Origin of the sequence: Thiomicrorhabdus sp. Milos-T2 (assembly GCF_000702325.1) — a bacterium.
GTDB lineage: Bacteria > Pseudomonadota > Gammaproteobacteria > Thiomicrospirales > Thiomicrospiraceae > Thiomicrorhabdus.
Genome location: NZ_KL370891.1, coordinates 1,148,975 through 1,206,645, shown reverse-complemented (window position 1 = coordinate 1,206,645; position 57,671 = coordinate 1,148,975). Strand labels below are relative to the sequence as shown.

The window sequence follows — 57,671 nt, the reverse complement described above, 5'->3', positions numbered from 1 at the left end:
CCCAACTGAGCTAATCACCCAATTAAACTTGCTCTACATGGCTTGTGGCCTGTATTGCTGTGCTTAATTGATGTGGCGTATTATAGAGTTCTAGGAGAGCTTGTCAATCAAATTTAAATGTTTTTTTACATTTTTTTGACAGCTGATTTCTAAGTTATTAATTAACTGCTTCTTTTAGCGCTTTACCAGCAGTAAACTTAGGAACTTTAGCTGCTGGAATTTGCATTTCAGCACCAGTTTGTGGGTTACGACCAGTACGTGCAGAACGCTCACCTACTTTAAAAGTACCAAAACCGATAATAGCAACAGAATCACCAGTACTCATTGCTTTAGTGATAGAAGCTACTGTTGCATCTAATGCTTTAGCTGCATCTGCTTTTGTTAAACCAGCTTCTTCTGCGATTGCACTTACTAATTCAGATTTATTCATTTTTTTCTCCATGAGTTTTTAATATATTTTTTATCCACCACCTTTGGCTAATGCATTTATAGCAATCATCACCAAATGGTGTCAAGTAAAAAAACGTATTTTCACTAATTAATGTCGATTTGAAGCCTTTTGCGGTGTTTTTTGGGCTTTATCATCAGTATAAGTTATGGCTTCAGTTACGCTGTCTATAGGTTTTGGCTCTTCAGTTAAGGCTAATTCTAAAACCTCATCCACCCATTGAACAGGATGAATATCGAGTTGATTTTTCACTTCTTCAGGTACGTCTGCCAAATCTCTCACATTATCTTGTGGAATTAATACGGTTTTAATGCCTCCACGCAGAGCAGCGAGTAATTTCTCTTTTAATCCACCTATTGGAAGCACCTCACCACGCAATGTAATCTCTCCTGTCATCGCTACGTTCGCTTTAACAGGAATTTTAGTTAACACTGAAGTAATGGCCGTACAGATAGCAATACCCGCACTAGGACCATCCTTTTTAATAGCCCCTTCTGGAAAATGTAAATGTAGATCATTAGTTTCATAAAAATCATCATCCAAACCTAATGTTTTAGAACGACTTCTAATAACACTCATTGCCGCTTGTACAGACTCTTGCATTACACTACCTAATTGTCCTGTACTGGAGAGTTTTCCTTTACCTGGCATTGCTGTCGCTTCAATACGCAGTAAATCTCCGCCTACTCTTGTCCATGCCAATCCTGAGACTTGACCAATCCTATCTTCTGAATCAGCCAAACCAACACGATAACGAGCTACACCTAAATAAGACTCGAGCTCTTTTGAAGTAACTAAAATTTTGCCGGCATCAGCTTCGTTAGTCACGATTTGTTTTACCGCTTTACGACAAATCTTAGCAAGTTCCCGAGCCAGTAAACGCACCCCTGCTTCTCGAGTGTAGATTTGAATAATAGCGAGCAGAGCCGATTCCTCAATTTCTAGCTCACTCTCTTTTAAACCATGGTCTTTTAAAGCACGAGGTAAAAGATGTTGCTTAGCAATATTGAGTTTTTCAGGTTCAGTGTAACCAGATAAGTTAATCACCTCCATACGGTCTAATAGCGCCTCAGGAATATCCATTGAGTTAGAGGTAGCAACAAACATTACATCAGATAAATCGTAATCGACTTCTAGGTAGTGATCGTTAAAGGCATTATTTTGTTCGGGATCGAGCACTTCTAACAATGCTGAAGCTGGGTCTCCGCGCATATCACTAGACATTTTGTCTATTTCATCTAATAAAAATAGAGGGTTCTTAGTGCCTGCTGAATGCATTTTTTGAATAATTTTACCTGGCAAAGCACCAATATAGGTTTTACGGTGCCCTCTTATCTCCGCTTCATCGCGAACACCACCTAATGACATGCGAACATACTTTCGATTGGTTGCTTCTGAAATAGAACGTGCTAATGAGGTTTTACCTACACCAGGAGGCCCAACTAAACAAAGGATTGGCCCTTTCATTTTCCCAACACGCTTTTGCACTGCGAGGTATTCAATAATACGTTCTTTAACTTTCTCCAAACCATAATGCTGAGCATCAAGAATGTTTTCGGCTTTATTCAAGTCTTTTGATACTCGACTACGTTTTTTCCAGGGAATATCAATTAACCAATCTAAATAATTTCTGACCACTGTCGCTTCAGAAGATTGTGCTGGCATTAATTTAAGTTTTTTAAGCTCTGAATTAGCTTTATTTTTTGCAGATTCCGTTAACCCAGCCTTTTCTATGCGCTGTTTAATTTCATCTAATTCATTAACCGCTTCTTCATCACCTGATAATTCCGTGTGAATGGCTTTAATTTTTTCATTGAGATAATATTCTCGCTGAGTTTTATCCATTTGTTTTTTAACACGACTGGTAATTCTGCGTTCAGACTCTAGCATTTCAAGCTCTGTTTCAACTAGCGCTAAGACTTTTTCTAATCTATCACTAGTAGACGTTAACTCAAGTAGGGACTGTTTTTCATCAACTGAGAGCTTTAAATTTGAAGAAATTAAATCCACCATACGTTCGGGATCTGTCTCTTTTTTTACTGAGGTTTTTACTTCGGAAGGGATTTTTTTCTTTAGTTCCGCAAACAAGGCAAAGCGTTCACTCAAAGCACGCATCAACACAATTGAATCTGTTTCGTTTTCTTCATTAGATTCAATTTCACTAATATCACCAAGTAGTACATTCTCTTCTGCATATAAGCCAGTCAATTCAAAGCGTTGAACCCCTTCAACTAAAACTTTAACCGTACCGTCAGGCAGTTTTAAAAGCTGCAATATGTTTGCCATGGTGCCAACAGAGTACAAATCTTCAAGGGTTGGGACATCTAGCTCGGCGCTTTTTTGAGTAACTAAAAATATTTGTTTATCACCTTGCATAGCCTCATTTAAGGCCTGTATTGATTTTTCTCTGCCCACAAATAATGGCATTACATTTCCAGGGAAAACCACTACATCTCTTAATGGTAAAATTAGTACATTCATTTTCATACTTACTTGGTCTATATCCATTATTATCCCTTATCAGGTATTTTGTCTTTAAAAAACCCAGCATATAGCTGGGTTTAAAACGTTTATTTAAAGGGCTATTTTAACTGAGACCTTTGCACAAGATTATGTACGAGTAAAATGGTTCTAGGTACCCCTTGAGGGTAAAAATTCACCTTATTTTTGTTAAAAAACTTGCGAATAGCTAGCTATTCCCTGCGTTTTCCGCCGCAATCAGGTAAATTTTCCCTCATTTTTCTTTCGCACCTATCTCATGCAAAGGTCTCAACTTTCTATTCACTCGATGCTTTTTTAGACTGCTCTTCTTTATAAACAAGCAACGGTGATTTTTTACCTTGAATCACTGCTTTATTTATAGCGACCTTTTCTACATTTTTCAAGCTTGGTAGGTCATACATCGTATCAAGCAACAATTGCTCCAAAATTGAACGTAGACCACGCGCTCCGGTTTTTCTTTCAATTGCTAAATTCGCAATTTCAGATAGCGCATCTTTTCTAAATTCTAGTTCAGCACCTTCCAGTTCAAACATTTTCTGAAACTGCTTCACTAAAGCATTTTTTGGTTCAGTTAAAATTTTAATCAAAGCGGCTTCATCTAATTCTTCAAGGGAGGCAATCATTGGAAGACGACCCACAAACTCTGGAATAAGACCAAATTTGATTAAATCTTCTGGCTCAATCTTTTGGAATTTCTCAGTGACTGAAAGCTGTTTATCCTTAGTTTTAACTTCTGCAGAGAAGCCAATACCAATATTGGTTTCCGTACGTTGGTCAATAATCTTGTCTAAACCTTCAAAAGCGCCACCAACAATAAACAATATTTTAGAGGTGTCCACTTGAATCATATCTTGGTTTGGGTGCTTGCGTCCGCCTTGTGGAGGAACTGAAGCCATTGTACCTTCAACCAATTTAAGTAAAGCTTGCTGAACACCTTCACCAGATACATCTCGGGTAATTGATGGGTTTTCAGATTTACGGGTGATTTTATCAATTTCATCAATATAGATGATTCCGCGCTCTGCTTTTTCAGGATCATTATCACAACGTTGTAGTAATTTTAATACGATACTTTCAACATCTTCACCAACATAACCTGCTTCTGTTAACGTGGTTGCATCTGCAATCGCAAAAGGAACATCTAACAAACGCGCTAAGGTTTGTGCTAAAAGTGTTTTACCAGAACCTGTTGGACCAATTAAAAGAATGTTACTTTTAGTTAATTCTACATCATCTTTAACGTGTGCTTGTTGTAGACGCTTATAATGATTGTAAACCGCTACAGAAAGTACCTTTTTAGCATTAAATTGGCCAATAACATAATCATCAAGAATGTGACTGATTTCATGCGGTGTAGGTAAATTTTCTAGTTCAAATTGGCTAATATCTTCTTCACCAAATTCATCACGCAAAATGTCATTACATAACTCAACGCACTCGTCACAGATATAAACCGACGGACCTGCGATTAACTTTCTAACTTCATCTTGCCCTTTTCCGCAAAAAGAACAATACAATGTCTTATCTTCACTCATACTTTACTGCCTTAACGATTTGTTAATACTTTGTCGATTAAACCATAGTCACAAGCTTGTTCAGAACTCATGAAATTATCTCTATCTGTATCTTGCTCAATCGTTTTAATATCCTGACCGGTATGATCAGCTAACGCTCTATTTAACTTTTCTTTAATTTGTAAGATTTCTTGAGCATGAATTTGAATATCACTTGCCTGCCCTTGAAAACCACCTAAAGGTTGATGAATCATTACACGAGAATTAGGCAATGCAAATCGTTTACCCTTCGCACCTGCCGACAATAAGAAAGACCCCATACTTGCCGCTTGGCCAATACACATAGTACTTACATCAGGTTTAATAAAACGCATGGTATCGTATATAGCCATACCCGCTGTCACGCTACCGCCTGGAGAGTTAATATATAAATGAATATCTTTATCAGGATTCTCTGATTCTAGAAACAACATTTGAGCCACAATCAAATTGGCCATATGGTCTTCTACCTGTCCAACTAAAAAGATAACGCGTTCTTTTAAAAGTCTAGAATAAATATCGTACGAACGCTCGCCACGGCTAGTCTGTTCAATTACCATTGGTACGAGTGCATTTTGAATCATGTTATCCATATACTGCTTTATGTCCTGTAGGTTTTATTTGAGACCTTTGCATGAGATAGGTGCGAAAGAAAAATGAGGTAAAATTTGCCTGATTGCGGCGGGAAACACAGCGAATAGCTAGCTATTCGCAAGTTTTTAAACAAAAATCAGGTGAATTTTAACCATTTTTACTCGCGCATACTCTCGTGCAAAGGTCTCATTTATATTAAATTTGTATTTAGGAGTATCTTAGCCTTTTCTGAGGCAAAAAAAAACTTAACCCCAAGCACAAATAAGAAATATATGCTCAGGGTTAAGTTTTGAAGTCTATACAGCGTTATAAATTGAGTTATAAATTGAATTACGCAGGCGTATTGATAACTTCTTCAAAAGCTTTAGTCACTTCTTTTACTTTTGCTTCTTCAATAATTTTAGCAGCAACCTTACCTTCAACTAAAACACCTCGAATCTCAGATCGTGCGCCAGGGTTCTGTGCATACCAACCAATCACTTCAGAAGGATCTTCATAAGAAGAAGCTTGTTCAGCAATATATGCTTCAACTTCTTCATTTGATGCTTCAATATTATTAGCTTTGATAATATCGCCTAAGATCAAACCTAACTTAACACGCTCTTTCGCTTCATCTTCGAATTGAACGGCTTCGATTTTAACATCTTCAGGTTTAACGCCTTGTTCCTGCATGCTTTGTACGGCACGGTCCATCAAGTTTTTAACTTCTTGTTCAATCAAAGACTTAGGTAATTCTACATCAACAACTTCTTGAAGTGATTTTAAAGCCGCGGCGCGATTTTTACTTTCTACAGCTCTAGCAAGTTCTTTTTCCATGCTATCTTTAATTTCTTTAACTAAAGAGTCTTCAGAACCATCTTCAATACCAAATGACTTCACAAATTCTTCGTCAATTTCAGGAAGAACTTTCGTTGAGATAGAGTGAACAGTAATATCAAATACAGCTGTTTTACCTTTTAAAGAATCTGCGTGATAATCTTCAGGGAAAGCCACTTCTATAGCCTTTTCTTCACCTTTTTTCATACCAACGATTCCATCTTCAAAACCAGGAATCATACGTCCAGAACCAAGCTCTAATGGAACATCTTCAGCTGATCCACCTTCAAAGGCTTCTCCATCGATTTTTCCAGTGAAATCGATGATAACTTGCTCACCCATTTTAGCTTTTTTGGCGCCACTCTTAGAAGGTTTCCAAGCCATACGCTGTTCACGAAGACGAGTAATCATACCGTCAACATCTTTATCCGTTACTTCAGATTTGATTGTTTCCACTTTTACGCCTGAAAATTCAGGAAGTGTAATTTCAGGATAAACTTCAAAACGAGCGGTAAAAGTGACTTGACCATCTTTGTCATCAAGACTATCAAACATTGGGTAACCAGCTACTTGAATATTTTCTTGTTCAGTTGCATCGTAAAATGCTTTTTGTAGTGCTTCACCCATTACTTCTTGGTGAACCTGTGCACCATGACGTTTTTTAACTACGCTTAGTGGTACTTTACCTGGACGGAAACCATCCATTTTTACCGTGCGACGAATTTCATTTAAACGTTTTTCAACATCTGCACTTAAATTATCAGATGGGAACGTTACCGTCATTTTGTGCTCAAGACCTTGTTCTGGCTTTTCTACAGTTACTTGCATTTTTAAATCTCAAAGTTCGATAGTTTTAATAGATTAATTAAAAAACGTCTTAAAATTTCTTTTAAAGGACAAATCTTAATCGTTAAAATTTAGAGACAGAATTATACGGATTTCGCGTACATATTTAAAGTAAAACTCATAAAATGGAGTAAAAACAATAAGAAAAGTGTAATTTTAATGGGTTTTCTTGAGTATATATTAAAAACTGATAGAATTCGCAGCCAAGAATTATTGATACTTAAGTCTTAGTTATTGAATGACTTAGATAACGACTAAAACAAATAACAGAAATTAAACTTAAATTTAAGGAATCTAAAATGACAATTGAGAGAATTGTATTACTTGTAGCAGGAACCATGGTTCTTTTGAGTACCATACTTAGTGTTTATCACACGCCTGTATGGTTGTACCTAACCGGTTTTGTGGGTGCTAACCTTGTTTTTTCTTCTATTACGGGTTTTTGCCCAATGGTATTAATCTTACGTAAACTAGGTTTTAAACACGGACCATCTTTCCGTTAAAAACAATTGAATTGCATCTTAGGTTAAACCCTAAATGCAATTCATCACTCCTCTAACTCTTTTTTAACCTCTTCAATTAACTCTTCTAATTCTAGCCAACGCATTTCAGCCGCTTCTAATTGTTGACTACATATTGCCTGCAACTTTAAGCATTCAGATAACTTTTCTTTACTTGCCGTATCGTACAACGATTCATCTTCCATCATCGTATGGTAATTTGATAAATCCTTTTGCAAGGTTTCCATTTTTTTATCAAGCTGCTTAATCTCTTTTTGGTAGGGCTTTATTTGATTTTCTAATATTTTTCTTTGTTGAGCATTTTGTTGGCGCAACTCTTTTTTAGATTGACCAGGCCTGGTTGTTTTATTTTCTGACTGTGCTTGCTTAATCGCTTTTAATTGTTCTTGTAAATACCCGTCTAAATCGCCATGATAAAGACTGACTTTACCTTTATGAACCCACCAAAACTGGTCAGAAATACTAGCTAGTAAATGTTTATCATGGGTTACCAAAATAACTGCGCCAGCAAACTCTTGAATAGCCATATCTAAAGCATCGCGAGTTTCCATATCTAAATGGTTAGTCGGTTCATCTAAAATAATTAAATTTGGTTTTTGGTAGACAATAAGGGCTAAAGCTAATCGAGCTTTCTCACCTCCAGAAAAGGTTTTTATAGACTCTAAACACTGGGTATTGGAAAAACCAAACTGTCCCAAAAAATCGCGTGATTCTTGATCAGATGGAGAATTTTCTTGAGTTAACAAATGTTGAAGTGGACTTTGATCAAAATGCAAAGAATCAATCTGATGTTGAGCAAAGTAACCGATTTTAACGCCTTTACTTACAATCACCTTGCCTGATTGTGGTTTTAATTCTCCCACCAATTGCTTTAAAAGAGTAGTTTTTCCTGAACCATTTACCCCAACCAAACCAATGCGATCACCTGCACGCAAAACAAGATCTACTGATTTCAAAATTGCCTTGTCGCCATAAGAAAATGATAAATCATTAATATTCATCATGGGATCAGGTTGATGATCTGGTGAAAGAAACTTAAAAGTAAATGGGTTCATTGCCTGAACCGCAGCCACTTCTTCCATTCGCTCTAAGGCTTTTACACGGCTTTGGGCTTGCTTGGCTTTACTTGCTTTTGCCTTAAAACGTTCAATAAAACTTTTTAAGTGCTGCATTTGCTGCTTTTGCTTATCATGCAAAGCTTGTTGCTGCATTAACTGTTCATTACGCTGGCGTTCAAATGCAGCAAAATTCCCTGAATAGAAGGTAATCTTTTGGTTATGTATGTGAGCAATACCTTGCACTACTTGATCTAAAAAATCACGATCATGAGAGATGATAAGAACCGCACCTTCATAAGATTTTAACCATTGCTCCAACCACGCAACGGCCTCAATATCTAAATGGTTTGTAGGCTCATCGAGTAGAAGTAAATCTGCACGCTGCATCAAAGCTCTTGCAAGCTTGAGTCTAACTTGCCAACCTCCTGAAAAAGCCGATAGATTTTTATCAAAATCACTATCCGTAAAACCTAAACCATAAAGCAGTTGCTTGGCTTTATTAGGAACTAGATAACCCGATATTTTATCTAAAGCATCGTAAGCTGAAACCAAGGCTTCATTGTCACCTAAAGATTCAGCTTGCTTAACGTTATCGGTACTTTCAGCATATAAAGAGTCACCATATGTAACATACTCTAAGGAGTTAAGCTCTTTAGCAGCAACCTCTTGTTCTACACAACCTATCAACCAATTATGTGGAATACCTACGCTGCCAGATTCGATTGGAACCTCATTTAAAATAGTTTTAAACAATGTCGTTTTTCCAACGCCATTTTGACCAATTAAGCCAATTTTTTGTCCAGGATGAACCGTAAGAGAAGCAGAGTCTAAAAGCGGTTTAACACCCGCTCTAATAGAAAGGTTTTGAAGAGTTAACACAGATATCCAATTTTAAGTTAAAAATTTAAGATGTCGTTAAGCGACCATCTAATAAGGTGACTTGTCTATCCATCTGGGCAGCCAGGTTACGATCATGGGTAACAATTAACAACGCGGTACCTAAATCTTCATTAAGTTCAAGAAGTAAGTCAAACACTTGACCCGCAGACATATAGTCCAAATTACCGGTTGGTTCATCCGCTAAAATACAGGTTGGATTCGTTATTAGAGCTCTAGCAATCGCTACACGTTGACGCTCACCACCAGATAACTCGCTTGGTTTATGTAACGCTCTTTCTGATAACCCCACTCTTTCAAGTAATGTTCTAGCTTTTGCAGTCGCTTCTTTGGTAGAAACTCGCCTAATTTGTAGAGGCATCATGACATTTTCTAACGCGGTCAGTTCTGAAAATAAATGGTGAAATTGATAGACAAAACCCATATAGCGATTTCTTAACTTACCTCTTACCACATCATTTTTTTCAGAAAAGGGTTCACCGTTAAGTGTGACCTTGCCCTTATTAGGAGAATCTAAACCCGCTAGAAGATGAAGCAGTGTACTTTTGCCTGAACCAGATGCCCCTACAATAGCTACCTTTTCACCCTTTTTTAACTGAAAATCAATTTCTGTAAAAACTTCAGTTTCAATTTCTGCGTCTTGATAGGTCTTTTCTAACCCTGTTGCTTCTAATACAACATTGTGAATATGATTACTCATAACGAAGCGCCTCCGCAGGATTCACTTTTGATGCTTTTCTTGCCGGGTACAATGTTGCAAGCAAGGTTAATAAGAAAGCCAAACTGGTTATATACCAAACATCAGACCAAACTAACTTTGAAGGTACTGAGCTAATGTAATAAATATCAGGGGGGAAAAACTTAAAGCCCAACAATTGCTCAATAAAAGGCACAATCACATCAATATTTAAAGCCAAACTTAAGCCCCCTATTAACCCCAATATGACACCAAGCATACCGATAATTAGTCCTTGTATAATAAAAATCAACTGAATACTCATGGGAGTTGCGCCAATCGTTCTAAGAACCGCAATATCACTTTGTTTATCTGTTACGACCATAACCATGGTTGAAACAATATTAAACGCAGCCACCATAATAATTAAAGTCAACACAATAAACATCATGCGTTTTTCCATCTCAATTGCTTTAAAAAAATTACTGTGCTGTTGACGCCAATCACGCATATACAAAGTACGATCAACAACGCCGGCTAGTTCAGATTTAACTTGACCGACATTAAATAAGTCATCCAGTTTAAGTTGTAATCCACTTACTGATTTACCATATTTAAAGACTTTTTTAGCATCATCAATATGAATAATTGCCAAGCCACTATCATACTCATGCATACCCGCTTCAAAAATACCGCTTACAGTAAAACGTTTAATTCTAGGAACCACACCAACTGGAGAAACACTTCCCTGCGGAGCAATTAATGTGACCTTATCACCAATAGAAACTCCCAAACTTAAAGCCAACTCATGCCCTAAAATAATATGGTATTTTTTGGGTTGCAAATCATCTAAGCTTCCAAACTTCATCTCGCTTCCGATATCTGCAACTTGACCTTCAAATTCAGGCAAAACTCCACGAATGGCCACGCCATTAACCTTATTTCCAATGGTTAACATCCCCTGCTCCATAATGTTAGGAGCCGCACCTTCTACATGAGGTTGGTTAATGACTTGGTTGTAAAGCGTCTGCCAGTCTTCCAGGCGGTCGGTACGTTCATTAATCGTCATATGAGCAGTCATACCTAAAATACGGTCGCGGAGTTCTTCTTGGAAACCATTCATTATAGATAAAACCGTAATTAACGCTGTTACACCCAAAGCAATACCTAGCATTGATGATAGTGAAATAAATGAGATGAATCCATTGCGACGTTTTGCACGTGTATATCGAAAACCTAATAAAAGTTCATACGGGATTTTGACCATAGATTAGCCTATTATTTAGCCTTATTTTTATTGTTGGTGTTATTTGCTTTTTCTAATTTTTGTTGTTGCGTTTTCTTGGCATAACTCTGTTCAGGTGCTTTGTAAGAGATGAAAACTGGTAATTCTATATTAAAGAGTATTGCCCATACTCTCATAAACAATGTAATAGTTATTGAAACAATCACCGCAACTTCTATCGTAAACCCGGTATGCTCCATCAATAAAAATATACTCGCACCCGTAAACGAGGCTGTAGCGTATATTTCTTTACGGAACACTAACGGAACTTCACCAACTAAAACATCACGAATAATACCACCTACCACGCCAGTCATAATACCCGTCATGATTGCAATAGGGTCAGCAAAACCTAAGGCCATGGCTTTTTGAGTCCCTATTACGGTAAAAACCGCTAAACCTAAAGCATCAAAAAACAAGAGCATCCGAATAGGAAGGCGTTTAAAACGTGCAAAAAAGAATAGAAAGAGTGCCGATATTACAACAATATAAATATAAATGACTTGTTGTGTCCAAAAGACAGGAACATCAATAATTAAGTCGCGCAAAGTTCCGCCACCAATCGCTGTAACCATTGCAATAACGATTGCACCAAATAAGTCTAATTGTTTTCTGCGGGCAGCCAATAGCCCAGTAATAGCGAAAACTACTGTACCAAGGAGATCAAGATAGTGAAGAGTGAATGCAAGCGTCATAGCTTGCGTATTATAAACGAGGGCAAAAAAAAACGCCCTGCTAATTGAGGGCGTTTTTTACTATGACTAGCTAAATATTATTTATCTGATTTCAGACGCGTAATACCTAACATTTTCATAATGTATTTCTGATAAATCGGTTCAGAGTTACCAGACTTCATATTACGGATAAAGTATTTCTCAAATGCAATTTTAGCTAAGTGAACCCACTTACCTTTCTTAGCCCACGTTAAGTTACGTGGTGGAATTTGAGGAAGAGCAACAAATGCTGCACCAGAATCACCCATATCAGCAAGACATACTGTATTCCAAGTAGGTTCTTCGTATGGTTCTTTACCTTCTACGTTCGCTTCAATGTTATGGCAAATAGCAGTCACCATTGACTCAATCATTAAACCAGTTTTAGGTGTACCGCAAGGAACAGGACACTTAGCATCAACTGGAGGAATCGCAATACCTACACCTAATGAGTAAATATTATGATAAGTCGGGTTACGGCTATATTTATCAACCTTAACAAAACCACGAGGATTAACTAATGGACCACCCATTTTTTCTGGATCTGCATCCACTAATTCTTGTAGGAACTTAGAACCTTTAAATGCAGGTAGCATCATTGCATATTTAAATGGCAACTCGTGCTTATTAATCACTTCACCTTGGTTGTTATGCTCATCAATATACATGATTCCATCATCAATTTTGGTTGTCTTTGCATTGCAAATCCATTCAATATGACGGTTACGCATTTCTGATTCCATTAAACCTTTAGAATCACCAACACCACCTAAACCTAAGTGACCAATATAAGGTTCAGCAGTAACAAAAGTCATAGGAACTTGGCTACGGATTTTACGCTTACGTAAATCTGTTTCCATAATCATGGCAAACTCATAAGCAGGACCGAAACATGAAGCCCCTTGTACCGCTCCAATAATTATTGGGCCTGGATTTGCGCAGAACTCTTCCCATTGATCATAAGCTTCAACAGCGTGTGCGGTAGTGCAAACAGAAACCGTGTTACCACCGTGACTCTTAGGACCAAAACCTTCAACTTCGTCAAATGCTAGAGAAGGACCTGTAGAAAGGATTAGGTAATCGTAATCCATTACTGTGCCATCATCTAAAGTAATATTGTTATTATCAGCATCTAAACCAACACAAGTTTGGTTGTAAAACTCAATACCTTTGCGTGTTAAATAAGGTTCAAGCTTAAATGAGATGTCTTCTGGTTTTCTCCAGCCCACTGCCACCCATGGGTTAGACGGAACAAAGTTAAATTCATCAATTGCGTTTACTACTTTTACAGTATGACCCTTGTCTAAATGCTTACGAATATCGTAAGACATTGGTAAACCACCGGTACTAGAACCAACTACAACTACTGTTGCCATGTTTATGCCTCGTAATTATTTTTTATTATTAATTATATTATTAATTATTATATGAATGAAAATCTCATGAGATATTGTAATAATCAAGCTTTCTTGAAAACACAGTATAGAGATAATTGTGCTTATATTGCGATATTTAACTTATAAAAGAAAATAAAATTTATCAATGACAAATCAACTTAACTAATAACTCGATAACAATATCTTGTGGGTTCAATGACTTAAACTCTACAAGCCATTTAAATTTAACGTTTATTTTTTGTCATTAACATTGCTGGGAGCACGGTTAATATAAGAAAAGTGGCTATTACAACCGCTAGCATGGTTAACTGGCTAGCCTGGTTTACCAACTGATTATTACTCAGTAATAAAACTGCTAAGCCAGAAAAAAGCACCCAAGAGGTAATCCAAATTGGACGACCAACACTTGCCATAGCAAAAATAACGGCTGATTTTGGATCGGAAAATAACGTATATTTGGCGCGAGCAAAACGTGAAAAAAAGTGGATACCGTCATCTACAATCAATCCAAGTGGAACCATCCATATTAACAGGCTCCAATTAGCCTCCCCTGAAAACCAGGAAAATAATGTTATGGCTAAAAGTAGTGCCAGTAAATTGACCCAAACATTTAACAAAGCCAACTTAACACTTTTCCAAAAAAACCAAAATAAGAGTGCAAATAAAAACGTTAACCAAAAGAGTTGCTCTAACTCTTTTAAAGCAGAAAAGTTAAGCCCTATTAACAATAAACCCAACAACCAGCCAGTTATAGTCAATATTTTTCGGTACAGTGTTTTTTTCTCTAACCATTTTGCAACAAAGGTCAAACCATGACGATCAGATGAATTACCCACTCTAAGCTCTAATAGCCAGTTTAATAAAACCATTGGAAGCCAGCTAATACTAATTAAAAAACTCAAAGTAACACCAACCACAACCAACCAAGCTAAATCAAGGTATTGAGAATCCAACCAGGCAGCAAAAACAAATCCTAGTGCCGTGGTTAAGTTAGACAAAAAGATAGGTGCCGTGTTTAATTTAAGGGCTTCTGCAACAGCATCATATTGAAACAATCCCCTGGCCATTTCGCGCAATAACGTACTAAGAATATGAACAAGGTTGCTACTTAACATCGTCATCAACACAACCAAACCAAGCAGAGACTCCTGGTTTAATGCATATCCCAACCACCCAAGCACACCAAATGTCATAAAGGCAATATAAACACTCAAGCCCAGTTGCAATAAAACCACCTTAGGAGAATCTAGTAAATAACCTACAACGGCACTCATCACAAGCAAACTTAACGCAAAGATAACCAAATCATTTAATACATTAGAAACATCTAAATTTACCATTCCCAGTAAACTTAACACGGTAACACTTATCCAAGTAGTTAATAACTTAGCTTTGTTATGAGCCATAATCTGCACCCAAGAAAACGCCCAATTCCCCACATTCACCTCACATAGAACCTTTGAATCAAGTTGTTATTAAAAAATTTATCTATTCTTAAATTCAGAGAGACCTTTGCACGAGAGTATGCACGAGTAAAAATGGTTCTAGGTGCCCCTTGAGGGTAAAAACTCACCCGATTCTTGTTGTACCCCAAGGGCACTTCCGATGGGCGACAACTTGCGAATAGCTAGCTATTCCCTGCGTTTTCCGCCGCAAACGAAGAACTCGACGCCCGAAGGGGTAAGTCGAGAATCAGGCAAATTTTTTACCCTCAAGGGGTACTCACGCCTATTTTTCTTTCGCACCTATCTCGTGCAAAGGTCTCTCCGAAAGTAACGCCTAAATTTAATGATTTATAACTCTTACAAGGCTCTGTTAATAATTTAGTCAGTTTTAAAAGTACGAGTAGTTTAAAATATTGGGCTCAATTTTTGACAAAGAATCCACTAAAAGCATGAAAAAACTTGCGTCATTACTAAAGACCGATCAAATATCCATTAAAGGCCATCGTTCATATTGGGCTCCATTAACCCATTCTGAAAGCACTTTAGCCATTGCTAACCGCATCCAGAAATCACCAGGCCTGGTTGTCATTCTTACTGAAAATTCGCAAATAGCTAACCAGTTACAAGAAAGTTTACATTTTTTTCTTGCTGATTCTACGGAGATATTAACCTTTCCGGAATGGGAAACGTTGCCTTATGATCAATTTTCCCCCCATCAAGACATTGTTTCTGAACGCCTAAAAACCTTATATCGTCTACCTACCATCAGCCAAGGTGTATTAATTGTTCCAATTGCCACCTTTATGCAAAAAGTAGTACCTCACGATTACATTCAACAATTTACCTTTTTACTTAAAACTGGTGACACACTCGATGTTGAAAGTTTTAGCCAACAATTAGAATCGGGTAGTTACCAAAGAGTAGGTCAGGTATATGAACATGGTGAATTTGCGGTTCGTGGTGCCATTATTGACCTATTCCCAATGGGCAGCAAAACCCCTTTTAGAATTGACCTTTTTGATGACGAAGTCGAAACAATCCGTAGCTTTGATCCAGAAACACAGCGCTCTATAGAACAGATAGAAAAAATTGAGCTTTTACCTGCAAAAGAATTTAACTTTACTAAACAAGGTGTTGATTTATTTAGACATAAGTTTAAAGAATATTTTGGTAATGATGCTAGAAATGCGCAGGTCTATAAAAGTGTTACTGAGGTTCAAAACATTGGTGGTTTAGAATATTATTTGCCGCTGTTTCATGAAAATTTGACCAGCCTATTTCAGTATTTACCTAAAAACAGCCTCTTTTTTGATTTTGGCAACACTGAAAACACTCTTGATCAAACCCTAAGGGACTATAGAGAACGTTATGAAATTGGCCAACATAACCCTGACTTTCCACTACTAAAACCGGTAGAGATATTATTACCACCTGATCAGTTTTTAGCTGAACTAAAACAACACCATAGAATTACCCTAGAATCCGTTTGCTCAGAGAAAACAACCTCTATTTTTGATACTCAACCGCTTCCCGATCTAACTGTTCAATCAAATAGCGAATACCCATTAGCTAAACTCAATGCGTTTTTAGATCGCTATAATCAAAAAGTGATTTATAGTGCAGAGTCTACCGGACGACGCGAGACTCTCCTTACCCTACTGGGTAAACATCAACAACACCCTAAAATTGTTAACACATGGCAAGAAGCTATTGATTCTACTGAACCTTACAGCATCATTGTTAGTCCGTTAGAAACCTCTATACATACTGAACAATTTAGCGTAATTTCAGAGACGCAAATCTTTGGGAAAACGGTGGTGCAAAAGCGTCGTCGTAAACGTAAGCATGATGACTTCAATACCGCCGTTAGTAACTTAATTGAGCTCGATTTAGGCAGCCCAATTGTTCATATAGACCATGGTGTTGGCCGTTATCTTGGATTAGAAACTTTAGAAATTCAAGGCGATAAAAAAGAATTTTTAATGATTGAATACGCCGGTGATGCCAAACTCTATGTACCCGTTTCCTCTTTACATTTAATTAGCCGCTACACCGGCGCAACACCAGAAACCGCCCCACTACATCGTTTAGGAAGTGATAAATGGGAAAAAGCCAAACGTAAAGCCGCTGAAAAAGTTCATGATGTTGCCGCAGAATTATTAGATGTTTATGCGCAAAGAGCTGCCAGGCCTGGTTATGCCTTTAACACTCCCGAAGAGGCTTACCAACGTTTTGCTTCTAGTTTTCCATTTGAAGAAACCCCAGATCAACAACAAGCCATTGAATCCGTTATTGCAGACATGCATTCAAAACTCCCTATGGATAGATTGGTGTGTGGTGACGTAGGCTTTGGTAAAACTGAAGTGGCAATGCGAGCAGCATTTATTGCTGCTTACGATGGTAAACAAGTAGCCATGTTAGTTCCAACCACCCTACTTGCGCAGCAACATTTAGAAAACTTTAAAAACCGTTTTTCCGACTGGCCAATGCGTATAGATGTGCTCTCTCGTTTTCAAACGCCAAAACAGCAGAAACAAACCCTGGAAGATTTAAAAGAGGGTAATGTCGATATTATTATTGGAACTCACAAACTCATCCAAAAAAATGTGGACTATAAACATCTTGGTTTAATTATTATTGATGAAGAGCATCGTTTTGGAGTAAGACAAAAAGAACAGCTTAAAAAAATGCGAACCGAAGTTGATGTGCTCACCATGACCGCAACCCCCATACCAAGAACCTTAAACATGGCCATGAACGATTTACGAGACTTATCTATCATTGCCACACCTCCTGCAAAACGTTTAGCCGTGCAAACCTTTGTTCAAGAGTGGAATGATGATGTTGTTAGAGAAGCTTCTTTACGTGAAATTCGTCGTGGTGGGCAAGTTTATATCCTCTACAACCAGGTCGATAAAATAGAAAAAATGGTCGAGCACATTGAGGCATTAATTCCTGAGGCTAAAGTCACTTTCGCTAATGGTCAAATGCACGAACGTGAACTTGAAGCAGTCATGGAAAACTTCTATCACCGTCGTTACAATATTTTAGTCTGTACCACGATTATAGAAACGGGTATCGATATCCCTACTGCCAATACCATATTAATAAACCGTGCCGATAAATTTGGACTCGCTCAGCTTCACCAACTAAGAGGTCGTGTCGGTCGTTCTCACCATAAAGCTTATGCCTACCTATTTACCGCCGGTAAATCCATGCTTAGCAAAGATGCCGATAAACGTCTAACCGCAATTGCCAAACACGACACCTTAGGCGCAGGCTTTATGCTAGCCAGTCATGATTTAGAAATTCGTGGCGCCGGTGAACTGCTTGGTGATGGTCAATCAGGACAAATACAAGAAATTGGTTTTGGGTTATACAGTGAACTGCTTGAACGAGCTGTTAAAGCCCTAAAATCGGGTAAAAATCCAGCACTTAATACCGCATTGCATAGTGGAAGCGAAGTAGATTTAGGGGTTACCGCTCTTATCCCAGAAGATTATCTACCCGACGTGCATACTAGACTTGTATTTTATAAACGTATTGCTAGTGCCCACGATAAAGCAGACCTACGTGAACTGGAAGTAGAAATGATTGACCGCTTTGGTTTATTGCCCGACTCGGTCAAAAACCTATTTGCAGTCACCCGTATAAAACTGTTAATAGAGCCTATTGGGATCACCAAACTGGACGCTGGCGAAGCCATGCTTCGTATTCAATTTAATGCCGAACCCGATATTGATCCTATGAAATTAATTAAGTTGATTCAATCACAGCCTAAGCAATTTAAACTAAAAGGACAAACGGAGTTAAGCTTTTTCGATACAATGCCAGATATTGAGCAGAGAATATCTGCCATTGAGTTAGTGATCAAAAGCATAGCACTAACCTAACCGTCTAAATACAAAGCCTTTCAGTCTATTGATTGATTGGAAATTTATTACTACAAGCTTTATGAGTCAAACATGTCTAATAAAATAGTGTCAACCTTCAAACGTTTATCAATTCTAAAAAACCAACTTGCAGTTGCAATCTTGTTTGCAAACCTTGCCTTATTTACATCGCAAGCGCAAGCGCAAGTCCCCTCTTATAAAATTGAAGTCATCGTGTTTGAAAATCTAAACTTAAAAGGCTGGACTGAAGAACATTGGCCCGATCAAATAGAGCTACCCTCTACTGAAAACAGCACTTCTATCTTCACTCGTAACCAAAAGCCATTATGGATAAACCGCAGAAATCAAAGTCTTGTTGGTACAGAAGCGAAATTAAATAAAAGAGGTTACCGCGTTATCTTTCACCAGGCCTGGTCACAACTGGCTTACGCCAATAAAAAAGCGCCAACGGTTCTAATTGAAAATGATCAAAAAAGAGGGGCTAACTTAATAGGAACGGTGCGTTTATACAAAACTCGTTTTGCGCATGTTGATTTTGACTTAGAATTAGAACGTCGTATCCCCTCTAAAATTTTAGAAAAATTTGCACAAAATCAAGGTATTTCTGCTGGAGAGGCTCCAACTCATTGGCGCTTTAACATTAAAGAATCAAGAAAAATAAAACCGGGTGAATTACATTATATTGACCACCCATTATTTGGTGTTTTAGTAAAAATCACGCCAAATAAATAGTTACCAGGCCTGGCACTAGTGTCCGGAATAAATATTAAAAGCCTTGACAAAAAAGCCGTAACTCCTAGGATAGAAGTATTTCCACCACGAAATAGACTTCAAAAACAATGAGATTACGGCTGTGTTTAACTCTACCCGATTTGCCCAATTTTTAAAACCCATTCGTACCACTTTTCAATCACTTGTTCATCAATATCAAACCGACAAACACGCCAAAGGGTTTAGTAGCTGGAATCAATTAGTCGCGATGATGTACGCACAACTTAGTGGCACTAAATCATTACGCCAGTTGGTTGAAGGGTTTAACGCCCAATCCTCTCACCACTACCACTTAGGCGTAAAAGAGCTGAAACGTAGCACATTATCTGAAGCAAACCGTAAACGCTCTGCTGATGTCTACCAAGCACTTTGCCAACAACTCATGGCTGGTGTGAATCGACAATTACGAAAAGAACTCCACGCTTTTACCTATCTAATAGACTCTTCTCCAATTCAACTGCTCGGTAAAGGTTTTGACTGGGCAGTACAAGGTTCTCGAGTCACAGGCTTTAAGCTGCATATGCAACTAGAACTATCCAACCAAGTCCCTGTTTGTTTTGAAATCACACAGGCCAATATTCCTGATATTACTCAAGCACGAGAGTGGAATTTAGAACCAGGTTCAACCTATGTGATGGATAAAGGGTACTTAGACTACCTCTGGTGGAAAAAGCTCAATGATCAAAAAATCAAGCTGGTCTGTCGTTTGAAAAAAAGAGCGGCAATTACCGTCATACAATCCTACGAACTCGATGAAAAAGCCCCTCATATTCTTGAAGACCAATGCATTGAGTTTAGTGGTTCAAGCCAGAAAAAACGTCTTGGTCAATTCCAGATGCGCCGTGTTGTTGTCAAACGTGACGATAATAAAGGTGAATTGGTATTGATTACCAATGACTTCGAGCGTTCAGCTCAAGAGATTGCCCATCTATACAAGCAACGCTGGCAAATTGAATTATTTTTTAAATGGATTAAACAACACCTCAAAATCAAAAGCTTCATTGGCCAAAACAGTAATGCTGTTCGTATCCAAGTGCTATCAGCCCTTATTGTGTATCTATTGATTAAGCTTGAACAGATGAAAAATAAGTCAGCAGAACCGTTGAGAGTAACGTTTTGGCGGCTTGCTCATGGGTTGTTTGAAAGACCTATTCAGCAGAGTGAATACTTTAGGCGAAAACAACAACGGGAAGAGTTTAAGAAATACCAACTTCCGCTATGGGAGGCTGGTATATGAATTGTGGTACTGAAATATTATTCCGGACACTAGTGCCAGGCCTGGTAACTTTGTATTAACTCTTACAAAGAGTCTCACTCTAACTGATAACTAAATCTTTGACGTTCAAATAGGGTTTTTACGGCCAGGCCAATATATTGAGTTGGTATATCTTCATAAAGCTGATAAAAGCCTGCAATACTTATTAACTGGGGCTCAAAATTATAGGCTCGAATACTAATTTCATCAATATTCATCATGCCTGAATTACCGGCATATGCCTTGCCCTGCAAGCTTCCGCCAATATAAACATTTCCATCGGCAATCACTTCAGCCCCTTTAAGCACATCACCTAATACAATTAAATCCTTATCTTTGGCATACACCTGCTCACCAGCCAGGACATTACCATTAACGATTTGGGGCGTATCTTGGGAATTATTATTAGCTTCAGTCAATAATTTAGCTTCATCAAACAAATTTGATTTATCGACTCTACTAAAAAGATTAGCAAAAGCGTTCAGTTGTTTATATTTTTGATTAAAGAGCGCTAAACCTGCGTAACTTGATTGTTCTTTAAGACTATCTAACTCTGTCTTTAAGCCGATAGGCAAAAGTCCATTTTGTCTAAAGCATTCTAACGTTTGAGCTAAAAAAGTAGGATTCATCACTTCTTGATCTATTGAGATAACACAAGGAATGGCGGTTTCTTCATCCAAATCACATAATGCAAGTTCTTTAAGTTCTTGATTTATCATTTCAATATTGCAATTGGATAAATAAACCACGGGCAAGGAGAAATCGTTTATATCAATATGAATACTAGAAGACATAACTAACCACTATTACTAATCCAAAATAAATGAAGCTTGAGTCTACAAGAGAGGCCTATAGCTGTCAATTTGGAAATAAACGTTTTACATCGCTTACTCTGAATAATGCCAAAAAGGAGAGTCAATGGTTGGAGTACTCGGCTGAGCTGACTGTTGTTCTGCCATAGGTCCCGATAAATAGGCTTCTCTACCCGCTTCAATCGACTTTCTAAAAGCATTGGCCATCAATACCGGTTGATTAGCTTTAGCAATTGCTGTATTGAGTAAAATTGCATCATAGCCTATTTCCATTGCTTGGATAGCATGAGAAGGAAGCCCTATTCCAGAATCAACAATTAACGTTGTTTCCGGAAAACGATCACGAATAGCTTGTAAAGCATAAGGGTTCATTAGCCCCTTACCCGTGCCAATTGGCGAGCCCCAAGGCATTAACACTTCACACCCCAACTCTACTAAATGCCGAGCAATGACTAAATCATCTGTACAGTACGGCAATACTTTAAAACCATCTTTTAACAATATTTCAGTGGCTTTAACTAAGTCTATTGGGTCAGGTTGTAGATTGTAATCATCACCAACAAGCTCTAACTTAATCCAGTCAGTTTGAAATAGCTCACGACTCATCTTAGCCATATTTACCGCGTCTTTTACTGAGTGACAACCCGCAGTATTGGGTAAAAGATGTACGCCTAAAGATTGAATAATACTCCAAAAACCATGCCCACCCTGTTCATGTGGATTTTGCCTACTAATGGATAAAGTAACCACTTGTGAACCTGATATTTTGATAGCCTCTTTCATTATTTGAGGCGATGGATACATAGCACTACCCACAAACAAACGACTATCTAGCTTAGTTCCATAGATTGACAACTTATCTTGGTTTGTTTCTGTATTAAAAACTGACGGTGTATTTTGTTCACTTTTTTGCATCTCAACCTCCTTGAATTGCACCAACGACATCCACCTTGTCATTATCTTTTAACCAGGTAAATTCATGCTCAGATTGTGGTATAAATTCATCATTTAACAAAATGGCATAAGGTTGATAGACTTCAAAAAGTTTCAAGGCATCCATTAACTTCACTTCTTTTTCAAAAGTATATTGCTGTTTATTAATATTAATATTCATTATTATTTCTCAAGAGACCATTTCTACGTTTACTGCAGTCGCTTTTTTATAGATATTGCCGTTAACTACCAGGCCTGGTAGATTTGAAATAGATTCAGTGTTGGGTTTTAACTTATTGTTATTACAGTTAATAACTTCTAAACAAGCCTTAACAACTACCGGTGCCAAAAGGTATCCATGTCTGAATAATCCATTAACAGTTAGTCGGTTTTTATGCTGAATAATTTTGGGGTGGTTGTCTAAAAATGCCGGACGTAAACCCGAATCAATACTCATAACTTCAGCTTCTGCAAAGCCTCTATGAACACTAAAACAAGCAGACAATAATTCCAATACGGAACGCACTGTAGGATTTCGCTTATCCTCTGATTCAATTTGAGTGGCACCAATCACAAAATTATGATTTTCTTTAGGAGCAATATAAATAGGATACCGAGGGTGCATCAATCTAACAGGCCTGGTTAGATTGACCTCAGGAGCATGCACACGAATCACTTCGCCCCTCACCGCCCTAAAGGGACTCACTCCATCTAATAACTCTTTAGAAGAATCACTATTAGCTAAATCTTTTTGTAATCCAACTCCTCTGCAATCAATAACCCAATCAAAATCAGATAACGGTTTTTGGTTAACCAAAACCACTTCTTCATTTACCTCAACATTTGCGTTGTATTGCCATACGACATTATTTTTATTAATGTCATGTTTTTTAATTTCAGAACCCAAGGCCTCAAGTAATTGACGATTATCCAATTGAGCCTCATTGGGTAAAAAAAGCCCTTTTGAAAAACTTGTGTTTAATTCGGGTTCAAGAGCATGAATTTGTTGACTATCCATCTCTTGAAAAGCCCTTCCTTTTAAACGAGATTTAAACTGCTTTAAAGCAGCTAAATCTTGTTCAAATGCCACCATTAAACTCCCCGTTTGCTGAAAGTAAACATTCATCTCTAAATTGTCTAAAAACTCAGGCCATAAAGATAGTGCTTGCTCACCCATCTGCATAATTTCAATAGAACAATCAGCAGACTCCGCCAACGGCGCCAACATAGCAGCCGCTAAAAATCCTGCGCTTTGTTGAGCATCACCATCATCTTTGTCGTACAAAGTAATGTCAAAATCATTCATAAGCGAGACCGTTAACATTCTGCCTAGCAAACCAGCCCCTAAAATGGCAATTTTAGGTTTAATAGCTTGCATAAATTACGCCTCTTTTTGATAGATTTCGCTACCAGCCTCTCTGAACTCTTTAGACTTTTCTTTCATACCTGATTGAATGGATTCTAATGAAATTTCAGTAATCTGACCTGTTTCAGCGGCTTTTTCTTGAGCATCCGCGTAATCACGAACCTCTTGACTGATTTTCATAGAGCAGAATTTAGGTCCACACATAGAACAAAAATGAGCAACTTTCCCGGACTCTTGAGGAATGGTCTCATCATGATATTCACGAGCACGTTCAGGGTCTAATCCCAAGTTAAATTGGTCTTCCCAACGAAATTCAAAACGTGCTTTTGAAAGAGCATTATCTCGAATTTGTGAGCCTGGATGACCTTTCGCTAAATCACCGGCATGAGCGGCTATTTTATAAGCCATTAAGCCTTCTTTAACATCCTCTTTATTAGGCAGACCTAAATGCTCTTTTGGCGTGACATAACACAACATAGCGCAACCATACCAACCGATATTGGCCGCACCAATACCTGAAGTAATATGATCATAACCCGGAGCAATATCAGTCGTTAATGGGCCTAAAGTATAGAATGGTGCTTCATCACACTCTTTAATTTGCTTATCCACATTCTCTTTAATCATATGCAAAGGAATATGACCTGGACCTTCTATAATCACCTGAACATCGTGTTTCCATGCAATTTTAGTTAACTCACCTAAAGTCTCTAATTCTGCAAATTGCGCTTGATCATTAGCATCAGCAATCGCACCTGGACGTAAACCATCACCTAATGAAAACGTCACATCATAGGCTTTCATAATTTCGCAGATATCTTCAAAGTGGGTATATAAAAAGTTTTCTTGATGATGCGCTAAACACCATTTAGCCATGATTGACCCACCACGAGATACAATCCCGGTAACGCGTTTTGCAGTCATTGGTACATAGCGTAATAGGACACCCGCATGAATCGTAAAATAATCTACGCCCTGCTCAGCTTGCTCAATTAAAGTATCTCTAAACACTTCCCAAGTTAAGTCTTCTGCTACGCCATTTACTTTCTCTAAAGCCTGGTAGATGGGAACCGTACCAATCGGCACTGGCGAATTACGCATAATCCATTCGCGCGTCTCGTGAATGTTACGTCCGGTAGACAAATCCATTACCGTATCCGCCCCCCACTTAGTTGACCAAACTAACTTTTCAACTTCTTCGGCAATAGAAGAACCGACCGATGAATTTCCAATATTTGCATTCACTTTAATTAAAAAGTTACGGCCTATAATCATAGGCTCAGACTCTGAATGGTTGATATTACAAGGTATAACCGCACGCCCACGAGCTACTTCATCTCTTACAAATTCTGGCGTAATTTCCTTAGGAATACTCGCGCCAAAAGATTCTCCCGCATGTTGCTGGGTTAATATCTCATCACGCACTTCTGCACGTTTCATATTTTCACGAATCGCAATATATTCCATCTCAGGAGTAATAATTCCCTGGCGAGCATAATGCATTTGAGTGACGTTTTTACCTGTTTTAGCGCGTTTTACAGGAGGTAAATTTTCAAAACGAATATGCTCTAAACCTTCTTTAGCTAAACGACCTTGAGTATATTTTGATGTCACTGAATCTAAGGTTTCAACATCGTTACGTGCATCAATCCACTGCTCTCTAAATTTAGGCAATCCTTTATAGATATCAATCTCTATATTTGGATCAGTATAAGGTCCAGAAGTATCGTAAACCGGTACAGATTCATTTTTTTCATAAACTGGATTCTCTTCAGAACCACTGACATAAGTATCCGTGACTTCAATTTGGCGCATTGCGACTTGTATTGGGTGTAACTTCCCTGCAACGTAAACTTTTTTTGAGTTAGGAAAAGATTGACCAGAAACATTTTGAATAAATGCTTCAGCTTCAGCACGCCTTTGACGACGATCAGTAGATTGGTGGTTGTTTGAACTCATAACTTAGCCTTATTTTTATGTTTTAAATAAAAGGCGAAGCTGTTTAGACATGTAGATTCAGATTATGAAGTCATAAAAAATGAACAGCCTTACATGGGTAAAGACGCTTGAACATTATTTTATTTTCACAAGGATTGCAATAATCTGATTGTTCCCTTCGCTGGCATTATCCAGATCAGGTTCTACGGATCCCGCTTTCGCGATCTCAGCCTAAAGGCACTCCGACATAAATCAATTTTGTAAATCGGATTTGATTATACAATAAGTATTTTCAAAATATCAATTTTAAAAAAAATATCTAAAAATAGATTATGATACGTATATTCGTTATTCATGTTAATCATTTATACGTATCCAATATTCAATAACAAATTCAAAATACAAGTTAAGAATAGAATCAAAAATTAAGAATAGAATTCCTTTTATGAAAAAACTCACTCTCGTTCTCTACATCACTCTTTTTTTAGCCCCCATTGTGAGTCATGCCCAAACGGCATTTAACACTAATACCTGTAATAGAATTTTTAAAGATGACACTAAAGAAACCTGTCTTAAAGCGGTAAACGGTGATGCTAATTCACGCTATGACATGGCTCGCCTATTTGCTAACCCAAATAACGACAAACAGAATCTTAAATACGCTTTTTACTGGCACCTTAAGCTTTCACGCCAAGTACTTAAAGAAGCATTGCATCAACCGCTTTTTATGCAAATCTTATATAACACCGCAGTTTTATATAACGAAGGTCAAGGCGTAAAACAAAATTTAAAAAAAGGATTTTACTGGTTTACTAAAGCAGCAGAACTGGGTGAACCTAATGCAATGTTTCGTTTAGCGATGGCTTATGAATCTGGAGTGGGGACAAATATTGATGACAATAAAAGTTTATTTTGGCTACATAAAGCAATTGAACACGAAAATTCCAAAGCCTTAATCGCAATGGCTAAACGCCTTATTGAAGGCAAAGGCGTTGAACAAAGTCTTCCCAAAGCACTTAATCATTTAAAACAAGCTGCTCAACAAAAAGACCCTGAAGCTAGTTTTATTTTAGGTAACGCCTACTTAACCGGAACTCTAGTAAAACGAGACCTTTCTTTAGCCAAAGAATGGTACGCTCAAAGCTGTCAGCAAAATTTATTAAGCGCCTGTAAGCGCTACTATGATATTGATAGTCAAAACCCAAAGCTCTTCAAGTTTCTAAATCAATCTCAATTAACGGATGACAAGCCTACCGTAAATCAGTAGAATCGCTGTCCATAAATTTATTGAAAAAAACTGTGGTATAAGATGTTTAAAATAGAAGAGATTGATCCAGTTTATTACCGAAAACAAACCCGTAAAGCAACGCTAATGGTAATGGCTATTTTCATAATCATTGGGTTTATCACTGCAACAATGGCTGTAGATTGGTTTGGAGAGTATTCCAGCAATCATTTAGTCTTAAACTTTATTGGTGCTTTTGTAGGTTTATTGATTACGGCGGGAATTGTAAAAGTGTTTTTTGCCAACAAACCGTGGATGAAAGAGGCTATTTACGCTTGGCGCCTTAAACGTAACTTGATGTACGTATCAAATGCCTTGAACAATATTAAACAAGCGGTTGAAGACAACGACCCACAAGCGATGAAAATTTTGCGTTTTTATCACTTAGGTTTAGAACAAATGCATAAGTTAGAAGACAATAACCAAGCGTTAATCGATATTGTTGCAGAAAAACGCGAGCTTGAAGAGAAAATGCAAAAACAGGATTTAGAACTCAATCAAATTGAATTTGATTTCACTTGGACTGAAGACTACAAATCTGAATAATTTTTGCTAAAAATATCCAAATAAACATCAATAAACATCAAGTAAAGATTATTCTCCCCCCTCTAAGCCAATAAGCACACCACACACCTCGTGTGAGATAACGGATATCTTCTTGCCCTGGTCCATCGCCATTTTTCTTAGTGTTTTATAGGCTTCATCTTCATTCATACCTTTATGCTCCATTAATAGACCCTTAGCCTTTTCTATAACAGCTCGCTCGGCCAACTTGTCCTTTACAGAGGCTAACTCCTTTTTTACCGCCTGACATTCGTTAAAGCGCATAATCGCGACATCAATAATTGGCTTAACCCTCTCTGGAGACTTTCCATCAACGATATAAGCTGCTACTCCCGCCTTAACCGATTTTTCTATCACTTTAGAATCCGAATCATTACTAAAACAAACTACTGGTTTAGGACAAAAATCTCGAACTAACGAAAACTTCTCAAACAATTCAACCGTTGGTTTATCAACGTCCAACACAATTAAATCAACATGAACAGAATCTAATTTCTGCAAAAAATGATCATCTGAAGAACATTTATAAATCTGCGAAGCTCCGGCAGCAACCAAGCCCTCTTGAATAGAACCGGTACCATTTAAGTCATCACTAATTAATAATACTGAAAATGCTAGCTGCATCATTTTTAACCTTTTAAATTACTTTTATTGCATTCAAAACGAATAGTATGCCAAGATTTTATTAGTATTCATAAACATAAACTTATATATAAAAAGCAATAAATAAGAATAGATAACCCCCTAAAAATATAACAATCTAACCAATTTGGTGCAAAAATAAGTTTAATAAACCAGCTATATAAATCACAGTAAAAGATAAGAATGTTGTTAAAAGTGTTTGAAAGAGTTTTGCATCAAGGGGCAAAATATAAGATGAGTTGTTAGATAAAAATGACTGTATATTAACTATTTATCTTTTAAAATTACTCATAGCAACTACAGCTAAATAAATAAAATGTTGAATTTTAGACATAAAAAAAGCCAGATTAGAATTATCTAATCTAGCTTTCAGAATATGGTGCCCAGGGCCGGAGTCGAACCGGCACAGTATTTCTACCGGGGGATTTTAAGTCCCCTGCGTCTACCAATTTCGCCACCTGGGCAGGTGTCCAGTGAAAAACACTGAGTATTTCATCTTTTATTAAAGATGAAGAATATGGAGGCGGAACGCGGAGTCGAACCGCGGTAGATGGATTTGCAATCCACTGCATAGCCACTTTGCTATTCCGCCATCTTTGGAGCGGGAAACGAGGATCGAACTCGCGACCCCAACCTTGGCAAGGTTGTGCTCTACCGCTGAGCTATTCCCGCTTGATGGGTGCGTATTATAGGGAGTAGCCCATAAAGGTCAAGCTATTTTTTTGAAAAAAATTAAAAAGTTTTTGAATTAATTTATCAAAAATTATTGTACTCAGCTAAGCCTATGATTCTGTTGAACGAATAATTTCAGGCAGAGCGGCTAAGGTATATTGTACCCAAGTAATCACCGTTAAAACTGCTGCGAAGTAAAGCATTGGGAAACCAAGTTCACCCCAGTTTATACCCCAAAGCTCCCCACCATAAAGTAGCCACGTTAAAGCGGCTAATTGAGAGGCTGTTTTGATTTTGCCTAATTTAGATACCGCAACGACATCTCTTGCATTATTTTCAGCCATCCATTCACGTAGTGCTGAAATACCAATCTCACGCATCATAATCAAAACGGCTGAAATAATAACGTAAATATTATCGTGATACTCCGCTGCAACAACAATTAAAGCAGCGGCAACAATCAACTTATCGGCAACAGGATCTAAGAAAGCGCCTAATTTACTATCGGAGCCAAGTTTTCTTGCTAAATAGCCATCAAACCAATCCGTTATTGCCGCAATCATAAAGGCCAAACCAGCCCAAAAACGGGCGTCTTCTATTGGTGCATAGTAACAAACCAAAAAAACGGGAATCAGTACTACTCGACTCCAAGTCATCATCATTGGCAGTGATTTAATTGACATTTTTTACTCTTTTTTAAGAATTAAATTAATGGCGTAAATACTACCACACCTTTAAAAAGCCAGGTTAATTGAAATTAATAAACTTTGCTAAAGACTTCCATGAAAAAAGTCATAAATTTTTTGTGCTTTATCTAAACTGATACCTTTGACTTTTTGCAGCTCTGAGACCGAAGCTTCTTTAACCTCGCCTAAGCCACCAAAATGTACCAGTAATTGTTTGCGTGTTTTAGGCCCAATGCCTTCTATTGATTCTAGACTTGACTGTGTTTGTGCTTTAGTTCGTTTTGCTCTATGTGATGTGATTGCAAAACGATGCGCTTCATCTCTTATGTGATTAATCAGATGCAGGGCTATATCATCTGACTCTAAATCAATGCCCTCTAAATTATAAGGAGTGTAAAGAATCTCTAAACCAGCTTTACGCCCTTCTCCTTTAGCAACAGAAACCAAAGGTACATGTTCTAGTTCTAGCGTTTTTAAAACATCTATCGCTTGAGTAAGCTGCCCTTTACCACCATCAACTACAATTAAATCGGGCAAAACGGCATTTTCTTTCTTTAAACGAGCATAACGGCGTTGCATTGCCTGATGCATAGCAGCGTAATCATCACCCGGTTGAATGCCTTCTATATTAAATTTTCGATACGCTTGGGTGTTGGGAATACCATCATGAAACACCACACAACTGGCAATTGTCATTTGTCCTTGCGTGTGACTAATATCAAAACATTCCATATAATTTGGCGGATTAACTAACGCTAGAGATTCTTGTAATGCTTCCACTCGTTGCGTTTGCGTTGCCCGTTGAGTCATATGTTGTTTTAAACCAGACAAAGCATTAGTCATAGCAAGCTGAACCAAGCCTTTATTAACTTGATTATGAGCGCTCTTCAAAAACACTGGTTTTTGACGTTGTTCTTTTAACCAGGCCTGGATACTTTCTTTGTCTTGTAACTCGCAGTCCACTATCAACTCAGCGGGAATAGGATGCACTAGGTAATGCTGAGTAATAAATGCCGTCATAACCTCCTGCTTTTCAAAACCATCGGTTAATTTGGGGTAATAGTGTTCACTACCCCATAAATTTCCACCACGGTACATCATTAAACACACACAGACCTGAGAAGCCTGTTCAGCGATGGCAATAACATCCATATCCTTTGAGCCCGGTTGGTTAATTAAGTGCTGACTTTGTATTGCTCTTAAAGCCGAAACCTGATCTCGATAACGAGCAGCTTGCTCAAATTCTAACTCTTCTGAAGCCTGTTCCATTTTGTGCCCAAGCTCTTCAATCACCTCAAAACTTTTACCTTTTAAAAATCCAAGTGTATGGCGTACATCTTCTTGATAATGCGCTTTACTAATCAACCCTTCAACACATGGCCCTGAACAACGCTTAATTTGGTATTGCAAACAAGGTCGAGATCGATGATTAAAAACACTTTCAGCACACTGTCTAACCGGAAAAATCTTTTGCAAAGACTGTAATGTTTGATGGACTGCTGAGGCATTGGGAAATGGGCCAAAATATTCTCCTTTACGTCTTTTTGCACCACGGTGATAACTTAAAGCCGGAAAATCTTTGGTGGTTGAAACAAAAATATAAGGATAAGACTTATCATCCCTAAAAAGTATATTGTACTTAGGTTTATAACGTTTTATTAATGTGTTTTCTAATATAAAAGCTTCACTATCGGTATCCGTAACGGTGACTTCAACCCGTGCTATTTGCTGCACCATTTTTGCCGTCTTAATCTCATCATGTTGCTTTTTAAAATAGCTCGACACACGGCGTTTTAAATTTTTAGCCTTACCCACATAAATAATCGTACCTTTGCTATTTATCATTCGATAAACACCAGGCCTTTGGGTTAACTGCTTTAAAAAAGCTTCAATATCAAATTCATCTACTGCAGATATTGCAGGTACTGAATTATCAACTGAGTCATTTTTTTTGTGATTTAGAGAGATATTATCTTGGGTCATATACTAGAAAACGGTTAGAATTGATTGCTTAAATAAATTGTGAACTATCATTATAAAGGATAAATAATGTCTCAAGAGTCTGAAAACTCACAACAAGGATTTAGCCGCTTAGCTTTAGCGGTAGAGTCTCTAGTTAAACAAGAGCGTTGGAGCCGACGCTTTGCTAACTTTCTTAAGCTGGCGATAGCTGGTTACATTGTATTTTTTATCTATATTGCTAGCCAAAATCTAACTTCTGGCGAAGAATTTGAAAATCTAAGTTCAAACAAACCTCATGTTGCTGTTGTTAAATTAGATGGCGCTATTATGCCTGGCACAAAAACGAGTGCTGAAACCATTAAACCTTTATTAAGAGAGGCCTTTAAAAATGAATCTAGCGAGGCTGTAATTATTCAAGCCAACTCGCCTGGTGGAAGTCCTGTTCAATCCGCCTTAATAAACGATGAAATCGTACGTCTTAAAACTAAATATAAAAAAACCGTTTATGTGGTTGTAGAAGATATGTGTGCTTCAGGTTGTTATTACATTGCGGTTGCTGCTGATAAAATTTATGCCAATAAAGGTTCTATGGTAGGCTCGGTTGGCGTACGCATGGATACATTTGGTTTTACTGGTTTAATGGATAAAATAGGGGTTGAAAACCGCTCTATGCATGCTGGAGAACATAAAACCTTTATTGACCCTTTCAGTGAAAAAGATGAAGCCGGTCGTAAATTTTTTCAAGAACATATCTTAGAACGTACTCACCAACAGTTTATTAAAGCAGTTCGTGATGGTCGTGGCGACAGAATTAAAGAGACTCCTGAAACTTACACAGGTTTAGTATGGCTTGGTGATGAAGCGACTGAAAACGGCTTAATTGATGGACTTGGTGACTTAGGTTCTGTTACTAGAGATATTATTGGAAATGATAATATTCGCTACTATGAAGGTAAAAAGAGTGTCATTGAAGAGCTTATGGGTGACATTAGCACTCAAACAGCCAGTAAACTTTCTTTATACCTATCAACAATGCATTAAAAAAGATCATGTTTTTATTAAGCTACCAGGCATGGTAGCTTTAACAACACCCATCTTAACTTAACCATAAAGCCGGCATTTGTCGGCTTTTTAATGCCTAATCTATGTCTTAAATAGCTATATCTTTGACGAGCGTGGTAGCAATCTTTATAGCCCTTTAAGACTTACTCTTTTTTAAATACACCTAAGTGTTGAAGAACTTCAAGCGTTAACTGCCCGTAAGCTAATCCATTTTCTTTTTGATAAGCCTTAACAGCGCTTAAAGTGTTGATTCCCCAAATACCATCAATCACCACTAAATCTAATGGAGGATTTGGTTTTAAATACCCCTTATCTCTTAAGGACAACTGAAGGCTTTTGATAATGTCTGCGCTACGACTTGCTTTACATAAAGTCGCCCTAAACTCTTTAAGTCCGTTATAAACTAATTTTCCATTGTCTAATTTTTTAGGGATGTCTGCTCGAGCGCGACAACGCCAGACTTTCTCGCCTTTTACATATCCATAAACAACGTAATGACTTGTTTTAGGAATATCCGTCACATTAAATGAGTTTTCATTTATACCCTTGAGAATGATTGGGTTAAAAACGTCATTACTTTCAGTCTTACTCTTGGTCGTACTCTCAGCCACAGCCTCACTAACAACCTCATTACCAACCTCATTCTCAGTCTCTAACAACGGAGATGCTTTCTTAACACTAAGCGGCTTTGTAGCTTCGGTTTCTTTAATTTCATCTGCTTCTTGTGTTTGTTTTTTCTCTTGAGGCTTTGAGTTTACCAAGTTTTGAGAGACCTGTTTAATTCGTTTGGAATCCGCTTCAAAAACACCTATATTTTCAAGAGACTCAATGGTTAATTGACCATACAGTAAGCCATTTTTTTGCTGATAATCTTTTAATGCAACCAAAGTCGTTTCACCCCAAACGCCATCAATCAACTGATCTTGAGTTAATGAATCTGACTTAAGATAGCCTTTATCATAAAGTTCATACTGTAAAGCCGTCATTGTGGCGACATCACGACTTTTTTTGCAAAGCGTTGCACTTAACTCTTTCTTACCTTTTGAATAACGCCAGCCTTCAGAACCATTATTAATTGGCACTAACGCATTTGCTGCACAACGATAATAGTTAACTCCCTCCAAGTTTTTATACAAAACTGGTTTACGAGATTTAGGCACAATCCTTGCAATTTCTATCTCATTTTTATTGTTTGTTTTCTCTACTGAATTAGCGGCTTCTAAGATTTGTGACGGATTCTTATCTTGTCTTTGTTTTTTATCTTTAACTAACGCATTTACATTTTCAGCAACCTCTTTCACCTCATCGGGAGTCTCGCTTGTTGCCACCTCTTTATGACTAACTTTTACATTCTCTTCATCAGAAAATTGTGCAGAAGCGATTTCACTCTCATCAATAGGCTCTTGTTTTACAACCTTAATCTGTTTAACGCCGAGCATATCATCAACAATTTTATCTTCTCTAAACAACCCTATATGCTCAAGCGTTTGTATACTTAATTGACCAAATAACAAACCATGATCTTGTTGATATTTCTTAACTGCAACCAATGTAGTTTCACCCCAAATACCGTCGATAAGCTGATCTTTGGTTAAGCTATCCGAAACTAAATACCCTTGGTTGTATAACGCAGTTTGCAGTGCAAGCATGGTTTTTTTATCACGATTGGCTTTACATAAAGTAGCCGTTAACTCCCTTTTATTTGGGTGATAAATAAACTTTCCATCAATATCTTTGATTGGTACTAAAGAATTTGCAGCACAACGATAATAAGAAACACCATCCATTTTTTTATACAGCACAGGTTTACGTGAAGTGGGAATTATTTTATGTATTTCAGAATGCATTGTAGGCTTATCAACTTCAGTGGATTTGCTACTTACCTTTGTTCCATTTTTTTCGGCCAATAGCCTTTTAAAAATTCGTTTTTGTTGCGCTTGACGATTTAATTCTGAATTGATTCTCTGTTGTTCATCTACCCTAGCCTGCTCAATCATTAAATCAACTTCGGCCTGAGAAAACTGTTTTGAATTTGAATCACTATCACTTGATATTTGAGATGAAGAACATCCATTAAGAACCGTTCCTAAAACAATAACAGTCGTGATTTTTTTTAAATGCATTATGTTTCCTTAACGTTTACCAAAGATATAAACCAATCGAGTTTAGATAAATTTTAGATATTATAAACAGTAATTTAACGAACCGATTATTAATACTCTTAATAAACAAAAAACCGACTATAACCTAAGATGTCATAGTCGGTTTTTTATTGGGATTAACGGTTTTAACCTAACCCCTTACGCTTATTCTGTAAATTTAAATATTAAATTCAATAGTAGCTGTGGCTGAACTCAACTCTTTTACAGGTGGTGCAAAATCCGTTAAATAAATACCGGTTACTGCAGTTTTGTATTCATCTAAACTTGGTGTTCGGCCTAGAATGGTTGAAAGCACAACAACAGGAGTTGAGGCTAACAAAGATTCCCCTTTTTTCTCGTCAGAATCTTCAACCACACGACCTTGGAATAAACGAGTAGACGTCGCTAATACCGTATCACCTTTTTCTGCTTTTTCTTGGTTACCCATACAGAGGTTACAACCTGGGCGCTCAAGGTACATCATATTTTCATATGAAGTACGTGCTGCATCTTTAGGTGCACTGTCATCAAACTCAAAACCTGCGTATTTTTGTAGAATTTCCCAATCACCTTCCGCTTTAAGTTCATCAACAATATTATAGGTTGGTGGTGCAATAACTAGCGGAGCCTTAAACTCCACTGAGCCATTTTGTGCTTCAAGATTTCTCAGCATCTGTGCAATAACCTGCATATCACCTTTGTGAACCATACAAGAGCCAACAAAACCAAGATCTACTTTCTTCATTCCACCGTAAGATGAAAGTCCTCTAATTGAATCATGCGTATAACGTTTTGAAACATCAGGGTTATTTACATCAGGATCAGCAATCATTGGCTCATCAATTTCATCCAAATCCACAACAACTTCAGCATAATACTTTGCATTATCATCAGGTCTTAAAGCCGGCTTATCACCAGATTTAATTTCAGCAATACGTTTGTCTGCTATTTCTATTAATCCCTGAAGCATATGAATATCATTATCCATACCCTTATCAATCATAATCTGAATACGGCTCTTAGCAATAGCTAAAGACTCAATTAAAGTATCGTCTTCAGAAATATTAATAGAAGCCTTGGCTTTCATTTCCGCTGTCCAGTCTGTAAAAGTAAAGGCCTGGTCAGCTAATAATGTACCAATGTGAACCTCAATAATTCGACCTTGGAACACGTTCTCACCAAACTCTTTTAACATTTGAGCTTGAGTAGCATGAACCACATCACGGAAATCCATATGGCTTTTCATTTTACCTTTAAAGGTGACCTTTACAGAATCTGGAATAGGCATCGTTGCTTCACCGGTGGCTAATGCAAGTGCCACGGTTCCAGAATCAGCTCCAAACGCAACCCCTTTTGACATACGGGTATGAGAGTCACCACCAATAATAATGGCCCATTCATCTACCGTAATATCATTTAATACCTTATGAATAACATCCGTCATTGGATGATAAACGCCTTTAGGGTCACGAGCGGTAATCATGCCGAAATTATGCATAAAGCTCATTAATTTTGGAATGTTTGCTTGAGCTTTGGAATCCCAAACAGAAGCCGTATGACAACCAGACTGATAAGCACCATCTACCGTTGGTGAAATGACTGTTGCGGCCATCGCTTCAAGCTCTTGTGCCGTCATTAAACCAGTAGTGTCTTGTGAACCAACAATATTCACTTTTACACGAACATCTGAACCCGTATGTAATGGCGTTTTTGAAACAACACCCACCGCATTTTTGTTAAAGATTTTTTCTACCGCGGTTAGACCTTGACCAGCATTTGAAATTTCTTTAGCCGGTGCAAAAACTAATGGAGCCTCTACACCTAAGGTTTCAGCAGCAAATGTTTGTAACTTTTTACCAAACACCACCGCGTAAGAACCACCTGCACGCATAAACTCGACTTTTTGAGGTGTAAATGATGCTGAAATATCCGCTAATTCGGTACCACCGTTGTACAATTTTTTCTCTTTAGTGTTAATGGTTAACACCGTTCCTGTATCAACAGAATAAGCTTGCTCTAAAACTGCATCGCCATTTTCATCTAATACAGCCTTACCATTAGCATCAATCTTTTTAACCCAGTTTTGCAAATCAATCCCAATACCACCGGTTACATCAACTGTTGTTAAGAAAATAGGTGAAATACCGTTTGTTCCTGCAACGATAGGCGCATTGTTTACAAAGGGTACATATGGACTAATAGGCTCACCCGTCCAAAGCGCCACGTTGTTAACACCTGACATACGAGAAGAACCTACCCCCATAGTGCCTTTTTCAGCGACTAACATGACTTTTGCATCAGGGTTAGATTTTTGTAATTCTTTAATTTTGGCCTGAGCTTCAGGGGTAATCATGCATTGACCATGTAATTCACGGTCTGAACGAGAGTGCGCTTGGTTACCTGGAGAAAGTAAATCAGTAGAAATATCGCCTTCCGCAGCTACATAAGTCACTACCTTAATCTCTTCCGCTAATTCAGGAAGTTTGGTAAAGAAATCTGCGCGGGAATAACTCTCAAGAATATCTTTAGCAATCTCATTTCCTGCTTTATAAGCAGTTTCAAGACGTTCTGTATCAGCTTCATATAAGAATACTTGGGTTTTTAAAACCTCAGCAGCAGGTTTAGCCACTTCTAAATCATCAGACAACGCCAAATCAAGAAGCACTTTAATCGATGGACCTCCTTTCATATGTGACAACAGCTCAAAAGCAAAAGCCGGCGTAATTTCAGCGACGACTTCTTGACCTAAAATAATCTCTTTTAAAAACTGTGCTTTTACAACCGCTGCCGGAGTTGTACCTGGAAGTGTGTTATAGATAAAAAACTTTAGAGAATCATCACGATTCTCATTGGTAGTATCTTTAATTTGGTCAATAATTTCGGAGAGTAATTCAGCGCTATCGATAGGTTTTGGGTGAAGTCCAAGCTCGTTTTTGCGAGTCTCGATTTCCTGCATGTATTTTGTATATAAGCTCATTTAAATTCCTTAAATAATTTTTAATGAATTATAAAGGAATACACCTTTTTGCACAAAAATATCTTGTGCCCTTAGTTTCAAATTTAAACACGAGTAAAATGGAAAATACTTGTAAATATAATGGATTATTAAGTTGCTTAATGCAAAAAAAGCCACCAGGCTTGGTGACTTTTTTAAGTTAATTAATTTCTAGCGAATGTTAAAAAGTTATTCAACTAAATGACCATTTAAATAAACGTTTGTCTGCATTTCTGTTTTATTCATAATACCTTCTCCTGCAAAACAAGTACGTAGTGACTGTTTAGCGTATCGCTCTGCATCAGCTTTACTTGCATCACTTTTAACAATCACTCTGGTAATAACATCATTTAAATACCCTGTCATTGTCGGGGTCATGAAATTATCTTGCTGGTAATTAAATTGATGCTCCACTCGGTAATCGTCAATTTTCACACCCTGTTTTTGAAAATACATCTGATTAGGTGTAAGTTGGCTCATTAGGCAGAAAGAAGTACCAATCGTGAAATACTCCCATGAAGTAGGAGCCTTTGCGACACCTGCATAGCCACGACTATCATCAGAATAAAGCTCCCATGTTTTATAGTTTTGAGTTAATGATTTCGCTCTAACTCTATGCATATAAGGTCTATCGGCATCATTTGCAGACTCAACAATGCTAATTTCACTAAATAGCAATGGATTAGGCAAATGATGCATATCAACTGCAAGATCGTCTTCAACCTTAAGCGTTTTTAGTTTTAAATCAGGTGTGATATTTGTCAATTTAAAACCTTTCTCTATCGAGACGGGAGAATCTACTCTACCTTGACTAGGCTTTTGACCAGACCAGGAGTCAGCATTAACTACAATGCCGGCATCAATCGTTGTTTTATTAGCTAAACCTTCACCAACCGCCCATGCTTTTATCGCCATATCTTTCAATGCTTTTATTTTTTCAGGTGATTCATTGCTCTTAATCAGAATATTTGAAACAACTTTATCCGTATAACCTGACCATTTATTAGTCATAGTATCAGCCCATCTAAAATAGATTTTTGATTCTATTTTTACGTTCTCAACGTTTAAATCTAATACCTTAATACCTCTTTCAATTTGAGTTAATAAACTAGATGAAATTCCTGCCGCATAATAAGTTAAAGGATTTGGTGCGGTTTGATGATGAGATTCACCTCCCTCATCACTCACCATTTCCCATGGACTTGATTGAGCGACACCGAGGGCCTTGACGACTCCTTTTTTTAGAAACGGAGCTTCCTTATTTAAAATTCTTTGTGTTGTGGTCACTATATTTTCTGAAATAGCACCATTTACAGGGTTTGCTTGTTGAGGGGTAAACGTTGTTGGACGAGTATAGTCATTCAATCTAGACTCAATGGGGTAAACCTTTTCACCTGGTTTAATGTCATTTTGGGCATAGACAGGAGTTGCTGAAATAAGAGTTATTAGTGTCGATAATGTTATTACCTTGATATTCATCATATTTTCCTCATTGGTTATGGTGTTGAATTCATTATGAATATTTTGACAACATTAAAAAACAGTGTTCTACTCATATATATTATGAATAAAATCGATTTCTTAAACTTAGATGTACGCAGTCTTAGAACGTTTTTAATTGTTCTTGAGGAACTTTCTATTTCCAAAGCGGCAGAAAGGTTAAATGTAACCCAGTCAGCAGTAAGTCATACGCTTTCTAAACTTAGAATTGCAATGGGTGACCCATTATTTGTTCGTTCAGGAAGACACATCTCTGCAACAGAACGAGCTACGGCCCTAAGAGAGCCCATACAAAATGTATTAGATGAACTGAAAGGGTTAACAGATCAGCGCTCATTTGATCCAACGACACGTGAATTAGAATATGTTATTGCCGCCAATGACTTTCAAAGAGATTTAATTTTTCCTAACCTTCTACAAAACCTAGATAAAGATATCACTATTCATACGCAATTTATTGCGTCTGGTCTCCCTGCTGCAAAATTACTTCGTCAGGATCGCTGTCAACTTCTGATCACACCCTATCCTCCTGATGGCCCAGACATATATCAAATTCGGTTATTTGAAGACCATCTGGTTTGCTTCTATGATGATGCTATGAGAAATGCTCCTAAAAATTTAGAAGAGTTTCTAACAAGTGATTTAATAGACATTAAATTTGAAGATAATAAATCTACATCAACCGCCTTAAATTTTTCTATAAAAGATCAACTTAAAAAAGCAAAAGTAACCGTTTCAAACTTTAACGCCGTTTACCTTTTTCTTAAAAATAGTGAAATGCTTTGCGTAGGGGTTAGCTTGATGTCAAAATTAGGTTACCACGGACTTCAACAGTCTGAACTCCCATTTAAAAGCCCTTCCATTCCAATGTATTTAGTTTGGCATAGGCGCAATCATTCTGACCCAGCAAACCTCTGGCTAAGAAATAAAATTAAAGATTTTGTTAAAGAAAACATTAAGAATTGATGTATTCTAAAACTACCAGGCCTGGTAGTTTTAAAAATAATAGAGTTTAGTTTTAACAGATATTTTTAAAAATAACAATTCAAAAACTAACTCTTTAGTTAGCGCAATATTTCATCGCTTTTTAAATCTAATTCATTTATTCAAAACGTATCCAAATAAATGAAATTTTCTATTTTTTACTATTTCAGCGCGAACAGCTTATAGAATAATGTTCAGCCCAAGAATAATAACGCCAGCAAGAGCTAATGAACTTATAATCTTCCAGGTAGTTAAAGAACTCTCTAAAGACGCTACTCGATCTTCCATAGAAGCTTTATTCGGCTTGCCTTTTTGGTTAGCGCCTTTACCACCATCTAAAGGCATTACATTATCTGCCTGTGGGCCTTTTTCTGAATCTTTTGTAACAAACTCAACAGCAACACCCTGACGAATTTGGCCATTGCCCTGCCATGCAGTTTTGTGAAAAAAGAAATCTTCGCCGCTCTTATCGTCAACAATAAATCCGAAACCTTTTCGGAAGTCAAAACGTTTAATAATGCCTTTGGCCATATTTTTACTCTTTTTTATGTGTAATGAGATAATTTATATCAAAGCGAATTTTAGTTCAATATTGAACTAATTGCCAATTATGCTCATATCTTTTTGAAATTTTAAATAATTGTACTTACTTGGTGGTGCAAAAAATACAATAAAAATTGTATTTGATTTGTGCTTGAAATAGATAACTTAGAGTCGAATAATAAATGCATTTCTCACCCTACTTTCAAATCATTATTTAATAGAGTTCGCAGCTTTTTAAAGGCTAAAATTCATCCGTATTTTTAAGGTATAATAGCCGCCATTAAATTTACTGCACTTCGCTGCTAAGAGGAACTTAACATATGCAACTTTCAGAATTAACCGCAATTTCTCCTGTAGACGGTCGTTACGGGGCTCGTTTGAGTAACTTAAAAGAAGTTTTTAGTGAGTTTGGTTTAATTAAAAACCGTGTAAAAGTTGAAGTGTTTTGGTTGCGTATGTTGGCAAATCATCCTGGTTTTCCAGAAGTACCAAAACTTAGTTCTGAAGCTGAAGCTCATCTAATTAAACTAGTTGATGAATTTTCCTTAGAGATGGCACAACGAGTTAAGGAAATTGAACGTACGACTAACCATGACGTTAAAGCGGTTGAGTACTTAATTAAAGAACATTTTGCTGGTAATGAAGAGTTAATGGCGGTTTCTGAATTTGTGCATTTTGCTTGTACTTCTGAAGACATCAATAACTTGTCTTATGCCTTAATGCTTAAAGATGCACGCGAATTTGTGATTATTCCTGAAATGGATAAGTTAATCGCAAGAGTAGTTGAAATGGGTGTTGAAATGGCTGACATACCAATGATGGCTCGTACTCATGGTCAACCAGCATCTCCAACATCGGCAGGTAAAGAGTGGGCTAACGTGGCTTACCGTTTACAACGCCAGGCTAAGCAGTTAATGAATGTACAAATCATGGGTAAAATAAATGGTGCAACGGGTAACTTTAATGCTCACCTAGCCTCTTACCCTGATGTTAACTGGTATGAATTATCAGAACAGTTTGTTCAGAGCCTAGGCCTTCTTTGGAACCCTTACACCACTCAGATTGAGCCACATGATTATATTGCTGAGTATTTCCACGCTATGTCACGTTTCAACACCATCCTAATCGACTTTGACCGTGATGTTTGGAGCTATATTTCTATTGGCTTCTTTAAACAAAAAACCATTGCGGGTGAGATTGGTTCTTCTGCTATGCCACATAAAGTTAACCCAATTGATTTTGAAAATTCAGAAGGTAACTTGGGAATGGCAAATGCAATCTTTGAACACCTTGCAATGAAACTGCCTATTTCAAGATGGCAGCGTGACTTAACCGACTCAACGGTACTTCGTAATTTAGGTGTCGGTGTTGCTCATACAATCATCTCTTTACAGTCTACAATGAAAGGTTTGAGTAAATTAGAAGTCAATGCTGAAGCCATGGCGCAAGACTTAGACTCTAACTGGGAAGTATTAGCTGAAGCGATTCAAACCGTTATGCGTCGTCACGGTTTTGAAAAACCTTATGAAAAACTAAAAGACTTAACGCGTGGTCAACGTGTAAACAAAGAGATTATGCAAAACTTTGTAGATGGTCTAGAAGGTTTACCTGAAGAGGCTAAACAGTATTTACGTGATTTAACGCCGGCTACTTATATTGGTAATGCGGCTCAGCAAGCACAAAATATAGAGTTAGCGATCACCATGCTTAAAGGCCGATAATAGAGTACATCTCACGCCTAAAATGGCGAGTTTCTTTGTTTAAGAACGGTCGTGTACATTTGTACACTCCCTTTTCTTAGCCTTGAACCTCGCACATTTTATTCGCAACCTGTATCTCTATTATTTTGCTATTAATACTTTTTAGTATTTTAAACCCACTTTTGGCTTACCAGGCCTGGTGGGTTTTTTTATGCCTTTATTTTACGTATTTGCTTATATTTTAATTTTCAAATTGTTTGCGAAACTGGCTAATACCAAATATGAATAGAACGGTACCTAAAGCAAATAGTGAAAGTAAATCAGTCCATATCAAGTTTAATCCAGCCCCCTTAAGAATAATACCAAAGCCCATATTAATGTAATAATAGAGCGGCGAGAAATGAACAATCGGTTGCTCCCATTCAGGCATAGCTTCGGGCGGAGTAAATGCACCAGAGAGTAAAACAATGGGCATAATCAATATAATTGAAACAATCATAACCTGCGCTAGGTTTTTACTAACTGTGGCAATAAAAATTCCCAAACCGGACATAGCGTAAATATAAACTGCTGATACTAAGAAAAACAGCCAAAACTCTCCTTGAAACGGTACTTCAAAAACAGGAATAACAATTAAAAACAGTGATAACGCTACACCAATTAATAGAATAATCTCAACCGCCAAAATCTTCGGTAAAAGAATTTGAAACGGTGTCAAAGGTGCAATAGAAAGCTGTTCAATGGTTCCTCGCTCTTTTTCTTTAACCAATATAGCCGCGGTTAAAAACAGAGATAACAAAGTCATAACGGTCATCATTTCTGAAATAGCCATAAACCATGAGCTTTTACCTTCGGGGTTAAATAGAATCATTTTTTTAGCATCAACACTAGGTGACTCCATTTCATCTATATCATTTATTTTAAGTTTTTTTAGCATCCATTCTTGGTTAAAGCTTGCATTAGATAAACTTACATAACTGTTTGCTAGATTGCCTAAAATTACATTACTGGCATCGAGCTGAAAACTAATATCTGTAGACTGTCCTTTCAATAAATCATTTTGAAAATTATGTGGTATTTCCATAACGCCTAACAGTGAGCTGTTATCTAGGTAATGCTGTGCATCCTTATCGTTATCAATGCTTCCTTTCACATCAAAATATGGTTGACGTAATTTATTGAGCCATTCTCGACTTGCTTCACTCTGATCGTAATCTACATAACCAATTGGAGCATTGATTAAATCGAAAGAGACCCCTTTTCCACCAATGAAAACCTCACCTGTAAAAAAATATAAGGTTGCAATAACCAAAATAATATCTCGACTGTATTGCAATAACTCTTTTTTTGTTAGCGAAAGAACGCGTCGCCACCATAATAAGTTCATCCATTAACCCTCTTACGAAACCGTAAAACAGCCAATAACCATAATAAGATCAAAAAACCACTTAATATTAAGATATTTAGCCATAATTCCGGCCATCCCTGACCTTTTAAAAATACCCCCCAAATCACTTCTAACTGATACATTGCTGGAAAAGCATGCGCTTCTATAACCGCTTCTGATGACATTGAAGCAACAGGCATCATTAAACCAGAATACATAATGCCAGGAATCATTGTACCCAACATAGAAATTAAGGCCGCAGCAGCCTGTGACTTTACAAAGGACGAGATAAGGACACCTATCGCAGCAGCACTAGCTACAAAAAAGAAATTGGCAACTAATAATACCGATAAATCCCCCTTAAAAGGAGCCTGAAAAACCCAAAGAGCCAACAAACAGAGAATAGATATATTGATATAAGAGATAGCAATATAAGGTAATAATTTACCGGTAATAAATTCACTCCGGGATGCTGTTGAAGCATAAATATTAAAAATTGAACCCGTTTCTTTTTCCCTTACTACACCTAAAGCGGCAAGCATAGCCGGAGAAACGAGCATAACCAAAACGATTAGCCCTGTTCCTGTTGACCAAATGCTTTTTAATTCATTGTTATATAAATAACGGGTTTCTAATGAGACGGGAGAAATTAGATCACTAATGGCTTGACTAGTCATTCCTTGGCTTTTCATAGCCCACTGTTGTATAAGTTCTGAGTTATAGTTTGCATTAATGGCCGATATATACCCTGACACTACAGAAGCACGGTAATTAAACATACCGTCTATTTGCGCTTGAACTTCTGCACTATAACCATTAATAATATTTTTAGAAAATTCAGGAGGAATCACCAATACAAACCTGACTTTAGAAGTATTAATTAACTCGTCAGCTTTTTTAACCGAATCAATACTACCTTTATAGTCAAAATAACGAGAGCTAATAAATTTATATGAATAATCTCTACTTTGATCAGAATTATCGTAATCTAGCACTGCAAAGGGCATTTTTTCTACATCAAAACTTAACCCAAAACCCAAAATTAAAATCATAATGAACGGAAACACAAAAGCCATTATAAAATAGACACGGTCCCGCCAAATTTCAAGCATCTCTTTTTTTGTGATGGTTAAAACTGTCTGTAAATTCATCATGAACAGGTATGCCTTTATTACTTTATAGCTGATTCAATCTTATCGACAAAAACATCTTCTAAGGTGGGTTCTAAAACCATGATATTTTCTATTTCTATATTATTGTTTACAAACATCTCTGATACGGTTTTACGAGTGTTTGTTACTGTTTGGCTAAACAGTTGAACACGACTGCCAAATAGTGCCACTTTGCTATACCCGGACTTTTGTAATAAGGATAAAGAAGTATAAGGATTTGAAACTTTAAAACTCAGCACACTTCCTCTCCTTTCTTTTAAATCACGTTTAAGCTGTTTAGGTGAATCATATGCCACCACTTTACCTGCTTGCATTAACGCTAATTTGTGACAATGTTCTGCTTCTTGCATATAGTGAGTGGTAACTAAAATTGCAACCCCTGTATTTTTAGCAAGTTCAACAAGAATTTGCCAAAACTCCCGACGGCCAATTGGGTCAACACCAGAAGTAGGTTCATCTAAAAATAAAACTCTTGGTTCATGAACTAAGGCACAACCTAATGCCAAACGTTGACGTTTACCCATAGGCAAACTACCAACAGTTGTATTTTGTACATTTTCCAGGTGTCCCATTGCCAAGACCCAATGACTGCGTTCTTTTAATCGACGTCCAGATAAACCATAGATACGACCAAATAAATCAATATTTTCATTAACCGTTAAATCTAAATAGAGTGAAAATGCCTGCGACATATAGCCAATACTCTCTTTAATGGCCATAGAAGAAGTCGCCATATCGTGCCCTGCAACAAAGCCACTGCCTTCTGAAGGCGGTAAAATACCGGTAAGCATTTTAATTACTGTACTCTTACCCGCCCCATTTGCTCCTAATAAACCAAATATTTCGCCTGAAGAAACATTAAAAGAAACTTTATCAACTGCGGTAAACTTATCAAAACGTCTTACCAATTGTTCAGCTTTAATAAGTTCTTCGGAAAGTTCTGAAGTGGACATTAATGGGGTTAAACCCTGATTTAAGTCCATTTGTGTGACGGTTTCTGGTTGATCTAAAACGTGGTTTAAGCGATGAATAAAAACATCCTCCAAACCTATTGGCACAAAATACCATCTGTCCTTTTTGCCATCTATTAAGCTCTCAATAATTTTCTGAGCTTTTTCAACAGCTATATCAAACCCAGTAATACGAATCATTTGCCCAAATTCTTCTGCTTGGGGAAAGTGACTTAATATTTTAGGCAGTAATTCTTTAGGATTTTTACTTTCAATTTCAATTAGCCAACCTGGTGTACGTTCTATAATTTCATCAGCGGTTCCACTGTCCAGCACCTTCCCTTTATGCATAACCGTTAAGCGATTAAAACGGGTAGCTTCATCCATATAGGCGGTAGAAATTAATGCGGTCATATTTTCTTCTCGCACCAACTGATTTAACATTTCCCAAAAATCTCGGCGAGAAACCGGATCGACTCCAGTTGTAGGTTCATCTAAAATCACAAAACGAGGTTGATGAATTAATGTACAAACCAAACCTAACTTTTGCTTCATGCCACCAGATAGGTTTTTCATTGCTCGGTCTTTAAACTTATTTAAGTTAGAAACCTCAAGCAACATTTTTTTACGTTGCTGCAATGTCTCTGAAGACACCCCCCTTAGATTAGCAAAAAAATCAATATTTTCTTCAATGCTTAAATCAGGGTATAAATTTAATCCAAGACCTTGTGGCATAAAGCCAAGACTATGTTTTATTTTTTCAGCCGATTTATCGGAATCAATTAGCTGGTCAAACACCCTAATTTGACCAGAATTAAAACGTAATACGCCTGCTACAGCTTGCATTAAAGTACTTTTACCTGCTCCATCAGGGCCGATTAAACCGTATATTTCTCCAGTTTGAATGGACAAAGAGATATCGTCTACAGCCTGTATTTTTTTATAAGATTTTGAAAAATCTTTTATCTCAACCGCTATGGACATTTTTATTTAACCTGGATATATGCATCAGCAGGTAAACCAGGGGTGACTCTATGTTTTGGGTTTTTATCTAAATAAAACTTAATTGCGTATACTAATTTAACGCGTTCATCTTTGGTTTGAACTTCTTTAGGGGTAAATTCGGTTTGCGATGCAATATAGCGAATAGTGGCAGGAAACTTAACATCCGGTAAAGAGTCAATAACAATCTCTGCTTTTTGATTTAAATGTACCAATCCTAGCTTGCCTTCAGCGATATAGCCTTTTAAATAAACTTCATTTAAATTCACAATATTAAATAATCCACTACCTGATGCAACCACCTCACCTTTATTGACCAATCGAGTTGTAATTACTCCAGCCGTTGGGGATTTAATCGTCATATCATCTAAAACGCTATTGGCTTCAGTTAAGGCCGCTTTGGCTTGTATTACTTGAGATTGTACCGTGTTAACATCTTGCTGCTTAGCTTCAACCTGATCCCAACCCAATTGGGTTTCATTTAAGGCTTTTTGCGCTTGATCTAATGCAGCACGAGCAATAGTGACATCATTTTGTGCGACTTTTTTAGCTAATAATGCTGCCTCATATTGATGTTTTTGAATAGTCCCTTTTTCATATAAACGTTTATAACGTTGAGAATCAAGCTTTGCTTGAGAAGCATTTTCAATAGCACTTTTTAAAACGGCTTGAGCATATACAACAGCAGATTCTGCAGTTTCAATTTGTAATGGAACTTGTTTTTTTAAGACCTGAAAATTCATCTCGACCGCTTTTAATTGAGCTTGAGTAGCATTGTAAGCCGCCTTTGCTTGAGCAACTTGCGCACGAACTTGAGCATCGTCTAAAACAACCAAAACTTGACCTTCCTTTACCTCATCGCCCTCTCTTACTTTTAAATCTATAACCTTACCGGCTACTTTAGTAGAGGCTAAATAATTGTCGGCTTCAGTTCTTCCGTTGAGCTTGACCACATCGTCAGATAATCCATTAGCTTGTTTTTGAAAATAAAAATAACTAGCCCCGATAAAAATAGAGAGTAAAACCAAAAAAACCAAACGAACTTTTAATTTAGGAGTCATTGCATAATCCAAATAATTGCACAAATTAAAAAAAGAAATTACTCAATAAAAGAATGGAAGATTGAGTCATCAAAGATATTAGGAAACAGTTATAATTTACCAGACAATTTAATAATTAAAAATAAAAAATAAAAAATAATGATTCATTTTAATAAAACAAGTCTTTCTACTTTTTTAAACCAATATTGGCAAAAGAAACCTTTAGTGATTCGTGGTGCTTTGCCTGATTTTGAAACACCGGTTTCTGCTGAAGAATTAGCAGGCCTGTCTTTAGAAGACGAGGTGGAAAGCCGTATTGTCATTCAAAAATCAGAAACCGATTATGAGCTTAAAAAAGGCCCTTTTGATGAATTAACTTATAAAAATTTACCTGAAGACAATTGGACGTTATTGATTCAAGGCATGGATCGTTTAGTACCAGAAGTCACGGATCTATTAAATGATTTTGACTTTTTACCTCGCTGGCGAATTGATGACATTATGATTAGTTACGCTACCAAAGGTGGCAACGTTGGCCCACACTTTGATCACTATGATGTATTTTTACTGCAAGCGGCTGGTAAACGTAATTGGAAACTCACCTCACAAGATTGCTCTGAAGACAACTACATTCAAGGTGTTGATTTACGTTTAATGCAAACCTTTAGGGTTGAAGAAGATTACATTTTTGAAAAAGGTGACATTCTATATATTCCCCCTAAATGGGGACACCACGGTGTGGCTTTAGATGATGAATGCATGACCTACTCTATTGGTTACCGCACCTATCGCGGGCAAGAACTTTGGGATAGCTTTGGTGACCATCTATCAGAGATGGGAAGTTTTAAAGATTTATATATTGATCCTACTTGGCAAGAAAACTTAAACCCTGGTGAAATTACCGATGATGCTAGTGAGCAAGCTCAAGCCCTGCTAAAAAGCGTTTTAGATGATAAAACACTAATGAAAACTTGGTTTGGACGTTTTGCCACTCAGTTAGACCAAGTTGCTGCACAGCAACTTCCAGAACCATTAACTGAAGAAGAAACACCAACCTTTGAAGACTTTATGGGGGCGTTACAAGTTGAACCAGGCCTGTTAAAAGATGCGGTTTGTCGTTTTGCCTATGCCGAAATTGAAGGTACGACTCAACTTTATATTAACGGAGCAATCTGGAATACCTTTGGTGCCAACGATAAATTTATTGCCAAGCTAGCCAATCAATCGTTTTTAACACAACAAGAGATTATGTTAGCTGGCGATATTGAAGGCAACATCAAACTGCTGTTTGATTTATGGAAGCTTCAATACTTGGTTTTTATTGAATAACCATTTGATAAAAAAGCCTAAATAAAAGACATAAAAAAAGGGAATAAAATTCCCTTTTTTATTTAAAAACATTATCTTACAAAATCTTATTCTTTACTTCTATACATCTCTACTTCTCTACCAAGGTTTTTGAATAACTTGGCGTATCCATCTCAACAACTTCAACCGTTATCACCATTGAATGTTTAGCGGTTGATTTAACCATCCGTTCAAGCGCGTTTACTATGGTTTGAGATAACCCTTTTTTTTCATTTTCAGTTTTACCTGAATGGGTTTTACAAACAACATGAATAAAACCGGTATTATTTAATCCAAGCTTATAAAACTCGGCTGCATAGGTTCTGACTTTTATGTTCTCTGACTTAACAATATTGGTATTTGCCACGGCTTCAAAAACAGAATCTACCAGGCCTGGTATACTCAAAGGCATACTCAAAGGCATACTCAAAGGTGTATTCAAAGGTAAACGCTGTGATTGACCCATTTTGTTGTGAGTAGAGGGTAAATCTTTAAATTCAAAAGAATCTTTACTGTACTCAATAACAATATGGGGCATCAATAGTTATCTCAAGTTTAACGAGTTAAATGAACTTGAGACCTTTGCACGAGATAGGTGCGAAAGAAAAATGAGGAAAAATTCACCTGATTGCGGCGGAAAACGCAGGGAATAGCTTGCTATTCGCAAGGTTTTCAACAAAAATCAGGTGGATTTTAACCATTTTTACTCGCGCATACTCTCGTGCAAAGGTCTCAACTCAGCTAAAGGGTAATAATCTCAAATTCAGAATCGGCTAATAATTCAGCTCCTCCCGTATTGGTTAAAACTACCGATGAAGTATTGTCAGCGGTTATATATTTTTCGGCCAATTCTCTTAACTCTGCAACGGTAGTTGAGATGACACCATGACGATACGCCATACGCACATCATGAGTACGACCATACAAATCTTGGAAGAACGCTTTCTTCATTTCACCGGCAGGAGAGCCCGGTTTATCCATAGCACTAATTACATTTAAAATGGCTTCATCCACTTTAGCTTGAGTAGCTTCACTACTCATTAACCATTCGTGAGCACGTTTAAAATCGCTATAAGTTTCTAATAGACGTGGATCACGGTAAGAATAAAAGACAAATGCATTGGCTTCTGCATTGTAGGTAGCTCCACCACCATAAGCACCGCCCTTTTCGCGGATAGCAGAATGTAAAAAACCATTTCGTAAACAAGCTCCTAATACTGAAAGCTTAGGTGCATCCTCATGATCTGAAGGTACCGCTGGGTAAGCCAAAGAACAGAAATTAACTTGAGTACTCGTTACCCAGGCCTGGTTAACAGGGGTTTGACTCGCATTAAATTCAAATTTTGCGGTTTGTTTAACCGTATTTGACTGATTCCAAACTTGCTCCATAGAGGTAAGTGCTGATTCACTACCCGATTCATCACTAATCACTAATGCCTGTTTATTAGACTGAATGACTTTATTTTGAATAGAGGATAAACCTGCAGAGAAATCCGCCATTGCCTCATCAGACTTTAAATCTTCATGTAAATTTTTAATGTATTGAATGCCTGAAAAACCTGAACGTTCAAATTTCCAACGTGCCGCTGGTGTATAGTTTTGCACCGCCGCCATCATCGCTAAGCCATGACCATTACCGGTAATGCCATGGTCAACTGAAGCTCGAATTTGTGAAACTAAGTCTTTTAAACGATTATTTTCATCAAAACGTGCTTCATTCAAAGTTTCATGCAAAAGTTCAGCCATTGGCTTTTGATTGCGATTTAAGGCTTTTGATGACAGCATAAAGTGACTATGACAACCTTGCGGGTCACCAATTTTTGAATGCACGCTAGAACGTGCAGAAATTCCACCTGACACCTCAGCCTGGTAGGATTGCATTTCAATATAATCACGTTGTTGCGTACCTACTTCGGTTAAACAGCTATTAAACAAAGGCATTAAACGCTGCTCTTGTTCATTTAGGTCGGGTAAATCAATAATCAAGCGTTCGTAAGTTAATCCATTTGTACCGCATTGGTAACTTTTAACAGCCATTTCACCAATATTAACGTTATTTGCTTGATACGCTTTAATCTCTGCGGGAATATCAGCTTTGGTCACTTCCGGTAAAATAGTTGGATCATCTTCTTGTGATTGACGTTCCTCTAAAGCTACCGCTTGTTCAATAATAGCTTGCTTTTCAGCATCGCTCAGTTTCGCTTTAATCTCCGCTAACTTGGCTTTTTCGGCCTCTTCTTTTTGGGTGGATAATGTTTTATCAGGCGACATGGTTAAACGCACTCTATGCGAGTTATTGAGCAACAATGATTTAACCAGGCCTGGTATAAAGTCAGGAGATTTAACTTCATTTTCTAGTTGTTTTAAGGCGGCATTCGTATCTAACAATGCAATGGGATCACCATCATGCAGTGCCCCTGCTAAAGAATGAAGAATAAGCTGCAAACCATAAGGATAACCATCACCACCCACTTCTCGTTGCGATAACTCTAATTGATGCAACATGGCTTCTACTTGAGATTGATCAACGCCCTCTTCAGCAATTCGCTCTAGTTCTTGCAAAATCATAGATTCTATTGCGGGGGCGTGTTCTGCTTCTGAACCTTGCACACCCACAACAAACGCCATCTCTTTGTTAGATTCTTCTAAACCACATAATGGTGAAGGTGCATTTGCCAGCTCAGTTTCTTCTAATAACTTACGCAGTGGTGAAGCACTATTATCTAACAAAACAGAAGACAACAAATGACCACGAAGTACATTAAGCGGGTCTTGGTTTAAACCTAATAGCCAACCTAAAACAATGTGAGTTTTGGCTGAAACATCTTCTTCATCCAATGAATACGTCGCCTCAACCATTTTTGGTTCTGCATAACGTTTTTCAAGCCCAACATGCACTTGCGGTACGGTATCTTTAAAACGCGCTAATGCAAGCTCTTCAAACTGGGTTTGGTGTTCAACAGCGGGAATATCGCCGTAAGTCATAAATACCGCATTAGAAGGATGGTAGTGATTTTTGTGAAAATCCAACAACTGCTGATGGGTTAAATCTGGAATATCCTCCGGCTCACCACCACTGTTATAGTGATAAGTTGAGGTTGGATAAAGTTCTGTAGTAAATGTCTGCCACAAAGTTGAAACCGGCGAACTCATCGCCCCTTTCATCTCATTAAAGACCACTCCTTTGTATGTTAAATCTGACTCTGGATTAGTCATCTCTTCAAATTCAAAACGGTGACCCTCTTGGGCAAAATCTAACGCGTCAAGATTAGGGAAAAACACGGCATCCATATAAACGTCTAATAAATTTTGGAAATCTTTACGGTTTTCGGTCGCAAATGGATACGCTGTCCAATCACTTGAAGTAAACGCATTCATAAAAGTGTTTAAAGAACGACGAATCATCATAAAAAATGGATCACGTACTGGATATTTCTTACTACCACATAAAGTGGTGTGTTCTAAAATGTGGGCAACACCGGTTGAGTCCATTGGAACAGTGCGTAAGGCAACTAAAAAGACATTTTGAGGATCATCTGCAGCTAAATGATAGTGCGCCGCACCAGTCAATTTGTGTTCAAAATGCTGAATAGTAAGATTTAGAGAGTCAATAAAGTGTTCACCTTTAAACTCAAATGCTGGGTGAGAAGTCTGTGCCGATTGGATTTTGTTTTCGCTCATACTGTTTCCGTTTATTTAAAAGAGACCTTTTACATAATTTTCAGTGATTATAAACAAAAAAGGCCGCCATAAGGCGACCTTTAACAAGAATACTATTGAGATAAAATCACTATTGCGACTACCTCATTAGCATTTATTCTTTATCAGCATCTTTTAATGAAAGTTTAACGCGACCTTGTTTATCAATGTCGGTTAATTTAACACGAATTTCTTGACCTTCTTTTAAGTAGTCATTCACATTTTCTACACGCTCTTCAGCAATTTGAGACACATGAACTAAGCCTTCACGACCAGGCATATAGGCAACAAAAGCACCAAAATCAACGATTTTCTTAACAACGGCATCATAGGTTGTACCAATCTCTGGCTCAGCCGTAATTTCAGCAATACGTGCTTTTGCCGCATTGGCTGATTCATCATCCGTTGCCGCAATTTTAACGTTACCGTCATCATCAATTTCAATAGTACAGCCTGTTTCTTCAGTAAGAGCACGAATGGTTGCCCCACCTTTACCAATAATTTCACGTACTTTTTCTGGTTTTACTTTTACCATAAAGAAACGTGGTGCCGTTGCACCAACAGACTCATTTGAACCACTGATTGCTTTAGACATTTCACCAAGAATATGCAAACGCCCGGCTTTAGCTTGCTCTAACGCAATCTGCATAATCTCTTCTGTGATACCCTTAATTTTAATATCCATCTGTAATGCAGTGATACCTTCTTCAGTACCCGCTACCTTAAAATCCATATCACCTAGATGATCTTCGTCACCCAAAATATCTGAAAGTACTGCAAAACCGCTCTCTTCTTTGATTAAGCCCATCGCAATACCTGCAATTGGTGCGGCAATAGGGACACCTGCATGCATTAACGACATAGAAGTACCACAAACCGATGCCATTGAACTTGAACCATTTGATTCCGTAATTTCTGAAACCACACGAATGGTATATGGAAACTCTTCAGCTGTTGGCAATAAAGCCGCTACACCACGACGAGCTAACATACCATGACCAATTTCACGACGACCTGGACTACCCGTACGACCACACTCACCAACTGAGAATGGAGGGAAGTTGTAATGCAACATAAAACGATCTTGATAAGAACCGGTTAAGTCATCAACAATCTTAGCATCTCGTTCTGTTCCCAATGTTGTTACCACTAATGCCTGTGTTTCACCACGAGTAAACAGAGCTGAACCATGTACTTGAGGTAATACACCTACTTGGCAATTAATCGCACGAACGGTTTGAGTATCACGACCATCAATACGAGGTTCACCAGCAATGACTCGGCCGCGAACGATATTTTTTTGTAATCTAGCAAACTTGCCTTCGATTGTTTTTTCATCAAAACCAGCTTCGTTAGTTTCAGATACCCCAAATTTAGCAATGGCTTTAGCTTTAGCTGCATCTAATGCCGCATAACGTTCCATCTTATCCGCAATAGAGTAAGCGGCTTCAACATCAGAACGAATCAATTCAAATACAGCATCTCTAAGCTCAAAGTTTATTACAGGAGGTTGCCAGTCCCAACGAGGTTTACCTATTTCTGCAGAAAATTCAGAAATCGCATCAATAGCGACTTGCATTTGCTGGTGGCCAAACATAACCGCACCTAACATAATATCTTCTGGAAGCTCTGCAGCTTCTGATTCAACCATTAATACAGCATCGCTAGTTCCCGCAACGCTAAGTTCTAAATCAGAAGTTTGCAAACTTTCTGGGCTGGGATTTAATAAATACTCATCATCACGGTAACCCACAACAGCAGCACCAAGAGGACCATCAAATGGAATACCTGAGATAGCTAAGGCGGCAGACGTTCCTAACATGGCTGGCACTTCGGTACCCACTTCTGGATCAAGAGCAACCACCGTTGCAATAATTTGAACTTCGTTTAAGAAACCTTTAGGAAACAATGGACGAATCGGTCTATCGATTAAACGTGACGTTAAGGTTTCTTTTTCTGAAGGACGGCCTTCACGTTTTAAAAAGCCACCAGGTATACGACCAGCTGCATAAGCTTTTTCTTGATAATTTACCGTTAGTGGAAAAAAGTCTTGTCCTGCTTTTGCACTTTTAGCCGCTACTGCAGTAACTAAAATACGAGTCTCACCCATACCAACCATCACGGCACCGTCTGCCTGACGTGCGATTTCTCCGGTTTCTAATGTAACTTGGTGATTTCCGTACTGGAATGTTTTAGTAAACTTGGCCATATTGTGTCCTTTTATATATCAGTGGTTTCATCTTCAATGCTTTGGAAAGGTTCTGTATTTGATTGTCTGAAACCTGAATCCCTAAATAAACCCGATGAAATGTTCTAAGCTATTTTAATTTAGGACTATTTAGGGATTCAGGCTATCGGGTTACAGGCAATGCGTGTCAACCCAAAGCTGAATCATTCTACTATTTATTACTCATCAATTAAAACTAATGCATGAAATTTAGAGAAAAAATCAGCAAAAAAATTAGGCAAAAAAAAACCCTGCATTGCAGGGTTTTCTTTGAGCTTAAGGTTATGTTGAGTAATTATCTTAACAATGAATTACTTACGTAAACCTAAACGCTTGATAAGCGCTAAATATCTTTCACCATCTTTCTTGTGAACGTAATCTAAAAGCTTACGACGACGGCTAACTAAACGTAATAAACCAGTACGAGAATGGTTATCTTGTTTATGTTCTTTAAAGTGCTCAGTAAGGTATTTAATACGTGCAGTTAAAAGTGCAACTTGAACTTCTGGTGAACCAGTATCACCTTCTTTTGTTGCATATTCAGCAACGATTTTAGCTTTAGCTTCTGCGTCAAACATAATGTTTACTCCATTGGATCGGTCTTAATAAAAAATCGCCTCCACAACCGATGATAGGGACGAATCCGAGCATTTTACTGATTTTTAATTAAAATACAAGACTTTATATAAAGACCTTTGCGCAAACTACTCGAACAAAGGTCTTATGTAGGAAATTTAACGCTTTCCAACTCCATGCATATAATGACTTAGTGCAGAGATATCATCTCCCATATGTCTGACTAAGTTATCTAAACTCACAATTGCATTTTCAAGTATATTTACTGCAATATAGGCTTCTTCTACTTTTAGGCGGTCATACATAGGACGACTTAACATTAAGAATGTAACCCCTTTTTTGCATGATTCCATACGTAAGTTACGAGGTTTTCTGTCAAAGAAAGACATTTCACCAATTAAAGTTCCAACCCCTTGTTTACCAACAGGTGCTTTATCTTGGCCATCAGAACTTGTGAATTGAACCTTTCCTTCTATCACAAACCCTAAAGCTTCACCCACTTCGCCAGCGTCTGAAATCACTTGATTTCCTTCGTATTCCTTCTCTTGAAGGTAAGGAATTAAGCGCCCCACTTCATCTTTAGTCAGTGACTCACAAATAGTATGTTCTTGAAAAAATTTAAACAGTTCTTTTTCTGACATTGATATCATGAAATATTCTCCTAAATAACGCTTTTAACTTTAGTCATTACGTCTTATCTATTGTTTTGTATATTTTCTTATATTATTGCGAACAGGCTTTTTGGGCTATAAATGAGAGCACTGGCCGTCCATCGTTTAATTTATCTATTCTATCAATAATTATATTAAAGCCCGCAAAAACTTCAGCAAGTTCAGTTTTACCTAAAATAAAGTTAGGGTTTTTAGGCGAGCTAAATTGCTCCACACCTTCTACAAAAGTTTGAAACAGAACAAATCCACCAGGCCTGGTAGCTTTTTTAATATAGTCATACATATCACGATTTAAAAAACGCACAACCGTAATTAAATCGAACTGTTGCTCAGGTAAACATCCCTGTTTTTTAATATCGCAGCATTTAAACTTAACGGAAGTTCCTGATAGAGAACTTAATGCTTTAGCCCGCTTGAGCACTTTTGCTTCATGATCAATAGCAATAACATTCATCCGATTTTTGGCTAGAAAAATAGCATCTCTACCGCCGCCACATCCAATATCTAAAACACTTGGGCGGTATACGACCTTACCAACCTTATCAACCTCACCAAAGGTTAAAGATTGATTATGAATTAAATCGACAAATTCTTTTACCAGTAAGCTTGGAGACCAAAGCGTTTTTGATTGAGAGCCGTTTTCTACCAGGCCTGGTAGTTTGTTTGCCCATTGTTGCATAGCCTTTTGAGACTCTATAACTAAAGAACCTGTCACTTGATAAGACTTACTATCTAACAGCAAACTCGCCGCTTCAATTTGATCTTTATCTCCTACAAGATAAAGAGAAGCAGGTGCGGCAGGTAAAGCGTTAAGACTCTCTGGCAAATCATTTATACTTAACCAAGTAGAGTTATTTAGATGCCCTGCTTTATAGTCTTCTAAACTTCTTAAATCTAAGATGCCATCAGCTTTGGTAAATAACATTAACCGGCTTCACTCTCAGGTAAATTAAAAACTCGCTTAGGTTTTAATAACTGTTTTTCAGCTTGCCATTCGCCCACGGCGATACAAATATCATTTTCATAAAATCGTACTAAATTGGTCTCAGGTTTAGCAAATTCTAACTTGCCTCCATGACGAATCAAATCAGCCTGTTCAGAAGTTAAATCAAATCTTTGCAAGTGCTGGATGGCTTCATCTATCG

General features: G+C 37.5%; 44 protein-coding genes, 4 tRNA genes and 1 riboswitch (2 of these 49 running past the window's edge). Of the genes, 10 read left to right on the top strand and 38 right to left on the bottom strand.

Annotated elements, in window-relative coordinates; genetic code table 11:
• The 6 genes from BS34_RS0105365 to tig all read right to left on the bottom strand — a co-directional run.
• Positions 1-20, bottom strand: a tRNA-Val gene (locus BS34_RS0105365) (it extends 56 nt beyond the left edge of the window).
• Between the two features lie 137 nt (positions 21-157).
• The gene (locus tag BS34_RS0105360) at positions 158-430 is read right to left on the bottom strand and encodes an HU family DNA-binding protein (RefSeq protein ID WP_029407512.1); all 273 of its coding nucleotides are present in this window, start codon (positions 428-430) and stop codon (positions 158-160) included.
• Between the two features lie 108 nt (positions 431-538).
• Positions 539-2,935, bottom strand: a complete 2,397-nt coding sequence (gene lon, locus BS34_RS0105355) for an endopeptidase La (RefSeq protein WP_369699487.1) — start codon at positions 2,933-2,935, stop codon at positions 539-541.
• A 290-nt stretch (positions 2,936-3,225) separates the two neighbouring features.
• The gene (gene clpX / locus BS34_RS0105350) at positions 3,226-4,485 is read right to left on the bottom strand and encodes an ATP-dependent Clp protease ATP-binding subunit ClpX (RefSeq protein ID WP_029407510.1); all 1,260 of its coding nucleotides are present in this window, start codon (positions 4,483-4,485) and stop codon (positions 3,226-3,228) included.
• A gap of 11 nt (positions 4,486-4,496) precedes the next feature.
• Positions 4,497-5,096: an ATP-dependent Clp endopeptidase proteolytic subunit ClpP gene (gene clpP, locus BS34_RS0105345; protein ID WP_029407509.1), complete on the bottom strand. Its 600-nt coding sequence runs from the start codon at positions 5,094-5,096 to the stop codon at positions 4,497-4,499.
• Positions 5,097-5,427: 331 nt separating this feature from the next.
• The gene (gene tig, locus BS34_RS0105340; protein WP_029407508.1) at positions 5,428-6,741 is read right to left on the bottom strand and encodes a trigger factor; all 1,314 of its coding nucleotides are present in this window, start codon (positions 6,739-6,741) and stop codon (positions 5,428-5,430) included.
• A 317-nt stretch (positions 6,742-7,058) separates the two neighbouring features.
• Between tig and BS34_RS0105335 the strand changes: the two genes are divergently transcribed.
• Positions 7,059-7,262, top strand: coding sequence for a YgaP family membrane protein (locus BS34_RS0105335; protein ID WP_029407507.1), 204 nt, complete (start codon positions 7,059-7,061; stop codon positions 7,260-7,262).
• A gap of 44 nt (positions 7,263-7,306) precedes the next feature.
• Here BS34_RS0105335 and BS34_RS0105330 read toward each other — a convergent pair whose 3' ends face one another.
• The 6 genes from BS34_RS0105330 to BS34_RS0105305 all read right to left on the bottom strand — a co-directional run bounded on the left by BS34_RS0105330 (position 7,307) and on the right by BS34_RS0105305 (position 14,712).
• A complete protein-coding gene (locus tag BS34_RS0105330; protein ID WP_029407506.1) occupies positions 7,307-9,217 on the bottom strand; it encodes an ABC-F family ATP-binding cassette domain-containing protein in 1,911 nt (636 codons plus the stop codon).
• Between the two features lie 25 nt (positions 9,218-9,242).
• A complete protein-coding gene (lolD, locus tag BS34_RS0105325) occupies positions 9,243-9,935 on the bottom strand; it encodes a lipoprotein-releasing ABC transporter ATP-binding protein LolD (RefSeq protein WP_051640699.1) in 693 nt (230 codons plus the stop codon).
• On the bottom strand, positions 9,928-11,178 hold the full coding sequence (locus BS34_RS0105320; RefSeq protein WP_029407504.1) for a lipoprotein-releasing ABC transporter permease subunit: 1,251 nt from the start codon (positions 11,176-11,178) through the stop codon (positions 9,928-9,930). Before BS34_RS0105320 ends, lolD begins: the two co-directional genes overlap by 8 nt.
• A gap of 11 nt (positions 11,179-11,189) precedes the next feature.
• Complete coding sequence (locus BS34_RS0105315) at positions 11,190-11,891, bottom strand: trimeric intracellular cation channel family protein (protein WP_029407503.1); 702 nt, start codon at positions 11,889-11,891, stop codon at positions 11,190-11,192.
• Positions 11,892-11,968: 77 nt separating this feature from the next.
• Positions 11,969-13,285 (bottom strand): NAD(P)/FAD-dependent oxidoreductase, encoded by a 1,317-nt coding sequence (locus tag BS34_RS0105310; RefSeq protein ID WP_029407502.1) that lies wholly within the window; start codon positions 13,283-13,285, stop codon positions 11,969-11,971.
• A 245-nt stretch (positions 13,286-13,530) separates the two neighbouring features.
• The gene (locus tag BS34_RS0105305; protein WP_158660978.1) at positions 13,531-14,712 is read right to left on the bottom strand and encodes an MMPL family transporter; all 1,182 of its coding nucleotides are present in this window, start codon (positions 14,710-14,712) and stop codon (positions 13,531-13,533) included.
• A 488-nt stretch (positions 14,713-15,200) separates the two neighbouring features.
• Between BS34_RS0105305 and mfd the strand changes: the two genes are divergently transcribed.
• The 3 genes from mfd (at position 15,201) to BS34_RS0105290 (ending at position 20,652) form a co-directional block, all read left to right on the top strand.
• Positions 15,201-18,644: a transcription-repair coupling factor gene (gene mfd / locus BS34_RS0105300; protein ID WP_051640698.1), complete on the top strand. Its 3,444-nt coding sequence runs from the start codon at positions 15,201-15,203 to the stop codon at positions 18,642-18,644.
• 72 nt (positions 18,645-18,716) lie between these two features.
• The gene (locus BS34_RS0105295) at positions 18,717-19,376 is read left to right on the top strand and encodes a CsiV family protein (protein ID WP_051640697.1); all 660 of its coding nucleotides are present in this window, start codon (positions 18,717-18,719) and stop codon (positions 19,374-19,376) included.
• 121 nt (positions 19,377-19,497) lie between these two features.
• Positions 19,498-20,652: an IS4 family transposase gene (locus BS34_RS0105290; RefSeq protein WP_051640592.1), complete on the top strand. Its 1,155-nt coding sequence runs from the start codon at positions 19,498-19,500 to the stop codon at positions 20,650-20,652.
• Between the two features lie 74 nt (positions 20,653-20,726).
• On the opposite strand, the gene minC is transcribed toward BS34_RS0105290, so the two are convergent.
• The 5 genes from minC to thiC all read right to left on the bottom strand — a co-directional run bounded on the left by minC (position 20,727) and on the right by thiC (position 25,740).
• On the bottom strand, positions 20,727-21,464 hold the full coding sequence (gene minC / locus BS34_RS12560) for a septum site-determining protein MinC (protein WP_051640696.1): 738 nt from the start codon (positions 21,462-21,464) through the stop codon (positions 20,727-20,729).
• Positions 21,465-21,557: 93 nt separating this feature from the next.
• Positions 21,558-22,397: a thiazole synthase gene (locus BS34_RS0105280; protein ID WP_051640695.1), complete on the bottom strand. Its 840-nt coding sequence runs from the start codon at positions 22,395-22,397 to the stop codon at positions 21,558-21,560.
• A 1-nt stretch (position 22,398) separates the two neighbouring features.
• Positions 22,399-22,596 (bottom strand): sulfur carrier protein ThiS, encoded by a 198-nt coding sequence (gene thiS / locus BS34_RS0105275; protein ID WP_029407496.1) that lies wholly within the window; start codon positions 22,594-22,596, stop codon positions 22,399-22,401.
• A 9-nt stretch (positions 22,597-22,605) separates the two neighbouring features.
• The gene (locus tag BS34_RS0105270) at positions 22,606-23,793 is read right to left on the bottom strand and encodes an FAD-dependent oxidoreductase (protein WP_051640694.1); all 1,188 of its coding nucleotides are present in this window, start codon (positions 23,791-23,793) and stop codon (positions 22,606-22,608) included.
• A 3-nt stretch (positions 23,794-23,796) separates the two neighbouring features.
• Complete coding sequence (thiC, locus tag BS34_RS0105265; protein ID WP_029407494.1) at positions 23,797-25,740, bottom strand: phosphomethylpyrimidine synthase ThiC; 1,944 nt, start codon at positions 25,738-25,740, stop codon at positions 23,797-23,799.
• 135 nt (positions 25,741-25,875) lie between these two features.
• Positions 25,876-25,974, bottom strand: a riboswitch (TPP riboswitch).
• 190 nt (positions 25,975-26,164) lie between these two features.
• Between thiC and BS34_RS0105260 the strand changes: the two genes are divergently transcribed.
• Positions 26,165-26,986 carry a tetratricopeptide repeat protein gene (locus tag BS34_RS0105260; protein WP_029407493.1) on the top strand — a complete coding sequence of 274 codons (822 nt, stop codon included), beginning with the start codon at positions 26,165-26,167 and terminating at the stop codon, positions 26,984-26,986.
• 42 nt (positions 26,987-27,028) lie between these two features.
• On the top strand, positions 27,029-27,550 hold the full coding sequence (locus tag BS34_RS0105255; protein WP_029407492.1) for a DUF3087 family protein: 522 nt from the start codon (positions 27,029-27,031) through the stop codon (positions 27,548-27,550).
• Between the two features lie 48 nt (positions 27,551-27,598).
• Here BS34_RS0105255 and BS34_RS0105250 read toward each other — a convergent pair whose 3' ends face one another.
• The 6 genes from BS34_RS0105250 to uvrC all read right to left on the bottom strand — a co-directional run bounded on the left by BS34_RS0105250 (position 27,599) and on the right by uvrC (position 31,551).
• Positions 27,599-28,195, bottom strand: coding sequence for an ANTAR domain-containing response regulator (locus BS34_RS0105250; RefSeq protein ID WP_084151570.1), 597 nt, complete (start codon positions 28,193-28,195; stop codon positions 27,599-27,601).
• Between the two features lie 392 nt (positions 28,196-28,587).
• A tRNA-Leu gene (locus BS34_RS0105245) sits at positions 28,588-28,674 on the bottom strand.
• Between the two features lie 54 nt (positions 28,675-28,728).
• Positions 28,729-28,802, bottom strand: a tRNA-Cys gene (locus tag BS34_RS0105240).
• Positions 28,803-28,807: 5 nt separating this feature from the next.
• Positions 28,808-28,882 (bottom strand) — tRNA-Gly (locus BS34_RS0105235).
• A 110-nt stretch (positions 28,883-28,992) separates the two neighbouring features.
• The gene (gene pgsA, locus BS34_RS0105230) at positions 28,993-29,565 is read right to left on the bottom strand and encodes a CDP-diacylglycerol--glycerol-3-phosphate 3-phosphatidyltransferase (protein ID WP_029407490.1); all 573 of its coding nucleotides are present in this window, start codon (positions 29,563-29,565) and stop codon (positions 28,993-28,995) included.
• An 87-nt stretch (positions 29,566-29,652) separates the two neighbouring features.
• Positions 29,653-31,551 carry an excinuclease ABC subunit UvrC gene (uvrC, locus tag BS34_RS0105225; protein ID WP_084151569.1) on the bottom strand — a complete coding sequence of 633 codons (1,899 nt, stop codon included), beginning with the start codon at positions 31,549-31,551 and terminating at the stop codon, positions 29,653-29,655.
• 66 nt (positions 31,552-31,617) lie between these two features.
• On the opposite strand from uvrC, the gene BS34_RS0105220 reads away from it, so the two are divergent.
• Positions 31,618-32,571 carry a S49 family peptidase gene (locus BS34_RS0105220; RefSeq protein ID WP_029407488.1) on the top strand — a complete coding sequence of 318 codons (954 nt, stop codon included), beginning with the start codon at positions 31,618-31,620 and terminating at the stop codon, positions 32,569-32,571.
• A gap of 164 nt (positions 32,572-32,735) precedes the next feature.
• Here BS34_RS0105220 and BS34_RS0105215 read toward each other — a convergent pair whose 3' ends face one another.
• From BS34_RS0105215 to BS34_RS0105205, 3 genes are all read right to left on the bottom strand, one after another.
• Entirely contained in the window at positions 32,736-34,715 is a 1,980-nt protein-coding gene (locus BS34_RS0105215) for a peptidoglycan-binding domain-containing protein (RefSeq protein ID WP_029407487.1), read from the bottom strand.
• 196 nt (positions 34,716-34,911) lie between these two features.
• On the bottom strand, positions 34,912-37,710 hold the full coding sequence (locus BS34_RS0105210; protein ID WP_029407486.1) for a bifunctional aconitate hydratase 2/2-methylisocitrate dehydratase: 2,799 nt from the start codon (positions 37,708-37,710) through the stop codon (positions 34,912-34,914).
• A gap of 207 nt (positions 37,711-37,917) precedes the next feature.
• Positions 37,918-39,207 carry an OsmC family protein gene (locus BS34_RS0105205; protein ID WP_029407485.1) on the bottom strand — a complete coding sequence of 430 codons (1,290 nt, stop codon included), beginning with the start codon at positions 39,205-39,207 and terminating at the stop codon, positions 37,918-37,920.
• 36 nt (positions 39,208-39,243) lie between these two features.
• On the opposite strand from BS34_RS0105205, the gene BS34_RS0105200 reads away from it, so the two are divergent.
• Entirely contained in the window at positions 39,244-40,194 is a 951-nt protein-coding gene (locus BS34_RS0105200; protein WP_051640692.1) for a LysR family transcriptional regulator, read from the top strand.
• Positions 40,195-40,392: 198 nt separating this feature from the next.
• Here the strand turns inward: BS34_RS0105200 and BS34_RS12820 are convergent, their stop codons facing one another.
• The gene (locus tag BS34_RS12820) at positions 40,393-40,743 is read right to left on the bottom strand and encodes a cold-shock protein (RefSeq protein ID WP_084151568.1); all 351 of its coding nucleotides are present in this window, start codon (positions 40,741-40,743) and stop codon (positions 40,393-40,395) included.
• A 332-nt stretch (positions 40,744-41,075) separates the two neighbouring features.
• On the opposite strand from BS34_RS12820, the gene purB reads away from it, so the two are divergent.
• Positions 41,076-42,476, top strand: coding sequence for an adenylosuccinate lyase (gene purB, locus BS34_RS0105190; RefSeq protein WP_029407482.1), 1,401 nt, complete (start codon positions 41,076-41,078; stop codon positions 42,474-42,476).
• A 220-nt stretch (positions 42,477-42,696) separates the two neighbouring features.
• Here the strand turns inward: purB and BS34_RS0105185 are convergent, their stop codons facing one another.
• Genes BS34_RS0105185 through BS34_RS0105170 form a run of 4 tightly spaced genes read right to left on the bottom strand, consistent with a single transcriptional unit; the run spans position 42,697 to position 48,027 of the window.
• Positions 42,697-43,842, bottom strand: a complete 1,146-nt coding sequence (locus tag BS34_RS0105185; RefSeq protein WP_029407481.1) for an ABC transporter permease — start codon at positions 43,840-43,842, stop codon at positions 42,697-42,699.
• Positions 43,839-44,996: an ABC transporter permease gene (locus BS34_RS0105180; RefSeq protein ID WP_233993144.1), complete on the bottom strand. Its 1,158-nt coding sequence runs from the start codon at positions 44,994-44,996 to the stop codon at positions 43,839-43,841. Before BS34_RS0105180 ends, BS34_RS0105185 begins: the two co-directional genes overlap by 4 nt.
• Positions 44,997-45,013: 17 nt before the next feature.
• Positions 45,014-46,948, bottom strand: coding sequence for an ATP-binding cassette domain-containing protein (locus tag BS34_RS0105175; RefSeq protein ID WP_029407479.1), 1,935 nt, complete (start codon positions 46,946-46,948; stop codon positions 45,014-45,016).
• 2 nt (positions 46,949-46,950) lie between these two features.
• Positions 46,951-48,027, bottom strand: a complete 1,077-nt coding sequence (locus tag BS34_RS0105170) for an HlyD family secretion protein (RefSeq protein WP_029407478.1) — start codon at positions 48,025-48,027, stop codon at positions 46,951-46,953.
• Positions 48,028-48,165: 138 nt separating this feature from the next.
• Between BS34_RS0105170 and BS34_RS0105165 the strand changes: the two genes are divergently transcribed.
• Positions 48,166-49,335 carry a cupin domain-containing protein gene (locus BS34_RS0105165; protein WP_029407477.1) on the top strand — a complete coding sequence of 390 codons (1,170 nt, stop codon included), beginning with the start codon at positions 48,166-48,168 and terminating at the stop codon, positions 49,333-49,335.
• Between the two features lie 109 nt (positions 49,336-49,444).
• On the opposite strand, the gene BS34_RS0105160 is transcribed toward BS34_RS0105165, so the two are convergent.
• The 7 genes from BS34_RS0105160 to truB form a co-directional block, all read right to left on the bottom strand.
• The gene (locus BS34_RS0105160; RefSeq protein ID WP_029407476.1) at positions 49,445-49,891 is read right to left on the bottom strand and encodes a 5-carboxymethyl-2-hydroxymuconate Delta-isomerase; all 447 of its coding nucleotides are present in this window, start codon (positions 49,889-49,891) and stop codon (positions 49,445-49,447) included.
• 203 nt (positions 49,892-50,094) lie between these two features.
• Positions 50,095-53,034: an insulinase family protein gene (locus tag BS34_RS0105155; RefSeq protein WP_029407475.1), complete on the bottom strand. Its 2,940-nt coding sequence runs from the start codon at positions 53,032-53,034 to the stop codon at positions 50,095-50,097.
• Between the two features lie 133 nt (positions 53,035-53,167).
• The gene (pnp, locus tag BS34_RS0105150; protein WP_029407474.1) at positions 53,168-55,261 is read right to left on the bottom strand and encodes a polyribonucleotide nucleotidyltransferase; all 2,094 of its coding nucleotides are present in this window, start codon (positions 55,259-55,261) and stop codon (positions 53,168-53,170) included.
• A 329-nt stretch (positions 55,262-55,590) separates the two neighbouring features.
• The gene (gene rpsO / locus BS34_RS0105145) at positions 55,591-55,857 is read right to left on the bottom strand and encodes a 30S ribosomal protein S15 (protein WP_029407473.1); all 267 of its coding nucleotides are present in this window, start codon (positions 55,855-55,857) and stop codon (positions 55,591-55,593) included.
• Positions 55,858-56,013: 156 nt separating this feature from the next.
• Positions 56,014-56,505 carry a Crp/Fnr family transcriptional regulator gene (locus BS34_RS0105140; protein ID WP_051640690.1) on the bottom strand — a complete coding sequence of 164 codons (492 nt, stop codon included), beginning with the start codon at positions 56,503-56,505 and terminating at the stop codon, positions 56,014-56,016.
• Positions 56,506-56,578: 73 nt separating this feature from the next.
• Positions 56,579-57,451 carry a methyltransferase domain-containing protein gene (locus BS34_RS12225; protein ID WP_038126280.1) on the bottom strand — a complete coding sequence of 291 codons (873 nt, stop codon included), beginning with the start codon at positions 57,449-57,451 and terminating at the stop codon, positions 56,579-56,581.
• A protein-coding gene (truB, locus tag BS34_RS0105130; RefSeq protein WP_029407470.1) for a tRNA pseudouridine(55) synthase TruB crosses the window boundary here: on the bottom strand, positions 57,451-57,671 show its 3' end. It continues 694 nt past the right edge of the window; 221 of the gene's 915 nt are visible here — the last part of the coding sequence; its start codon lies off the right edge, out of view; its stop codon occupies positions 57,451-57,453. Before truB ends, BS34_RS12225 begins: the two co-directional genes overlap by 1 nt.

Bases quoted from the DNA above. Each gene is read 5' to 3' on its own strand.
- BS34_RS0105360 (WP_029407512.1), bottom strand. From the start codon at position 430: ATGAATAAATCTGAATTAGTAAGTGCAATCGCAGAAGAAGCTGGTTTA.
- lon (WP_369699487.1), bottom strand. From the start codon at position 2,935: ATGAAAATGAATGTACTAATTTTACCATTAAGAGATGTAGTGGTTTTC.
- clpX (WP_029407510.1), bottom strand. From the start codon at position 4,485: ATGAGTGAAGATAAGACATTGTATTGTTCTTTTTGCGGAAAAGGGCAA.
- clpP (WP_029407509.1), bottom strand. From the start codon at position 5,096: ATGGATAACATGATTCAAAATGCACTCGTACCAATGGTAATTGAACAG.
- tig (WP_029407508.1), bottom strand. From the start codon at position 6,741: ATGCAAGTAACTGTAGAAAAGCCAGAACAAGGTCTTGAGCACAAAATG.
- BS34_RS0105335 (WP_029407507.1), top strand. From the start codon at position 7,059: ATGACAATTGAGAGAATTGTATTACTTGTAGCAGGAACCATGGTTCTT.
- lolD (WP_051640699.1), bottom strand. From the start codon at position 9,935: ATGAGTAATCATATTCACAATGTTGTATTAGAAGCAACAGGGTTAGAA.
- BS34_RS0105320 (WP_029407504.1), bottom strand. From the start codon at position 11,178: ATGGTCAAAATCCCGTATGAACTTTTATTAGGTTTTCGATATACACGT.
- BS34_RS0105315 (WP_029407503.1), bottom strand. From the start codon at position 11,891: ATGACGCTTGCATTCACTCTTCACTATCTTGATCTCCTTGGTACAGTA.
- BS34_RS0105310 (WP_029407502.1), bottom strand. From the start codon at position 13,285: ATGGCAACAGTAGTTGTAGTTGGTTCTAGTACCGGTGGTTTACCAATG.
- BS34_RS0105305 (WP_158660978.1), bottom strand. From the start codon at position 14,712: ATGGCTCATAACAAAGCTAAGTTATTAACTACTTGGATAAGTGTTACC.
- mfd (WP_051640698.1), top strand. From the start codon at position 15,201: ATGAAAAAACTTGCGTCATTACTAAAGACCGATCAAATATCCATTAAA.
- BS34_RS0105295 (WP_051640697.1), top strand. From the start codon at position 18,717: ATGTCTAATAAAATAGTGTCAACCTTCAAACGTTTATCAATTCTAAAA.
- minC (WP_051640696.1), bottom strand. From the start codon at position 21,464: ATGTCTTCTAGTATTCATATTGATATAAACGATTTCTCCTTGCCCGTG.
- BS34_RS0105280 (WP_051640695.1), bottom strand. From the start codon at position 22,397: ATGCAAAAAAGTGAACAAAATACACCGTCAGTTTTTAATACAGAAACA.
- thiS (WP_029407496.1), bottom strand. From the start codon at position 22,596: ATGAATATTAATATTAATAAACAGCAATATACTTTTGAAAAAGAAGTG.
- BS34_RS0105270 (WP_051640694.1), bottom strand. From the start codon at position 23,793: ATGCAAGCTATTAAACCTAAAATTGCCATTTTAGGGGCTGGTTTGCTA.
- thiC (WP_029407494.1), bottom strand. From the start codon at position 25,740: ATGAGTTCAAACAACCACCAATCTACTGATCGTCGTCAAAGGCGTGCT.
- BS34_RS0105260 (WP_029407493.1), top strand. From the start codon at position 26,165: ATGAAAAAACTCACTCTCGTTCTCTACATCACTCTTTTTTTAGCCCCC.
- BS34_RS0105255 (WP_029407492.1), top strand. From the start codon at position 27,029: ATGTTTAAAATAGAAGAGATTGATCCAGTTTATTACCGAAAACAAACC.
- BS34_RS0105250 (WP_084151570.1), bottom strand. From the start codon at position 28,195: ATGATGCAGCTAGCATTTTCAGTATTATTAATTAGTGATGACTTAAAT.
- pgsA (WP_029407490.1), bottom strand. From the start codon at position 29,565: ATGTCAATTAAATCACTGCCAATGATGATGACTTGGAGTCGAGTAGTA.
- uvrC (WP_084151569.1), bottom strand. From the start codon at position 31,551: ATGACCCAAGATAATATCTCTCTAAATCACAAAAAAAATGACTCAGTT.
- BS34_RS0105220 (WP_029407488.1), top strand. From the start codon at position 31,618: ATGTCTCAAGAGTCTGAAAACTCACAACAAGGATTTAGCCGCTTAGCT.
- BS34_RS0105215 (WP_029407487.1), bottom strand. From the start codon at position 34,715: ATGCATTTAAAAAAAATCACGACTGTTATTGTTTTAGGAACGGTTCTT.
- BS34_RS0105210 (WP_029407486.1), bottom strand. From the start codon at position 37,710: ATGAGCTTATATACAAAATACATGCAGGAAATCGAGACTCGCAAAAAC.
- BS34_RS0105205 (WP_029407485.1), bottom strand. From the start codon at position 39,207: ATGAATATCAAGGTAATAACATTATCGACACTAATAACTCTTATTTCA.
- BS34_RS0105200 (WP_051640692.1), top strand. From the start codon at position 39,244: ATGAATATTTTGACAACATTAAAAAACAGTGTTCTACTCATATATATT.
- BS34_RS12820 (WP_084151568.1), bottom strand. From the start codon at position 40,743: ATGGCCAAAGGCATTATTAAACGTTTTGACTTCCGAAAAGGTTTCGGA.
- purB (WP_029407482.1), top strand. From the start codon at position 41,076: ATGCAACTTTCAGAATTAACCGCAATTTCTCCTGTAGACGGTCGTTAC.
- BS34_RS0105185 (WP_029407481.1), bottom strand. From the start codon at position 43,842: ATGAACTTATTATGGTGGCGACGCGTTCTTTCGCTAACAAAAAAAGAG.
- BS34_RS0105180 (WP_233993144.1), bottom strand. From the start codon at position 44,996: ATGATGAATTTACAGACAGTTTTAACCATCACAAAAAAAGAGATGCTT.
- BS34_RS0105175 (WP_029407479.1), bottom strand. From the start codon at position 46,948: ATGTCCATAGCGGTTGAGATAAAAGATTTTTCAAAATCTTATAAAAAA.
- BS34_RS0105170 (WP_029407478.1), bottom strand. From the start codon at position 48,027: ATGACTCCTAAATTAAAAGTTCGTTTGGTTTTTTTGGTTTTACTCTCT.
- BS34_RS0105165 (WP_029407477.1), top strand. From the start codon at position 48,166: ATGATTCATTTTAATAAAACAAGTCTTTCTACTTTTTTAAACCAATAT.
- BS34_RS0105160 (WP_029407476.1), bottom strand. From the start codon at position 49,891: ATGCCCCATATTGTTATTGAGTACAGTAAAGATTCTTTTGAATTTAAA.
- BS34_RS0105155 (WP_029407475.1), bottom strand. From the start codon at position 53,034: ATGAGCGAAAACAAAATCCAATCGGCACAGACTTCTCACCCAGCATTT.
- pnp (WP_029407474.1), bottom strand. From the start codon at position 55,261: ATGGCCAAGTTTACTAAAACATTCCAGTACGGAAATCACCAAGTTACA.
- rpsO (WP_029407473.1), bottom strand. From the start codon at position 55,857: ATGTTTGACGCAGAAGCTAAAGCTAAAATCGTTGCTGAATATGCAACA.
- BS34_RS0105140 (WP_051640690.1), bottom strand. From the start codon at position 56,505: ATGATATCAATGTCAGAAAAAGAACTGTTTAAATTTTTTCAAGAACAT.
- BS34_RS12225 (WP_038126280.1), bottom strand. From the start codon at position 57,451: ATGTTATTTACCAAAGCTGATGGCATCTTAGATTTAAGAAGTTTAGAA.